A 56,024-nucleotide genomic window follows, 5' to 3' on the forward strand; every position below is an offset into this window, starting at 1 on the left:
ACGCTCCGCGCCGTGGCGGAGCGCCTACGGGGAGTGAGCCATCCGAGAGCGGCCATGGCGTGAGCATAGCCAGTGCGCGGGCCTGTTCCGGAGCCGAGAGGTGGGCACGCCGTGAACTCCGTGCGTCACGGACGGTGCCCCGGCCTCGTCCCGCGCGGGACAATGGCCCGTATGAGCCCTCTCTTCCGCCGTGCCGGGCCCCCGCGGGACCGGATCGTGACGTTGATCGGCAAGCCCGGCTGCCATCTGTGCGACGACGCGCAGGTGGTGGTGGAGAAGGTGTGCGCCGAGCTCGGCGTGGAGTGGGAGCGGAAGGACATCACGGAGGACCGGGAGCTGTACGACCGGTACTGGGAGCAGATCCCCGTGGTGCTCGTCGACGGACGGCAGCACACCTTCTGGCGCGTGGACGAGGACCGTCTCCGCAAGGCCCTGGGTGACTGACCGACCAGTTCAATCTGGCGGGAATGCGCTTAGGATCGATGGCGGTCTGGTCTCGGGGGCGGGATTCACAGAGGAGAGTGGGTGCTTTGCCCCTAGAAGTTAAGGAGCGTCGGTGCGGGCGCGCCGGTTCCGTCCGTATGCGCCGGGGGCGCGTGACCCCGGTCACGTTGGCCGGGCAAATCGGACACAATCTTTGTGCACGCGTTCACAAAGGCATAGCCTGCAGGGGACGGGGCGGTCCGGGGACGTATGACCGCCTGAAGCCCCGCTCTACCCGCAGGAGCACCGTGGCAACTGGCCGAACTCACCGACCGGCGACCCGTAGCCGAGGGATTCCCGAGGCCACCGTCGCCCGGCTTCCGCTGTACCTCCGCGCCCTGACCGCGCTCTCCGAGCGCTCGGTGCCCACGGTCTCCTCGGAGGAGCTGGCGGCCGCCGCGGGCGTCAACTCCGCGAAGCTGCGCAAGGACTTCTCCTACCTGGGTTCCTACGGCACCCGGGGCGTCGGCTACGACGTCGAGTATCTCGTGTACCAGATCTCCCGCGAACTCGGCCTCACCCAGGACTGGCCGGTCGTGATCGTGGGGATCGGCAACCTCGGAGCCGCCCTCGCCAACTACGGAGGGTTCGCCTCCCGTGGTTTCCGGGTCGCCGCCCTGATCGACGCCGACCCCGCGATGGCCGGGAAGCCCGTCGCCGGCATCCCGGTGCAGCACACCGACGAGCTCGAGGCGATCATCCGGGACAACGGCGTGTCCATCGGCGTCATCGCCACCCCGGCCGGCGCCGCCCAGCAGGTCTGCGACCGGCTCGTGGCCGCCGGGGTCACCTCCATCCTGAACTTCGCGCCGACCGTGCTGACCGTTCCGGACGGCGTCGACGTGCGCAAGGTGGACCTCTCCATCGAGCTGCAGATCCTCGCCTTCCACGAGCAGCGCAAGGCCGGCGAGGAGGCCGCCGCCGGGGTCGCCACCGCGCAGGCCGACGGCACTCCCCGCGCCGTCGCCGCCCGGCGCGAGGACTCCACCGACCAGGGACCCGACGGGGACGTGCCCGCCGTGATGCCGGCATGAGCCTTCTCGTCGTCGGACTGAGCCACCGCAGCGCCCCGGTCAGCGTGCTGGAGCGGGCGTCGCTGAGCGTGGAGGCGCAGACCAAGCTGCTGCAGGACACGGTCGCCGCGGAGCCCGCCTCCGAGGGCGCGGTCCTCGCCACCTGCAACCGCATCGAGCTGTACGCCGACGTGGACAAGTTCCACGCCGGTGTCGCCGAGCTGTCCACGCTGCTCGCCCAGCACAGCGGGGTCGGCCTGGAGGAGCTCACTCCTTATCTCTATGTGCACTACGAGGACCGGGCCGTGCACCACCTGTTCTCGGTGGCCTGCGGGCTGGACTCGATGGTCGTGGGCGAGGGGCAGATCCTCGGCCAGATCAAGGACTCGCTGGCCCGCGCGCAGGAGACGCACACCGCGGGACGGCTGCTGAACGACCTGTTCCAGCAGGCGCTGCGGGTCGGCAAGCGCGCCCACTCCGAGACCGGCATCGACCGCGCCGGGCAGTCCCTGGTCACCTTCGGCCTGGAGCAGCTCGCGCTCGGCGTCCCCGTCGAGTCCTGGGTCCGGGGCAAGAAGGCCCTCGTCATAGGCGCGGGCTCGATGTCCTCGCTGTCCGCGGCCACGCTCGCGCGCGCCGGGGCCGCCGAGGTCGTCGTCGCCAACCGCACGCCCGACCGCGCCGAGCGGCTGGTGCGAATCCTCACCGAGGGTGACGACACGGACGTGACGGCCCGCGCGGTCCCGATGACATCGGTGCCGTTCGAGCTGACACGTGCGGATGTGGTCGTTTCCTGCACGGGCGCGACCGGCCTGGTGCTGACCGCCGAGACGGTCGCCGCGGGCGTCGAGGGCCGGGCCGGCCGGGCGCCGGTCGTCGACCTCGACGCCGTCGCCGGGGAGGACGCCCGCGAGGACGCCCCGGCCGCGCCGCCGCAGCCCTCCGCCGAGGACGGCTGCCCGGTGGACCTGCCCACGGTGCGGCCCGGCTTCTCCGTGATGGGGGAGGCGGCCGTCGCCGGGATGGACGCGGCCACGCTGGAGCAGCACGGCGCGTGGGCGGCGGGCTCCGCCGTCGACCGCCGGGACGCCGCCCGCGGCGCCGGCCCGGAGTCGGACGCCGAGGTCATCGGCGCGCTCGCCGCGACCGCGACCGCGATCGGCCGCATCCCCGAGCGGCGGCGGCCCGAACCCGTGGAGGAGCCGCGGCGCCCCGAGCCCGTGCTCTTCCTGCTGGACCTCGCCATGCCGAGGGACGTCGACGCGGCGGCGCACCGCCTGCCCGGCGTGCGGCTGGTGGACATCGAATCGCTCGCGGAGGCGTCCGCGGACGCTCCGATGGCTGCCGATGTGGACCAGGTCCGGCGTATCGTCTCCGACGAGGTCGCCGCGTTCGGGGCGGCACAGCGGGCGGCGCACATCACGCCGACCGTCGTCGCCCTGCGGACCATGGCGGCCGACGTGGTGGCCGGTGAGATGGCCCGCCTGGAGGGGCGGCTCCCCGGCCTGGACGACAAGCACCGCGCGGAGATCACCCAGACCGTGCGACGGGTGGTCGACAAGCTGCTGCACGCCCCGACGGTCCGGGTCAAGCAGCTCGCGGCCGAGCCCGGCGGCGCCGGGTACGCGGACGCGCTGCGCACCCTGTTCGACCTCGACCCCGAGACGGTGGCCTCCGTCTCCCGCGCCGAGGAAAGCACCGAGAAGAACGCAGAGAGCCGAGGGCCGGGATGACTGAGAAGGCACTGAGGCTGGGGACCAGGCGGAGCAAGCTCGCCATGGCCCAGTCCGGGCAGGTGGCGGATGCCGTGAGCCAGGTGACCGGACGGCCCGTCGAGCTCGTCGAGATCACCACGTACGGCGACGTCTCGCGCGAGCACCTCGCGCAGATCGGCGGCACGGGCGTCTTCGTCGCCGCCCTGCGGGAGGCGCTGGCGCGCGGCGAGGTGGACTTCGCGGTGCACTCCCTGAAGGACCTGCCGACCGCACAGCCCGACGAGCTGGTCGTGGCGGCGATCCCGGTACGGGAGGACCCACGGGACGTGATCATCGCCCGGGACGCGCTGAAGCTCACCGACCTGCCGGCCGGGGCGCGCATCGGCACCGGTTCGCCGCGCCGCATGGCGCAGCTGAACGCGTACGCGCGCAGCCGCGGCATGGAGATCGAGACGGTCCCGATCCGGGGCAACGTCGACACCCGCATCGGGTACGTCACCAAGGGCGACCTGGACGCGGTCGTGCTGGCGGCCGCAGGGCTCAACCGGGTCGGCCGCAGCGACGAGGTGACCGACTTCCTGTCGGTCGACACGATTCTGCCCGCTCCCGGCCAGGGGGCACTGGCGGTCGAGACCACCGCGGACAACGCGGACCTCATCGCCGCGCTCGCCGAACTCGACGACCCGTTCACGCGGGTCGCCGTGACGGCCGAGCGGTCACTGCTCGCCGCTCTGGAGGCCGGCTGCAGCGCACCCGTGGGGGCGCTGGCCGACCTTCCCCTCCTCTCGGCTCCGCTCGAGCGGGGGGACTCCCGGACCGACGAGCAGATTGTCAAGGAAATGCGCCTACGGGGCGTCGTCGGCTCGACCGACGGCTCCACGCTGGTGCAGTTGTCCACCACCGGTCCCGTGCCCGAGACGCATGAGGCGGCGATGGCGCTCGGTCGCGAACTCGCCACCGAGATGCTGGCGCAGGGCGCGGCCGGTCTGATGGGGGAGCGAGTACTTTGAGCCCCACCACTCTTCCCGCCCCTCCGGAACAAGGGCACGTCACCTTCCTCGGTGCCGGACCCGGGGATCCGGGACTGCTGACCCTGCGCGCCGTGGAGGCCCTGGCGAACGCGGACGTCCTCGTCGCCGAGCACGACGTGCTCGACGTCGTGCGGACGCACGCCAGGCAGGGCGTCGCCGAGGTGCACACGGACGCGGACACGACCGCGTCGTCCACGCCGGGCACGGGCACGCCCCAGCTGACGGTCGTTGACGGCGCGTCAACAACCGCCGCTGTCCCCGTGAACAGGGATGCCGCACATCTTGTCATGGAGGCCGCGCGGGGCGGCAGGCGGGTCGTCCGTGCGGTGTCCGGCGACCCCGGCCTTGACGCGTACGCCGCCGAGGAGATGCTGGCGTGCGCCTCGGCCGGGGTGCCGTTCGAGGTCGTGCCCGGTGTCGCCACCGCGGTCGGCGTGCCCGCGTACGCCGGTGTGCCGCTGCGCGACGCGCAGGGCACCGACGTGCGGTTCGTCGACGCGCGCACGGCGTCCGACCGGTGCTGGACGGAGGTCGGCGCCTCGGACGGCACGGTGGTCGTCTCCGCCACGCTGGACTCGGTGGCCGCCGCCGCGGGCGAACTGGTGTCCGCCGGACGAAAGCCCGACACCCCCCTGACGGTGACCGTCGCGGGCACCACCACCCGGCAGCGCACCTGGACGGCGACGCTCGGCACGATCGCGCAGACGCTGAAGCAGACCAAGGCGCTGCCCTCCCCAGAGGGCGGCCGGCCGGTGATAGCCGTGGTCGGTGAGCGTTCCGCCGCCGCCCAGCGGGACCGGCTGGCGTGGTTCGAGTCCAAGCCGCTGTTCGGCTGGAAGGTCCTCGTGCCGCGCACGAAGGAGCAGGCGGCGTCGCTCTCCGACCAACTGCGGTCCTACGGGGCCGTGCCGCACGAGGTGCCGACCATCGCGGTCGAGCCGCCGCGCACGCCCCAGCAGATGGAACGTGCCGTCAAGGGCCTGGTCACCGGCCGCTACGAGTGGATCGCCTTCACCTCGGTCAACGCGGTCAAGGCGGTGCGCGAGAAGTTCGAGGAGTACGGGCTCGACGCCCGCGCCTTCGCCGGGATCAAGGTCGCGGCGGTGGGCGACCAGACGGCCAAGGCACTGATCGACTTCGGGGTGCGGCCGGACCTGGTGCCGAGCGGCGAGCAGTCGGCCCGCGGACTGGTGGAGGACTGGCCGCCGTACGACCCGGTCTTCGACCCGATCGACCGCGTCTTCCTGCCGCGCGCCGACATCGCCACCGAGACGCTGGTCGCGGGGCTCATCGAGCTGGGCTGGGAGGTCGACGACGTCACGGCCTACCGCACCGTGCGGGCCTCGCCCCCGCCGGCGGAGACCCGGGAGGCGATCAAGGGCGGCGGCTTCGACGCGGTGCTGTTCACCTCGTCGTCGACGGTCCGGAACCTGGTCGGCATCGCGGGCAAGCCGCACAACGTCACGGTGATCGCCTGCATCGGCCCGGCCACGGCGAAGACGGCCGAGGAGCACGGGCTGCGGGTGGACGTGATGGCTCCCGAGCCGTCGGTCCACAAGCTGGCGGAGGCCCTCGCGGACTTCGGCGCGCGGCGCCGGCTGGCGGCGCTGGAGGCGGGTGACCCGGTCACCCGGCCGAGCGAGCGGCGTCCGGGGGCGCGGAGGCGTCGGTCGACGACGTGACGGTCGTCTTACGTGAGGTGAGGAGGGGCGCCCTTTCGGGGGCGCCCCTCCTCTTCCGTTTCCGGTGTCCCGCTCACGCCGCCCGGAACCCCGGCGGGCATCGCCTCAGGCGCGCACCAGGGGAAGCCGTTCGAGACGTTCGTCGATGGCCCTGACCACTATGTCGGGGACGGGGCAGTCCCGTTTCACCTGAGGCCAGGAGGCGGCCAGGGCCGCGACACTCTCCCGCACCGTCGAGGCGATCAGTTCGTCGGGGAGCATCAGCGACGGTGACATGGCGCGGAAGCTGTCGAGGGTGATGCGTTCGCTGTCGGTGGTGCCGCTCAGGGGGAAAGCCAGCTTCTGGTCGGCCTTCGGGTAGGCGGCGACGCAGACCAGGTCGTACGCGGGGGAGAGCCGGGCCGCTCTCCCGGCCGGGTAGCGCAGCGTCCAGTTCTTCAGGTGCGCGTCCGCGTTTCCCATGACCACCATGGCGACGAGCCGGCGCACGTACTCGACGACGTCCTCGGGGGGACAGACCGCGTGGATCACACGCCCGAGGCCGGTGTAGTTGGCCCGGTCGTACTTGGAGTCGGCGGCCACTTCCCGTACTTGCGCGAAGTCCTCCTGGTGGACGCGGCCCTCACCGGTCCGGTCGAAGCGGCGCACCGCGAGGACGGGCTCCGAGGGGTCGGCCAGCCCCTCGGGCAGGTTGCTGATCCGCGAGCCGGGGACGAGAGCGGCCTCGGGCACGTCGATGCCCGACAGAGCGGCCCACCGCAGCATGGCGTACTCATTGGCCGGGACGGCGGGGAAGCGTTCGTCGGGGAGCTTGACGATCCAGTCACCGCCGCTCCCGGTGGTCGGAAGCACCAGCGCCTTGCCGGAGAAACGCATCGAGAACTTGGGCTGCACACCTGCCAGGGAGAAGCGCAGGGCGTGGTCGTGGCTGCACGTCTCGGGCTGGTCGTGGTCGGGGAGGTCGTCCAGCGGTGCGTCCGGTACCACGCGCACCGCGCCGGGCAGATCCTCACCGAGGTGGTTCAGCAGGACGAAGTCATGGATGCGCTGCTTGCCCAGCTCGGCGGCGACCAGGCGCCGGAGCCCGCTGCCCTGTTCCGGGAGGAGGTTCGCGAACCACTCCGGCACACTGCCGCTCGCCGTCCGGCGTTTGCGCGGGTCGCGTTCGAATCCTTGCCCGAGAACCGGGTGGACGGCTTCCAGGTCCGTGTACTCGAACCACGTGTTGCCCCTGTGGTAGCCCAGCACGCCGACACGGCGGTCCCCCAGGAAGACCGTCGAGGTCACGTCACGCTGCATCGGTGTCGTCTCCCCAGAGGCTCTCGTCGAACAGGGTCTCGGTCTCGGGCCCGTCGGAGAATCCGAACAGGGCCATGCGCTGTACGTGCTCCGAGATGACCCTGGTCATGATGTCGGCGCGGCGGGCCAGGAACTCCTCGATGCTCCGGGCGGTGTTCAGGCGGAGCAGTTCCACGCACCGTTCGTCCATGCAGTGCGAGCGGAGGGCGGCAGGGTCCCACCGCTCCGACAGGAGGTCGGCCCCCGTCCTGTGCGCGGGATGGAGCACTTTGGCGGCCATGGTCCGGCCGGACACCAGTGGCTGCAGGGGGGAGGTCCCGCTGTCGAGCATGTCCGTCAACAGGCGGGAGTCGTCGAGCCGGGTGCCCGCCGGGTAGTGGTTCCCGTCCGTGTCCGTGGCCGGCGCGAGGAGGACCGGATGAGCCGACAGGAGGCCGAGCACGTTGAGTTTCGCCTGTGTCCGGTTCAGCGCCGTCTGGGTCAGATCCGGTTTCCAGAGCTCCCCGCCGAGCGGCAGCAGCCCCAGGACCCGGGTGGCACTGGCGACAGGATCGTCATGCACGGCGCCGGCGTTGCGCCGCAGGGCGACGGTGTTCCCCTGCGGGGCCGCCCCGACCGCCGCTCCCCGCCAGACCCAGCGGCGCAGGAGCTCACTGCCCCGCCCGGTCGGGTGCCCGAACAGGGCGGCGTAACGGGTGAGTACGGGCACGTAGAGGGCGTACGGGAGCAGGCGCAGGTGGGGGATCCCGGCCTCGCCGCGCAGCCAGTCGACCACCAGGCGAAGGGCTTTCTCGGTTCTGGCGAAGGCCTGGTGCCGGTCCTCGTCGTCCTTGAACTCCTGGCGGAAGTCGCGGTCCACCTGCCCGCCCCGCGTCGCCATCACGCTCTGCATGAGCAGTTGAGGGCTGAACTCCCCGAAGTCGAGCGCTCCGACGCGCTCGCGCAGCGCGTCGAGGTCGGACGGCTGCACGTCGAGGGGAGCGGAATGCAGGGCCTGGAAGATCTCGGCTCTCTTCAGGGTCTTGCCGAAGGTGTTCATCCGGTCGAAGATCTCGCGCAGCGCCTGCTCGTCATCGCCCTCGATCTCGTACACGGGGATCTCGTAGGTGCGGAGGGCGGTGGCCACCGAGTCGCAGAGGTCGTACTCCTCCTCGGTCAGCCACGGCCGCTCGCGCTGCCAGGCGATGAGCCGCCGGTTGTCGCCGGCGACCCAGACGGGCAGCCAGTGATCACGCACGGTCCGGGAGTGGGGCGCGGACAGGAACCGCTTCCGGGTGTCCTTCTCCCGCAGGTCGTAGAAGATGCGGAAGCGGCGGTCCACGGTGTCTTCGGACGCCGTGAGAGCACCGATGAGCGTGGTCAGACGCTGTTGTCCGTCGACCACCCACAGCGCGTCGGACCGTTCCGGGGCGTCGAACCGGAGCTCGCCCAACGTGATCTCGGCGGCCGGTGCGGGCTTGCGCCACATCAGCAGATTGCCGATGGGGTAGCCGCGCAGGATGCTGTCGAAGAGCCGCTCGGAGTCGGAGGCCTCCCAGCGGTACGAACGCTGGAAGCGAGGAATCCGGATACGCCCGCTCAGAGCGGCTTCGACTAGGTCCGGCGGCGCGATACGACCGACCTTGGGCTTGGTCACCCCTGCCATGGTCCACCTCCGAGTGTGAGGCCATCGTAGGTCCGGGGGGCCGAGGCACCCGTGTTCACCGCATGTCCCGCAACGGGGTGCCGTCCTCGGTGGCGAAGACCGTCCAGCCGTTCTGGGAGTTGCCCGCGAGTGCCGTCGCCGCGCCCGAGGGGGTGTCGTGGACGGAACCGTCCTCCAGCCGGAGCGCACCGTTCTCGAGCACTTCGGCGTAGTGCACCCGGTTGAGATTCCGTCGCCGCCACACCAGCCGCTGCCCGGGGCGAAGCCGCCGGTCCGCGAGAAGGGGGCGGAGGGCGGCTTCCGATGACGACGACGCGGCGGTCCCGCTCCCCGGCTGCGCCGCCTTCTCCGGGAGACCGAGGACCCGGCGAAGCGTGCTGTTCGGCGTGTCGACGAAGGGCTTCGCCCGCTTCTGCAGCTCCTCGTAGACCTCGTCGTCCACTCGGATCGTCGGACTCATTTCACTTTTCCTCTCCGCTGGTGAGGATGTTGCAAGTGAAAGGTAGCAGGGGGGAGGGGGTGTTCGGTGGGTTTGGGGGGTGCCCGCGCCGTCTGGCGCCGGTCAAGGTGCTGAGCTTTTCCGAGCCGGTCGCCGGCCGATACGCAGACGCGGCCCGCACCCGTGTGTGTGGGTGCGGGCCGCGTGCGGGTGCTTCGTCAGCGACTGGAGGCGTAGGGGAGGAAGGTTGCCCAGGTGGTGGGGGTGAGGGTGAGGCGGGGGCCGTCGGGTGTGCTGTAGCTGCCCTTTATCCACTCGGGAGCCGTGGCGTCTTCTCCTGAGGTTTTGTGGATCATTTTTCTCCCAGCACTTTCTCGATGAAGGCCAGTGACTCCCGGGGGATGAGCCTGCGTCCGGATGGTCCCGTAGCGGATGTCTAGCACTTGGACTTCCTTGGGATCAGTGATCACGCGGCTGACGAATGGGACTTCGCTGTGACCCACCGTGCCGCCATTTCGTAGCCGCAGCAGCCTGAACGAGCCTGCCGGCCCGGCGTTGTCCACGCGGTCCAGGGGCAGAATTTGCAGATCGGCGTTCCTCGACTGCCCGACTTCCAGCAAGTGTTCGAGCTGCCTTCGCATCACCATCCTGCCCCGATGGGGCGGCGGAGCGTGGACTCGCATGGGACGAAGTTGAAGAGGGTGTTCCAGGCCGGAGTTTCCGGCTCGGTCTCACCGTCACCACGCCCGCCACTCTCCGTATCGAGGTCGCCGACACCGGGGAACACCTGCCCGCGCGGGCACGGACAACCGCTGAGGCCGAGCCCGCCGAGTCCGGCTACGGCCTGATCCTGGTCGAGGAGTTGGCGCGCCGTTGGGGCGTACGGGAGGGCCCGGCACCGTGCAAGACCGTGTGGGCGGAGCTGGAGCTCGGTCGGTGACGGGCTGGCTGTCCACCTCTGCCGCGCGGGCTGGAAGGGGATCGCTTCAACACGGTCCAGCCAGTGAGCCCTTTCCAACCTGGCGGCCGGGTGGGCCAGTTGGGCTGACGGACAGGTGAAGCCCCTGACGGAGGGGTTTTCGACCAAGAGAACCCTCTCCACCAGAGGCTCCACGTGCTTGTCCACCCTTCCGGCACTGCCGTGCAAGCGGCTCCCGCTGGAGGCGTCCGAACCCTGGCCGCCAGGCCCTGCTCACCCTGGCCCACGGACTGTGGTCACCGCTCGCGCCCTGTGGCGCGGGTCAGCCGCCCTGGCCCGCGCTGCCGATCGGGCCGACCTTCACCGGGGTGCCGGAGCCGTCGGTGACCGGGAGCGAGGAGCCGCCCGGCCAGTCGAGGGTGACGGACCTGGTCTCGTCGGGCGGGGTCACGACCAGGCCCGTGACGCGGACGCCGGAGCCGCCGGAGTCGTTGACCGGGTAGGTGACGGCGAACGACACCGACTCACCGTCCTCGAGGACGACCGAGGGGGCCTTCTCGCCGGTGCGTTCGGCGGAGAGGGAGCCCGCGTCGGTCTTCAGGTCGACGCCCGCGTAACCGGTGAGAGCGCAGTCACGGCCACCGCCGTTGGTGAAGTCCACCGCGACGGTGCCTACGGTGTCGCCGTCGATGGTGACGTCCGAGGCGGTGATCTCCAGCTCGTCGGTACGGCAGTCGCCCACCTTGCCGTCCTCGTTGCTGCCGGTTCCGGCGACCGTGCCCTCCTGGTCCTGGCCCTGGCCCGCGTCGCCGCCGTTCGCGGAGGGGGCCGAGGCGGCCGGCTTGGGGTCGGCGGCGATGTCCTCGTTCTGGCAGGCGGTGAGCGAGAGACCCGCGACGACGGCCAGGGCGGCGATGGTGAGCTTGGTGACGCGCATGGTGTCTTCCTCGGTGTCGGTGCCGGTCTGCGTGACGGTCCGTCAGTACGGCCGTTCCGCACCACAAGACCCGCTCCGGCCGCTCGCCGTTTCACCCGGCGCCCCACCCGGACACGCCTGTGACGGACGGATGCATGCGCGGTGACATCCGTACCGCGCTTGGCATGGACACCGGTGTGCCGCGGAGCGGAGCCCGGAAACACGGGATGCGGTGGTCCGGCGGGCGGGGCCGCGGGACGTAAAAAGACTTAAGTACCGAGGGTGAAAACCAACCAACCCCACCAAACCTCGCGTTGATCACTCGGCCGGGTGAAACGCGTCGAACGGGCTGGCGCGGCGGTGGTGCAGACAGGCACTCTCAGCTCAGAGGGCCGGGCCAACTCGGCGCTCATGCCCCCGTACAGACGTCGGCCCCCGCCGGGACTCGCACTCCCGAACGAGGGCCTGACCAAAGAGGAACCAAACCCTTCCCCTATGGCTGAACAGAAGCTTAGTGCCGCCCCGCGCCCGACGCAGCGCGTTCGACGATCCGCCACCCCGTCCGGTGTCACCCACGTACGTACGTACCAGTCCGGGCGGTACGTGATCGTCGGCAACCACCTCGCCCAGCACCGTGAGTTGTCCCTGACCGCGATCGGACTGGCGACCCACATCCTCTCGGTGCCCGAGAACACCCTGGTCGACATCCGCAGCCTCGCCGAGCGCTTTCCCGAAGGACGGGACCGGATCGCGTTCGCCCTACGGGAGCTGGAGGCGCACGGGTACCTGCGGCGGGTCCGTGAGCACACGGAGGACGGGCGGCTGGTGACGCGGACGTACGCCCATCACACGCCGCTGGACCGTTCCGGTGCTCGTGACGCCGCAGTGGGCGTGGAGCGCGATGAGGCACCCCGGGCGGATGATCAAGCCTCCGCCGGGACGGTTGAGAAGGTGGTTCCGGCCGGTCCGGCCGCGCCGCCCGCTGCTCTCCTCGCGCCGGACGTGCCGGACGCGCCGGTGCAGGCGCCCGAGAGGCCCGTGGCCGCCGTTTCCGTGGACGCGCCGCCCGAACCCGCCGCCCCCTCTGGGCCGTTGCACGAGAAGGCGGTCGCGCTGCTCGCCGGTCTGCGCCGTGCCGACGAGCGCCTCACGCTGTCGCTGCGGGAGGTGCGCCGGCTGGCTCCGGCGGTCGTCGGCTGGTTCGAGCGGGGGGTCGGCCCGGCGGCGTTGCGCCACATCCTGACCTTTGATCTGCCCGTCCCCATGAAGCACCCGGCGGGCGTACTCGCCTACCGGTTGCGTGAAATGGTGCCCCCGCCGCTTCCCGAGGCTCCGGAACCTCCAGCGGGGCGGGCCGAAACCCCCCGCCCGCATCGCCCGCTCCCCTTCCAGGACTGTGAGGGCAACTGTGAACGAGTCTTCCGTGGCCTGGAACCAGGCTTCTGCGGTGACTGCCGCGACAAGCGGGCGAGGGCGGGCGGGGCTGCGAGCGCGGCCTGAACCGGCACGCGGGGGCGGGCGGCAGGTGGTGGGCGCCACCGGCGATGTCGTTCACGTGCGCACCTCAGTCGCACGCACGGACAGCCGCCGGTGGCGGGTGGGGCGGTCAGCGCTGGGTGATCGGGCGCATGGCGAGGCCCTCGGTGCCTTGCCAGTGGGTGACGCGCTGGCCGTCGTCGGCGGGGAAGGAGTCCTCGACCGGCATCGGCAGGTCGACCGGCTCCTCCGCCTCGGCCTCGCCGCCGGGGCTGCCGAGGGTGAGGGTCATGAACGTCACGTCGTAGGTGTGCTGGTTGCCGCCGGTCGCGAGCAGGCCGGCGTACGCCTTCTCGCCGGGGGCGAGGGTGAGGGGCTCGCCCTGACTGCCCTCCAGGACCGGGGCCGGGCCCTGGGCGTCGCCGAGCGTGATCTCGGGAGCGTGCAGGATGTCGCACGGCTTGGTGCTCTTGTTGGTGGCGACGACCATGATGTGGCGCAGCTCCTCGTCCGGCGCGCCGTAGCGCGAGGCGGCGAAGGACAGGTCCTGGTGGGTGCAGAGGGCGGAGCCGCCGGCGTCGTCCCCGGAGTCCCCGGTGTCCCCGGCGTCCCCGACGTTCTGGTCGTCCCCGTCGCCGGGGGCCGCCGAGGCCTCCGGGCTCGGGGCGGCCGGGCTCGACGCGGCCGGCGGGGTCGCGGCCCCGGGGATGTCCGCGGCGTCGCTCCCGTCGGGTTCGCACGCCGTGGTCGCGAGCAGTGCGGCGGCCACCGCCGCGCCGGCGGCGTACGACCGCCGGCCGTGCCGGGCTCTGCGGATGCTGCGCGTGGTGGTGTTCATGACATCTCCCCGTGATCGAACGGCCGCGTGCCGAGTCGTGGTGCGTTGCAGGGATTGTGCGGCCCGCGGCTCGCGGCCGACCGCCGCCCGCACGGGTTGTTACCGAGCGTGTACACATCCGTCGCACGGTCACCGTCGCGGTGACCGCGGTGCGACGGGCAGGGGGCGGGTGCGGTCCACGTAGGGGCGGGAGAGGACCGTGACGGCGACGGAGAGCGCGGCCAGGGCGGTGATCGTCATGGCGGGGGAGAGGAACTGGGCGGTGGCGCCCGCGAGCGCGGCCCCGATGCCCTGCCAGGTCATACGGCCGGCGGACTCCACCCCCTGCACCTGGCCGCGCACCTGCTCGGGCGTGAGGGCGAGGAGCCGTTCCTGGAGGGGGAGCGTGGCCGCGAATCCCGCGCTCGCGAGGAAGACGGTGACCGCCGCGACGGCGGTCGGCGGGTGCCACGCGAAGAGGAGGTACGGCCCCGCGAGCAGCAGCCGCAGGGGGAACGCGCAGCGGCGCCGCCACTCGGCGCTGAGCAGCCGGCCGACGGTCAGGTCGCCGAGGAGCATGCCGGCGGACGCGGCGGCCAGCAGGATCCCGGCGTCCGCCTGGGCGTACGGGATGAACAGGGCCTCACAGCCGACGATCAGGCCGTTGGGGACCCACAGGGTGAGCAGCAGGGCGCGCGGGCCGGAGCGGGAGAGGAGGGCGGCGTTGGTGGTCCACGTCTCGCGCAGTCCGGGGCGGCGGGGCGGGCGGATGGAGCGTTCCCGTACGGTCGCCGCCGTCACGGCGAGAGCGGCAGCGGTGAGGGCCGCCGCCGCGAGGAACACGCCCTGCGGGGTGAGGTGGCGCAGCAGGACCGCGCCGAGGGTGAAGCCGAGGACGGAGGTGGCGCCCGCGGTGACGTTCATCAGCGAGCGGGCCGGGACGTACGCGGAGGCGGGCACCACCTCGGCGAGCAGACCCATGCGCGTCCCGGTGTTGAGGGACTGGAAGAAGCCGAGCAGGAGGAGCAGGGCGAAGCGGGCGGCGAGGGGCATGCCGGGGACCGCCTGGGCGCAGGCGCCCGCCAGCGCGACGCACTGGAGCGCGACCAGGGTGCGGCGGGGGCGGTCGCCGTCCGCGACCGACATCAGCGTCGTCGCGCCGAGCACGGTCGCGAAGGTCGCGCCGTACATGCTGACGGCGGTGAGGAACGGGGAGCCGGTCGACCGGTCGACGAGCGTGCCGAGCGCGAAGCCGGAGAGGGTGCTCGCGGCGACGGTGAGCGTGAAACCGGCGTACAGGCCGGCGAACTCGCGGTTGCGGAGAAGGGCGCGGTAACCGGGCGTGGGATCGGGGGTGTTCGTGTCGGTGGGCATGAAAAAAGCCTTCGTGCCGCCCTGTTGGGGCGCCGAAGGCTGACCGGCGGATCATAGCGGGTCCGGGGCGACTTCCGGACCCGGTGGTCAGACCAGGCCGACCGACACCAGACCGCCCGCCGCGGCGACGGCGGCGGCGAGGCCGCGCAGGCCCGGGGTGACGGCCGTGCGGCCGCCCCGCGTGGACAGCCTCAGTACGGCGTTCGCGGTGAACGCGGGGAGCAGCACGCCGAACACCGCGACGGTGACGAGCGCTTCGAGGGTCGGTTCGACCGACGTCGTGAGGGCGCCGACCGCCATGGCCGCGGCGGCGATCCCGTACAGCGCCGCCGGTACGAAGGTGAGGTCCTCACCCACCCGCGGGGCCGGGCCGCGCCCCTTGGCGCGGCTCCGGTGGCGGCGCTCGGTGCCGACCCGCGCCGCCACCATGACGACCACCTCGACCGCCAGGACGATCACGGCGATGTGCTCGACCGACACAGCGTTCCCCTGTTCCTGCCGTGACTCCTACGTCGTACTCGCGTGCCTTGCTCCGTACTCGCGTGCCCTCGCTTTCGAGCGTACGGAGCCGTCGGCGGTCCGGTGAAGGCACTTGAGGGAGTTCAGAGGCTTCCGCGCGGCGGAGGCGTCGGGTTCAGCATGCTCTAGCGCGGAACCCCGGGCGTTCACGCCCGGGAGGAAGCGCTTCTTGACACTGTTCTGACGTGCACGGGTGCACGGATCTGCATTGTTGGCCTCAGCCGGGACGTTTCTGGTTCTCGATGTACTCCTTGATGATCGCGAGCGGGGCGCCCCCGCACGATGCGGCGAAGTAGGACGGCGACCAGAAGTGCTCACCCCACAGGTACTTGCGGATGTGGTCGGGGAACTCCTGCCGCAGGCGCCGGGCGGAGACGCCCTTGAGGGAGCCGACGAGTCGGGAAATGGCGACCTTCGGCGGGTAGTGCACGAGCAGGTGGACGTGATCGCGTTCGCCGTTGAACTCTCGCAGCTCCGCGCCGAAGTCGGCGCACACGTCGCGCATGACCTCTTCGCAGCGCCGAAGGATCTCGTCGGTGAATGGTCCGCGCCGGTACTTGGGAGTGAAGACCAAGTGTGCGTGCAGGGTGTATACGACGCTACGACCCCTACGAATATTGGGGTTTGACTCCCAGCGTGGTGACATAGACCAATGCTACGATCACGCGCATGAAGATCGTGACGCAGGTCAAGCTCATGCCGGACGCCGTGCAGGCATCCGCACTTGAGCGCACCCTGCGCACGGTCAACGACGCCGCGAACTGGGTGTCGGAGGTGGCGTTCGAGCATGGCGTGCCGCGCGAGTACGAGCTGCGCAAGCACACCTACGCCGAACTCAAGGCCCGTGGGCTGGGAGCGCAGGCCGCGCAACACGTCATCAAGAAGGTGCGTGACTCGTACACCGCGCTCAGGGCCAACATCCGGGCCGGGAACCTCGGCAAGGAGGGCTCGAAGCGTCGCCGCAAGGCTGAGTCCAAGCCGGTCACCTTTCGCCCCGAAGCCGCCCAGCCGTATGACGACCGGTGTTTGAGCTGGCAGTACGGCCAGCGAACCGTGTCCGTCTGGACCGTGGACGGCCGGGTCAAGAACATCCGTTTCGCCTGCTCCGCCGACGCGCTCAAGATGCTCCAGGCACACCGGCAGGGTGAATCCGACCTGATCCAGCGTGACGGCGTGTTCTACCTCGTCGCCACCTGTGACGTGCCCGAGGCCGAGCAGTACGAGCCGGACGGCTTCATCGGCGTGGACCTCGGCATCGAGAACATCGCCACCGCCTCCACCGGCTACCTCGCCGCCGGGCGGGGGCTCAACCGGTACCGCAGGCGACAGCTTGCTCTGCGGGCCAAGCTCCAGAAGAAGCGCACCAAGTCCGCCAAGCGGCGGCTCAAGGCCCGTGCCCGCAAAGAGGCGCGGTATGCCGCCAACCAGAACCACATCATCTCCAAGACGATCGTGACCGAGGCTGAACGCACCGGGCGCGGCCTGTCCCTCGAAGAACTCAAGGGGATCCGCACCCGGGTACGGCTCCGCAAGCCCCAACGGGTCGCACTCCACTCCTGGGCCTTCTTCCAGCTCGGAGACTTCATCGTCTACAAGGCCAAGAGGGCCGGGGTACCCCTGGTCTTCGTTGATCCCGCGTACACGTCGCAGACGTGCGCCGAGTGCGGCCACGTCGACAAACGCAGCCGTGTCAACCAAAGGCTTTTCATCTGCCGGGGGTGCGGGGTCGTTGCCCACGCCGACCGGAACGCTTCCCGCAACATCGCCACCCGTGGCGAGAGCGCGTGGAATGCGGGGCGTGAGTCACGCGTCCCTGCCACCCCATAACGGGGTGTCTGGACGGAGGAGTCCACCCCGACAGCCAGTTGGGCACTACCTCCAAGCCCGACCCTTCAGGACCGGGTCAAGTTGACGCCAGGGTGCGCAGCGCCGTGCCGAGCAGGGCCACGCCCTCGGTGAGCGTGCCGGGCGGGTCGGCGGCGTACCCGAGGACCAGGCCGGGGCGGCCGGGGAGCTGGCGGTGCCAGGAGAGGGGGTGGCACTTGACGCCCGAGGCCAGTGCGGCGGCGGCCAGTTCGGTGTCGGGGACGTCCGGCGCGTAGGTGACCGTCAGGTGCAGGCCCGCCGCCGCGCCGTGGACGACCGCGCCCGGGAGGTGGGCGCGGACGGCGGCGATCACCGCGTCCCGGCGGCGGACGTGCCGGGCGCGCAGCAGCCGCAGGTGCCGCTCCAGGTGGCCCGTCCCCATCAGCCGGGCGAGGACGAGCTGCGGCAGCACCGCGCTGCCCAGGTCGGTGAAGCGTTTCGCGTCGGTCAGCGCCTCCAGGTGCCGCCGCGGCGGGAGCAGCCAGCCGATGCGCAGGGCGGGGGCGAGCAGTTTGGAGACGCTGCCCATGTAACAGAGGCGGTCGGTGAGCAGGGAGCGCAGCGCGGGGACGGGCGGGCGGTCGTAGCGGTGCTCCGCGTCGTAGTCGTCCTCCAGGATCAGCCCGCCGTCCGCCGCCCACCGCAGCAGCGCGCGGCGGCGCTCCCCGCTGGTCACCACGCCGGTCGGGAACTGGTGCGCCGGGGTGAGCAGCACCGCCGGGGCGCCGGTGGCGCGCAGCGCGGCGACGTCCGGGCCGTGCGCGTCGACCGGGACGGGCGGGGTGGCCAGGCCGCCGTGCGCCAGGTGCTGGCGGGTGCCGAGCGAGCCGGGCTCCTCCACGGCGACGGCCGTGATGCCGTCCGCGCGCAGCACCGGGTGCAGCAGGGTGAGCGCCTGGGCGATGCCCGCGACGATCAGGACGCCGTCCGGCTCGACCGCGATGCCGCGGCTGCGGGCCAGCCAGTCGGCGACGGCGCGGCGCAGCCGGGGGGCGCCGCGCGGGTCCCCGTATCCCAGGTCGGCGCTGGACAGTTCGGCGAGCACGGCCCGTTCGGCGCGCAGCCACGCCGTGCGGGGGAAGGCGGACAGGTCGGGGCGGCCGGGGGTGAGGTCGATCCGGGCGTCGGCGGCGCGCAGCGCGTCGAAGGCGCGGGCGTCGGGGGGCCCGGTGAACGGGGTGACGGGTGCGGGCCGTCGGGTGCCGGGCGGCAGGGGAGGCGGGGGCGCCGCGACCACGACCGTGCCGCCGCGCCGGCGACCCTCGACATGCCCGTCCTCCGCGAGCCTGCGGTACGCCTCGGTGACCACGCCCCGCGAGACGCGGAGTTCGGCGGCGAGCAGCCGGGTGGCCGGGAGCCTGCTGCCCACGGGCAGCCTGCGGTCGGTGATCGCCTCCCGCACCTGCCGCGCGAGCCAGTCCGCCTTGCCGTCCGCGGGCACGTCGTCCGCCCGCAGCTGGAGGAAGTCCGAGCCGTGCGCCGTCGCGTCGTCCCTGTCGGTCACCGCACCGATGGTGCCATGCACGGTTACGGCACCCGGGTGGTGTCGTCGAGCGCGAACTCCGGTGCGTCGCCGGTGAGCAGAGCGGTCACGGGGGTGACCGGCCAGTGCGCCGCCAGCTCCTCGGCGAGGGTCTCCAGGGTCCGCGCGACGGTGTCCGTGCCGCCCTCGTGCAGCGCCTCCGTCACCACGAGGATCCGGCGGGTGTCCTCGCTCACCGCCGAGTGGCCGCTCTGCCGGTTGGTCCAGCGGCGGGCGTGCGCGCGTCCGGCGGAGTCGGCGTACGTCACCTCGCCGGGCGCCGGGTGCTCGGTGCGGCCGTCGAAGGTCGTGTACTCCTCGTCGCCGCGGGCGGGCCGCACCTCGAGCAGCGGGCCCGTGACGCGGTCGGCGTCGAGCACCGCGACCGGCACGGCGTACGCGACGGAGACCGCGTTGCACAGGTCGACGACCGGGTGGATGCGCGGGAGCGCGCCCTCCTTGCGCAGGCGGCGCAGCAGGGACTCGGAGGCGCAGCGGTACTGCGTCGGGCGCAGTCCCATGCGGGCGAACGCCCGCCGCCACGCCAGTACTTCGGGGAACCGGCTCTCGGGGGCGTCGGCGAGCCGGGTGAGGGCGCGGACGGTGTACGCCGCCACCCGCCCACCCGTGTCCGCCGTGCCGTCGACGCCCGTGGCGTGGAGCGCGCCCGCCGCCAGGCCCGGGTGGGCGGACCGGACCGCGTCCGCGTGCCGGAGGATCATCACGCCACCGCCATCCGGACGCTCAGACCGACGAAGCCGGCGGTGAAGAGGGCCCGGAGCCCGGTGGTGATCCGGGGGCGGGCCAGCAGCCGGTCCCGCACGGCCGCCGCGCACACGCCGTACACGGCGAAGACCACGAAGGTCAGGGCCATGAAGACCGCGCCGAGCCGGAGCATCAGGGCGAGCGAGTCGCCGGAGCCGGCCGGGACGAACTGTGGGAGGAACGCGACGAAGAACAGCGTCGGCTTCGGGTTCAGCACGTTGATCAGCACGGCGGTCGTGATCACGCGGAGCGCGGGGCGCGGCTCGGACTCCGGGCGGACGGCGAACGCCTCCTTGTCGCGCAGCATCCCCCACGCCATGTACAGCAGGTACGCGACGCCCGCGTACTTCACCGCCGCGTAGGCGACCGGGCTGGAGTGGAGCAGGCCGGCGAGGCCGGTGACGGACGCCAGCAGGTGCGGCACGACGGCGAGGGTGCAGCCGAAGGCGGCGATCAGGCCCGCGCGCCGGCCGTGGGACAGGCCGGCGGCGAGCGTGTAGACCACGCCGGTGCCGGGGGTGACCACCACGGCCAGGGCGGCCAGCAGGAACGCGAGACTCAAGGGAACCTCCGGGATCGTCGGTTCCTCCAGCCTGGTGGCGTCATGGTCCGGTGGACAGGGCCAAAGAGGAGCGGCCGGACAGGGCCAAAGAGGGCGGCGGGACAGGCCCGCCAGCGGTGTTCAGCGGTGCCGTCGCCCGGGGGGCGTCCGGGTCGTCCGGCACGAGGGGGTGGCCGTAGCCGGGGGCAGGGACCGCGCGGACGCCCGCGGCCTCGGGGTCCGCCGGGTCCTCCGCGCGGGGGAGGGGACCGACTGGGCGTCGGCAAAGGCACGGGCGGGGCGGGCGTAGCGTAGGTGGTATGACGACGTACGGATCCTTCCCCGGCACGCGCCCGCGGCGTCTGCGCACCTCCCCGGTCATGCGGCGCATGGTCGCCGAGACCCGGCTGCACCCCGCCGACCTCATCCTCCCGGCCTTCGTGCGCGAGGGCGTCGCGGAGCCGGTGCCGATCTCGGCGATGCCGGGGGTCGTGCAGCACACCCGCGACAGCCTGAAGAAGGCCGCCGCCGAGGCCGTCGCCGCCGGGATCTCCGGGATCATGCTGTTCGGCGTGCCGGAGGAGGCCAAGAAGGACGCCGTGGGCTCGGCGGGCACCGACCCGGACGGCATCCTCCAGGTCGCCCTGCGCGACGTCCGCGCGGAGGTCGGCGACGACCTGCTCGTCATGTCCGACCTGTGCCTCGACGAGTTCACCGACCACGGCCACTGCGGCGTCCTCGACGACGAGGGCCGGGTGGACAACGACGCCACCCTCGAGCGGTACGCCGAGATGGCGCAGGTCCAGGCCGACGCGGGCGCCCACGTGGTCGGCCCGAGCGGGATGATGGACGGGCAGATCGGCGTCATCCGCGACGCCCTCGACCAGATCGGCCGGGACGACGTCGCGATCCTCGCCTACACCGCCAAGTACGCCTCCGCCTTCTACGGACCCTTCCGGGAGGCCGTCGGCTCCTCGCTCCAGGGCGACCGCCGCACCTACCAGCAGGACCCGGCCAACCTCCGCGAGTCGATGCGCGAGCTGGAGCTCGACCTGGAGGAGGGCGCCGACCTGGTCATGGTCAAGCCGGCCGGCCCGTACCTCGACGTCCTCGCCAAGGTCGCGGACGCGGTGGACGTGCCGGTGGTGGCGTACCAGATCTCCGGTGAGTACGCGATGATCGAGGCCGCCGCCGAGAAGGGCTGGATCGACCGGGACAAGGCGATCATCGAGTCCCTGACCGGCATCCGCCGGGCCGGCGCCCGGAACATCCTCACCTACTGGGCCACCGAGGTCGCCCGCACCCTGCGCTGACCTCCGGGGAACCGGATCCACGACCACGCCAGGACGGGCGGGTTCACCTGATGCCGCAGGTGAGCCCGTCCGTTCCGTTCGTCCTGGCCGTTCCGTTCGTCCTGGCCGTTCCGTTCGTCCTGGCCGCCGTTCGGCTCAGTAGGCGAGCGCGTCGTCCCTCGAGGACTGCCAGTACGTCACCGTCAGGCTGCTGTCGTAGTACACGCCCCCGGCCGGCAGGGACGGGATCGCGGCGGGACCGCCGTCGCTGAGCGGGGCGCGGCCCTGGAAGCCGACGGCGAGCTTCCGGCCGGTGGTGCCGGCCGTGCCGCTGCCGTCGGCGGCCGACAGGACGACCCCCGCGTACGCCGACTCCCCCGGCTGCAGGGTGACCACGGCCTGCGGCTGGGAGTCCTCGATCGGCTGCGGCACCCACTGCATCTCGTCGAACCGCAGCACCGGGTGGTAGGTCAGGTGGCAGTTCCGCGAGCCGGTGTTCTCGACCGTGATCAGCATGTGGTTCACGGGGCTGGAGACCGGCTCGGCGGTGACGGAGGTGTTCGAGCCGTTGCAGGAGAGGAAGGCCGCGGAGCCGTCGCCGGAACCGGCCGACCCGGAGCCCTTCTCGCTCTTCTCCCCGTTCGTTCCCTTGCCGGCCTGAGCGCCCTGGCCGTCGCCGCTCCCGGCCGAGTCCGTGCCGGCGCCCGAGGAGCCGGTGCCCGAGGAGCCGGTGCCCGAGGGACCGTTGCCCGCGGTGCCGGCGGACGATCCCGCGGGGGCCGCGCCGGCCGGACCCGAGGCGGACGCGCCCTCGTCGCGGGTGCCGGTGCCGTCCTGGCAGGCGGTCAGGGCGAGCGAGGCGACGGCGACACCGGCGGCGGCGAGCAGACGGAGGCGAGAGGCGCGCATGGCGGATTCCTTGTCGTCAAAGGGGACTTGGCGTGGCCGCCCCACCGGTCGGCGGGAACGGCGTGCTTGGATGACCAGAGCGTGCGGTGTGATCCGTCCCGGCCGCCACAGTCGGCGGGTGATCCGGGACGCTGGAACGCTCACACCGCTCTGACCTGGGGGAACGGCCATCTCCTGGAACGGCGGAACGGAACGCGGGGGAGTGGAGGAACGGTGTCGGAACAGACGGCCGCGGCGGAGTTCGCCGCGCTGCTGCGGGAGTTGAAGGACCGCTCGGGGCACAGCTACGGGGTCCTCGCCAAGCGGCTCCACATGAGTACGTCGACCCTGCACCGCTACTGCAACGGGGACGCGGTGCCGACCGACTACGCGCCGGTCGAGCGGCTGGCCCGGCTGTGCAAGGCGCGCCCCGAGGAACTGGTCGAGCTGCACCGCCGGTGGGTGCTGGCGGACGCGGTGCGGGGGCGGAAGGGGGCGGCGGCGACCGGGACGCCCTCGGCCGCGAAGCCCTCGGGGGAGGAGGGCTCGGGCGCCGGACCCGAGGAGGCTGCTTCCGGTACGGCCGCCCCGGTCGGCCCACCGCCTGCCGACCCCGTCGGATCAGGGATGCCGGAGCCCGGATCCACGGCCGCCGATGCCCCCGACGGGAACGCCCCCGACGGGAACGCCCCCGACGAGGCGGACCCGGCCCTCCTCCACCCCGCCGCCCCCGCCGCCCCGGCCCCCGCCCGGCGCCGTACTCGCACCGCCGTCCTCGCCGGCGTCGCCGTCGCCGCGGTGGCCGCCGGGATCACCTTCGCCGTCGGGCTGCCGGGCGGCGGTTCGGACGGTGACGGCGACGGCGGCCGGCACCGCCCGGTCGGCGCGGCGGGGGTGACCGCCGAGGAGAGCGCCTCCGCGTCGTCCTCGCCGTCCTCCTCCGCCGGCTCCAGTCCCAGCGCCTCCGCGTCCCCCTCGGCCAAGGACAAGGGCCCGACCGGGACGCCCGCCGGGTCCGCGCCCGCCGACGCCCCGAGCGGCGGTGCGGAGAAGAGCGGTGTGCCGGTCACGGTGCAGACGGAGCCGTACGCCTGGGAGAGCCCCTGCTCGCAGCGCTATCTGATCGACAAGCCGGCGAGCGAGGTGAACCCGCCGCCGGTGGAGGAGGCTGCTCCGGGCTGGGTGGCGGCGCAGGGCGCGGTGTCCTCGGGGCAGCAGTACCTGCGGCTCACCGTGCAGGGCACCGGTCCCGAGACGGTGGTCGTCGACGGCCTCACCGTGCGGGTGGCGGGCAAGCGGGCGCCGCTCGCCTGGAACGACTTCGCCATGGCCTACCCCGGCGTGGGCTGCGGGGGCTCCGTGCCGACGCGGGCGTTCACCGTGTCCCTGGACTCGGCGCGGCCCGCCCTCACCCCCGAGCCGGGGAACCAGGACTTCCCGTTCAAGGTCAGCGAGTCCGACCCGGAGGTGTACTACATCACCGCCTCCGTCTCCGCCCACGACGTCGACTGGTACCTGGAGCTGAAGTGGTCCAGCGGCGACCGCAGCGGCACGCTCACCGTCGACGACGAGGGCCGCCCCTTCCGCACCAGCGGCAACGAGGGACGCCCGGCGTACGAGTTCCCGATCGGCGGCGACGGATGGGTGCCGGAGGGGACGACCCAACTCGGGTAGGCGGTGCGGCGGACGTCCGGATCGCGGAAGGGCGCGGGGAGGAGGCACGCGTTTTCCTAGGCTGCGGGGACGCGCCGTCACCCGGACCGAGGAGCCGTGCCATGACCGTCACCGAGCCGCCCGCCGCCCCTGCTCCCACCCACGCTCCCACCCCGCGGCTCGCCGCACGGGCCTCGGCGGTCGGCGGCTCGCCGGTCCGGGACATCCTGGCCGTCACCGCGCGGCCCGAGGTGATCAACTTCGCGGGCGGGCTCCCGGCGCCGGAGCTGTTCGACGCCGAGGGCATAGCGGCGGCGTACCGCGCGGTGCTCGCCGAGACGCCCGCGCGGGCGCTGCAGTACTCCACGACCGAGGGCGAACCGGCGCTGCGGGCCGCGCTCGCCGAACGCGCCCGCGTGCGCGGGCTGCCCACCGGACCGGACGACCTGCTCGTCACCACCGGCTCCCAGCAGGCGCTGTCCCTCCTCGCCACCGCACTGCTCGAACCCGGCGACACGGTCCTCGTCGAAGACCCCTGCTATCTGGCGGCACTTCAGTCCTTCGGCCTCGCCGGGGCGCGGATCGTCGCGGTGCCCGGCGACGAACACGGCCTCGATCCCGAGGCGTTGGAGGAGCTGGTGGTCCGGGAGCGGCCGAAGCTGCTCTACACCGTGCCCACGTTCCAGAACCCCACCGGCCGCACCCTCCCCGCCGCCCGCCGGGCCGCCGTCGCCGAGGTCGCCGCCCGCGTCGGCCTGTGGATCGTCGAGGACGACCCGTACGGCGAACTCCGGTACGAGGGCGCGCGGGTGCCGTGGATCGCCGCGCACCCGGGCGCGGAGGACCGCACGGTGCTGCTGGGCAGCCTCTCCAAGATCATGGCGCCCGGACTGCGGCTGGGCTGGCTGCGGGCGCCCGAGGGGCTGCGCCGCGCCTGCGCCGTCGCCAAGCAGGCCGCCGACCTGCACACCCCGACCGTCAACCAGCTCGCCGCCGCCCGCTACCTCGCCGACCGCGACCTGGACGCCCACGTCCGCCGCGTGGCGGGCGTGTACGGCGAGCGCCGGGACGCCATGCTGGCCGGCCTCCCCGGCGCGCTCCCCGCGGGGTCGGTCTGGACCCGCCCCGAGGGCGGCATGTTCCTCTGGGTCCGCCTGCCGTCCGGGTACGACACCGCGGCCCTGCTCCCCGAGGCGGTCCGGCACGACGTGGCGTACGTCCCCGGCGCCCCCTTCCACGCCGGCGTCCCCGACCGCGCCACCCTCCGCCTGTGCTTCGTCACGCAGACCCCGGAGGAGATCGCGGAGGGGCTGCGGAGGCTGGGGGCGGCGTTGCGGGCGTGATCGCGGAGGGGCTGCGGAGGCTGGGGGCGGCGTTGCGGGCGTGATCGCGGAGGGGCTGCGGAGGCTGGGGGCGGCGCTGCGGGCGTGACGTCGGAGCCCGCGAGGGCTCACCGCACCTCGGCCTCGAAGCACTCCGGCCCGGAACCGGCGTCCGCCGGATGGAAGCAGGCCCGTACGACGGCGCCGGGGGCGGTCTCCGCCATCGGGGTGTAGAGGTACGCCCGCGCGTCCAGGGCGTCCGTCACCTCGGCGGAGCGGGGCGGGCCGGGTGCGGTCAGTTCGATGCGGTCGCCGACCTCGGTGGACCACATCCGCGCCCAGCTCGCCCCGCACCGGGGACTGTGCCGCAGCTCCAGCCGGGCGCCGGCCGTGGTGCGGTACGTGGTGAGGGTGCCCGGCGCGACCCCGCACAGCATGTTGAAGGGGTCCTTGCCCGCGCAGGACGCGCCCCGGCAGCGGGGCGGCGGCACCACGGTCGTGCCGGGGGAGGCGGTCGCGTGGGCGGATCCGTCCGGCGTGGCGTCGCCCGCCAGCAGGACGGCCGCGGTGACGACCGACGCCAGCACCGCGAGCACCGCCGCGACCGCCACCGCGCCGCGCAACGACCGATTCCGGTTCGTCCCTTCGGGTGGCGGTGGCGCGTCGGCCTCCTCCTGAGAGGGCTCGGGGGACGGCGGCGGTGCTTCCGGCGGGGCGTGGGCGGCGCGTCCGCTGCCCGCCGCCTCCGCGATCTCCCACAGCGCCAGACAGCGCCCGTCCGGTTCGCCCGCCAGACGGCACAGCGCCCTGACCGCCTCACGGGGCGGCAGCGTGTCGCCCTTCAGGTAGCGGCCCCAGGAGGACTTGCTGAACGGGGTGCGCCCCTCCAGACCCGTCAGACTCAGCCCGGTGCGCCGCCGCACCTCCCGCAGGGCGGCGGCCAGGTCGGCTCGTTCCGGTGGGGGCGTCATCCGCGCAGGGCTCCCCAGGTGTGGGGGCCGATGATGCCGTCCACGACCAGGCCTTCCCTCTGCTGGAACCGCTGGACGGCCCGCTCGGTCCTCGGGCCGTAGATGCCGTCGATGTCACCGGGAGGGAACCCGGCCCGCCGCAACAGGCACTGGGCTTCCGCGACCTCGGCCCCCGCGAGTCCGTTCACCAGGATCGCGTCCCGGGTCCGGCTCAGTCCCGCGAACCACTGCCCGCCCGCCCGCTCCACCCGGCAGGTGTACGACGGGGCCGCCGGCGGCGCCTCGACGTCGGCCGGTGCGGCCGCCGGGGGCCGCGCCCGCCCCTCGTCGTCCCCGGCACTCCGCGCCACCAGCAGCGCGGCCGACGCGACCACCAGCGCGAACGCGACGACACCGGCGACGACGGCACCCCGCGGGGGCCTGCGGCGGGCGGGTGGTCCGGGTGCGGCGCCGGTCGGTGCGCCGTCGTCCGCCGTGGCCCCGGCCGGGCCCGTACGCCGTCCCGTCCAGGCCGCCGACGCGACCTCCCACAGCGCCAGCAGGCGGGTCGGGTCCTCACCGGCGACCGCCGTGACCGCCTCGACGGCCTCCTTCGGCGGCAGCGACCTGCCGCCGAGGTAACGCTCCCACGACGACGTGCTGTAGCCCGTCTTCGCCGCCAGCTGCCGCATGCTCAGCCCGCTGTGGTCCTTCAGCCGGCGCAGGCTCACCACCAGGTGCCGCGCCCTCGGATCGAGCTCCGCGGGCAGCGCTTTCCAACGCGACATGATTCCCCCGATCGCGTGCGTGGGTCGTCCCCGTTCGCATTCTGCAACAACCGTGTCGGCCCGTACGGGACAACGCCGCCGACTCCGCACCGATCCGGCCACGGCCGGGCCCCGTCCCGCCGGACCGCCTCACGGGGGCGGGAAACCGCAGGTCAGATGCTGGGGCATCCCACGGTGACGTCATTTCACCGGCAACCGTGGCGGTCGCCGGGCGGCTTCCGCCAGTCTCGGTGACGAGCCGGCCCGCCGAGCCGGCGCAACCCGCATTCCGAAGGGGGAACACATGACCATCACCCGCAAGCTCGCCGTCCTGGCCACGGGGGCCGTGATGACCGGGGGCCTGCTGGCCGGCACCGCGGGCGCCGCCGGGGCCGCGCCGTCCGCCGCGAGCGACTGCCCGTCGGGCTGGTTCTGCGTCTGGTCCGGTCAGAACTACACCGGACGGATGCAGAAGGTCGCCGGCACGAACAAGGACCTGACCCAGTTCTCGGTCTTCCAGAACTTCAAGTCCTGGTACAACCACGGCGCTTCCTGCGACTTCAAGTGGTACTCGGCGAAGAACCACGGCGGGTCCAGCGGCGTCGTCCCGCGCGGCTACAAGACCACCGACAGCGCCTCGCACTACATCAAGTCCAACACGTGGGTGAACTGCCGCTGATCCGCGGCCGCTCCGACCCCTGACACCACCGCGGCCCGTCCGCTCCCCCGGGGGAGCGGACGGGCCGCGTGGCGTGTGCCGGCCGGGGGCGTCAGAGCCGCTCGGGCGTCCTGATGCCCAGCAGGGCCATGCCCTTGGTCAGCGTGCGGGCCGTGAGGTCGCACAGGAACAGCCGGTTCTCCACCTGCTCCGGCGTATCCGCCTTCAGCACCGGGCACTTGTCGTAGAACGACGTGTACAGCGACGCCAACTGGTACAGGTACGCCGTCAGCTTGTGCGGCGCGTACTCCGCCGCCGCCTCGAACACCGTGTCGCCGAACGCGTCCAGGTGCAGCCCCAGCGCCCGCTCGGCCGCGTGCAGCTCCAGCTCCGGGTGCGCGGCCGGCCGCACCTCGCCGGCCTTCCGCAGGATCGACCGGATCCGGGCGTACGCGTACTGGAGGTACACCGAGGTGTCGCCGTTGAGCGAGACCATCTGGTCCAGGTCGAACTTGTAGTCGCGGCTCGGCGACGTCGACAGGTCCGCGTACTTCACGGCGCCGATGCCGACCTGCGCGGCCCGCTCCCGGATCTCCTCCTCGGTGAGGTCCTTCGCCTTCTCCCGCACCACCTCGGCGGCCCGCTGCACGGCCTCGTCCAGCAGGTCCTCCAGCCGTACGGTCTCGCCCTCACGGGTCTTGAACGGCTTGCCGTCCGCGCCCAGCACCGTGCCGTAGCCCATGTTGTGCGCGGTGACGTCGTCGCCCAGCCAGCCGGCCCGGCGGGCGGTCTCGAAGACCATCTTGAAGTGCAGCGACTGCCGCACGTCGACCACGTACAGCAGGGTCGTCGCGCGCAGGCCGAGAACCCGGTCGCGGATCGCGGTGAGGTCGGAGGCCGCGTAGCCGAAGCCGCCGTCGGCCTTCTGCACGATCAGCGGGACCGGCTGGTCGTCCTTGCCGCGGATGTCGTCGAAGAACACCACCAGCGCGCCCTCGGAGCGGACCGCGACGCCCATCTCCTCCAGCAGCCGCGCGGTCTCGGGCATGCCCTCGTTGTACGCGGACTCGCCGACGATCTCCTCGTCGCGGATCTCCATGTCGAGCTTCTCGAAGACGGAGTAGAAGTAGACCTTCGACTCGTCCACGAACTGCTGCCACAGCTCGAGGGTCTCCTTGTCGCCGGACTGCAGGGCGACGACCCGCTTGCGGGCCCGCTCCTTGAACTCCTCGTCGGCGTCGAACAGCGCCCGCGAGGCCTTGTAGACCCGGTTGAGGTTCGACATGGCCTGCTCGCCGTCGACCTCGGAGGCCGGGGCCAGCTCGCCCGGGTGCTCCATCAGGTACTGGATGAGCATGCCGAACTGGGTGCCCCAGTCGCCGATGTGGTGCCGGCCGATCGTCTTCTCGCCGGTGAAGTCGAGCATGCCGCGCAGGGCGTCGCCGATCACCGCGGAGCGCAGGTGGCCGACGTGCATCTCCTTGGCCACGTTCGGCTGGGCGTAGTCGATCACCGTGGTGCCCGGGTTCTCGGCGAGCGGCACACCGAGACGGCCGGTGTCGTCCGCGTACCGCGCGGCCAGGTTCCCGGTGATCGCCCGGTCGGCGATCGTGATGTTGAGGAAGCCGGGGCCGGAGACCTCGACGTCCCTGATCACGTCACCGGTGGTGAGGTGCGAGACGACCTCGGTCGCGAGGTCCCGAGGGTTGGCCTTCGCCTTCTTCGCCAGCGCGAGGATGCCGTTGGCCTGGAAGTCCGCCCGGTCGCTGCGTCGCAGCAGCGGGTCCGCGGACGTCTCCGGCCGGGCGGCGGAGAGGGCGGACGTGAGCTGCTCGCTGACGAGAGCGGTGAGCGATGTGACCGAGGCCATGGAGTGGGTGCCGTTCTCCTCGTGGGTTCGGATGGACTCGGCCAGTATCCCACGGGGGGTGAAGCGGTTTTCCGTCCGAGAGCGCGGGCGGGCGGCCTCCGCGCCCGCCTCCGCACGCCCGTCGCGCCCGCGCGGAGGCCGGTGAGAAGGCGTTTTCGCGGTGGCCGGGGGAGCTGGGAGAATGGGGCGGTCAGCCGTGCGACCGTACCGGCTGCCCGAGCAGAAAGAAGGACGTGCCGATCGTGGCTCAGAGCACCGAGACCACCGACTGGGTCTCCCGTTTCGCGGATGAGGTCATCGAGGAGTCGGAGCGTCGGGCCCCGGGCAAACCGGTCGTCGTCGCGTCCGGACTGTCCCCCTCGGGCCCCATCCACCTGGGCAACCTGCGCGAGGTCATGACCCCGCACCTGGTCGCCGACGAGATCCGCCGCCGCGGCCACCAGGTCCGGCACCTGATCTCCTGGGACGACTACGACCGCTACCGCAAGGTGCCGGCGGGCGTCCCCGGCGTGGACGAGTCGTGGGCCGAGCACATCGGCAAGCCGCTCACCTCCGTCCCCGCCCCGAAGGGCTCCCCGCACCCGAACTGGGCCGAGCACTTCAAGGCCGCGATGGTCGAGTCGCTGGCCGAGCTGGGCGTGGAGTTCGACGGGATCAGCCAGACGGAGCAGTACACCTCCGGCGCCTACCGCGAGCAGATCCTGCACGCCATGCGGCACCGCGCGGACATCGACGCGATCCTCGCCCAGTACCGCACCAAGAAGGCGCCCGCGAAGAAGCAGCAGCAGAAGCCGGTGGACGAGGCGGAGCTGGAGGCCGCCGAGGGGTCCGGCGCCGCCGCCGAGGACGACGGCAGCTCCGGCTCGGCCGGGTACTTCCCGTACAAGCCGTACTGCGGCAACTGCGAGAAGGACCTCACCACCGTCACCTCCTACGACGACGACTCCACCGAGCTGTCGTACTCGTGCACCTCGTGCGGCTTCTCGGAGACGGTGCGGCTGGGCGAGTTCAACCGCGGCAAGCTGGTCTGGAAGGTCGACTGGCCGATGCGCTGGGCCTACGAGGGCGTGATCTTCGAGCCCAGCGGCGTGGACCACTCCTCGCCGGGCTCGTCCTTCCAGGTGGGCGGGCAGATCGTCGGGATCTTCGGCGGCGAGCAGCCGATCGGCCCGATGTACGCGTTCGTCGGCATCAGCGGCATGGCGAAGATGTCGTCGTCCAAGGGCGGTGTGCCCACCCCGGCCGACGCCCTGAAGATCATGGAGCCGCAGCTGCTGCGCTGGCTGTACGCCCGCCGCCGGCCGAACCAGTCCTTCAAGATCGCCTTCGACCAGGAGATCCAGCGCCTCTACGACGAGTGGGACCGGCTCGACGCCAAGGTCGCCGACGACACCGTGCTGCCCGCCGACGCTGCCGCGCACTCCCGCGCGGTGCGCACGGCCAGCGGTGAGCTGCCGCGCACGCCCCGGCCGCTGCCGTACCGCACGCTGGCCTCGGTGGCCGACATCACCGCCGGCCACGAGGACCAGGCGCTGCGCATCCTCAGCGACCTCGACCCGGCGAACCCGCTGGGCTCGCTCGACGAGGCGCGTCCGCGCTACGACAAGGCCGAGGCGTGGATCAACACCCACGTCCCCGCCGACCAGCGCACCATCGTCCGCGACGAGCCCGACGCCGAGCTGCTGAAGTCGCTCGACGAACAGGCGCGGGAGTCCCTGCGGCTGCTGCTCGACGGCCTCGCGGACAACTGGTCCCTGGACGGCCTCACCCACCTCGTCTACGGCGTCCCGAAGGTCCAGGCGGGCTTCTCCGCCGACGCCACCCCCAAGGAGCTGCCCCCGGAGATCAAGACCGCCCAGCGGTCCTTCTTCGCCCTCCTCTACCAGCTCCTGGTCGGCCGCGACACGGGCCCGCGCCTGCCCACCCTGCTGCTCGCGGTGGGGCAGGACCGGGTGCGGCACCTCCTCGGCGCGTAACGCGCACGGCGACGACGAAGGGGGCGCCCGGTGCACACCGGGCGCCCCCTTCGTCGTCGTGGCCGCCGGTCAGGCGATGTGGTCCTCCTCCAGCTCCGCGTTGAAGCGGTTGGTGAAGCGGGTGACCATGCGCTTGGCCTCCTCCGGCGGGAGGGTCCGGCTGAACTCGGCCTCCACGTTGTCGCCGAACTCACGGGGCGTCGGGTAGCTGCCGTTGATCGACTTCTTGAAGACCTGGTAGTAGGCCTCCTCGTCCGGCTCCGCGCCGGGAGCGGCGCCGCCCTCGCCCAGGTCGCGGGTGCGGCCGCCCGGCACGACCGGGATGGGGAAGGCGCCGGTCTCCTCGGGGGCGGGTTCCCGGAGCGGGGGCTCCTCCTGGTACTGCTCCTCGTACTGCTCCGCCTGGCGCTGCTCGGCCATCCAGCGGGCGTACTCGTCCGGGTCGAACGTCGGATCGTAGTCGCCGTGGTACTCGACGGACTGCGGGTCGCGGGCGTGCAGCCAGGGGTTGGCCGGTTCCTCGTCCCGGCGGTCCGCGCCACGGTCCGGCTCCAGTTGCAGGCGCTGCTCGCCGGACGGGGCGGCGGCGCGGGCGGGGCCGCCGGACAGGGGCTGCGCGGGCGGCTCGGGCGCCGGGGGGATCACCGCCGGCTCGATGCCCGCCGCCGCCAGGCCCGCCGGGGCCGTGTCGGCGAGGGGGACGCCGTACTTGGCGAGGCGCAGCGGCATCAGGGACTCGACCGGGGCCTTGCGGCGCCAGGAGCGGCCGAAACGGGAGCGCAGGCGGGCCTGGTAGACCAGCCGCTCCTGCTCCAGTTTGATCACCTGCTCGTAGGAGCGCAGCTCCCACAGCTTCATCCGCCGCCACAGCAGGAACGTCGGCACCGGCGACAGCAGCCACCGGGTGAGCCGCACGCCCTCCATGTGCTTGTCGGCGGTGATGTCGGCGATCCGGCCGATGGCGTGCCGGGCGGCCTCCACCGAGACCACGAACAGCACCGGGATCACGCCGTGCATGCCCACACCGAGCGGATCCGGCCAGGCCGCCGCGCCGTTGAAGGCGATCGTGGCCGCCGTCAGCAGCCACGCCGTCTGCCGCAGCAGCGGGAACGGGATGCGGATCCACGTCAGCAGCAGGTCCAGCGCCAGCAGGACGCAGATGCCCGCGTCGATGCCGATCGGAAAGACGTAGCTGAAGTCGCCGAAGCCCTTCTGCAGGGCCAGCTCACGGACCGCCGCGTACGAACCGGCGAAGCCGATCCCGGCGATGACGACGGCGCCGGCGACGACCACGCCGATGAGAACCCGGTGCATCCGTGTCAGCTGCAATGGCCCGGCCACCCGTACTCCCCTCCCAGTGCGTGTTGTTGCGCGCAACAGAGTGGCACATGTGTACGAAGGGCGGGTGGCCGGATCTGGTTCAGCGGGTTCAGCTCGCGCCGGAGGCCGACTCCGAGGACGCCCCGGAGGCCGGCGCGGACGGCTTGCCCGACGCCGACGCGGACGGCGAACCGCCCGCCGCGCCCGGGCCGTTCGCCCGCGTCACGGACCGCACGGCCTCCTTGGCGGCCTTCTGCGCGTCCGCCATCAGCTCGTCGGCGTCCGGCGTCTCGTCGCCCGCCAGGCCCGCGCCGTTGTAGTCCAGGGTGACGACCACGTTCTCCACGCGCGCCACGACCGTCTGCTGCTTGAAGGTGCCCTCCTCCTTCTTCAGGTCGTAGCGCACCGCGGTCGCCTCGTCCCCGGCGCCGGTCAGCGCCTGCGCGCGCAGGCTCCTCGCGCCCTGCGTCGCCCGGACCTCACGCACCTGCTTGTCGTAGTACTCCTTGGCCAGCTCGTCGCCCGGACCGCGCGTGGTGTCCGACTCGAAGCGCAGCAGCGACACGTTCAGCCAGCGGAACTGCGAGCCCTCGACCCCGTTGTTGTCCAGGCTGCTCCAGGAGCAACTGGCCCGCGACGCCACGTCGTCCGAGCTGCCCTCCTTGCCGGACTTCGCCTTGGGCGCCAGGTCCTTGAGGGTCTTCTTCGTCAGCACGCCGCACGCCTCGGGCAGCGTCCGGTACGCCGCCGCCCGCACGGTCGGGGACGGGCTCGCCGACGCGGAGGCGGAGGCGCTCGCGGCCTTCTCGCCGCCCTCGTCGGAGCCGGAGTCCGACGAGCAGCCGGTGGCGACCAGCATCACGGGGACGGCTGCCGCGCAGACAAGGACGCGGGTCAGGCGCTTGGCTCGCTCGGGCTGCTCTCGCTGTGCTCGTCGCTGCATGGTTCCTTCACTCATGACGCTCGTGTTCCCTGCGGTCGGAACGGTGTCCGAGGGGTCACGGTACGCGCCCCGTCACCCGTACGGCCGTACTTCACGTGCTTGCGGCGCGCGTGAGGGGGCGGTGAAGCAGGGTCAGCCGCCCAGCGAGCCGGACAGCTCGGCGGCCAGTTTCCGCGCCCTGTCCTGCATTTCCTTGCTGTCCGGGACGGTGCCGACGGTCACCGGCTGCTCCGCGTACTCGATGGTCACGATGACGTTGGACGTGCGGAACGCCACAGTGACGGTGCGCTCCTGGACGGTCGAACCGGAACTGCTGAGCGCGTCGTCGAGGAACGCCTCGTCACCCAGATCCTCCAGGACCCGCGGCTGGAGCTCGGACGGGGAGACCGAGGGCGACGCGGTGGACGAGGGCGAACCGGGCGCCGACGGCGACCCGCCGGGAGCCGCGGGACCCGTCGTGCCCGAGCCGGACGGGGAGGGGGAGCCGGAGCCCGTCACCGCCGGCTCGGGAAGCCCCGCCGCCGTCCGCTTGCGCGCGAACAGCTCCTCGGCCCGGGCGTCGTCGCTGACCGCGTGGTCGTAGGAGACGACCCGTTCGAAGTCGACCAGCAGGCGGTCGGTCGCCGCGAGCGACTCCACCTTCCAGCGGCAGCCCACCTTGCGGTCGGTGTCGTAGGTGAGCGTCGCCTCGCCCGCGTACGCCTTCTCCCGCTGCTGCTCGTCCGTCAACTCGCCGAGGCCGGGCAGAAGTTCCTCCAGTGTGCGGTCGTCGACCGCACCGCAGGGCTCCGGAAGGGTGGCGTACCGGCCGGGCTGGGCCGCCTGGCTCGCCGCGCCGGCGCTGCCCGGGTTGGAGTCGTCCGCCTGCCCGCCGCTGTCCGAGCCGCCGGTGCAGCCGGCCAGTACGGCCGCCAGGAGCACGGCGACGCCGGGTCCGTACGCCTTGCGCTGCACGGTCCAGGTCCTCTCGACGGTGGGTGCGGGCCGCTGCCCGCCGGGCCTTCCAGTGTCCCCGCTGGTTAATCGCTTGCCGCAGGGGGGAGCCGTTCGCAGACAATGTGTATCGCACGCACTGCCGCGGACGCCGGTCCGTCATCCCTTATCACCGACCTTGGCGCCGGTTTTGCGTTATGAGACTTCTGTTCGTTTTTCCGGGGGAATGGGGACGCCATGTCGTACGTGGAACTGCCGGGCGCGAAGGTGCCGATCCGCATGTGGACGGACCCGGCGACGGTGGAGGAGGGCGCGCTCCGGCAACTGCGCAACGTCACCACCCTGCCCTGGATCAAGGGCCTGGCCGTGATGCCGGACGTGCACTACGGCAAGGGCGCCACGGTCGGCTCGGTCATCGCGATGCGGGGCGCGGTGTGCCCGGCGGCGGTGGGCGTCGACATCGGCTGCGGCATGTCCGCGGTGAAGACGTCCCTGACGGCGAACGACCTGCCCGGCGACCTGTCCCGGCTGCGCTCGAAGGTCGAGCAGGCGATTCCGGTGGGGCGGGGGATGCATGCGGAGCCTGTTGATCTCGGGAAGCTTCATGGACTCGCCACCGCCGGGTGGGACGACTTCTGGAAGCGGTTCGACCGGGTGGCGGAAGCGGTGCGGTTTCGCAGGGACCGGGCGACTGCTCAAATGGGAACCCTTGGTCAGGGGAATCATTTCGTCGAAATTTGCCTAGATGCGTCCGGTTCTGTCTGGCTCATGCTGCACTCCGGATCCCGCAACATCGGCAAGGAGCTCGCCGAGCACCACATCGGTATCGCGCGGAAGCTCCCGCACAACCAGGGCCTGGTCGACCGGGACCTCGCGGTTTTCGTGGCGGACACCCCGCAGATGGCGGCCTACCGCAACGACCTGTTCTGGGCCCAGGAGTACGCCAAGTACAACCGCACGATCATGATGGCGCTCCTGAAGGACGTGATCCGCAAGGAGTTCAAGAAGGCGAAGCCGGTCTTCGAGCCGGAGATCTCCTGCCACCACAACTATGTGGCGGAGGAGCGCTACGAGGGCATGGACCTGCTGGTCACCCGCAAGGGCGCGATCCGTGCGGGCTCCGGCGAGTACGGGATCATCCCGGGGTCGATGGGCACCGGCTCGTACATCGTGAGGGGCCTCGGGAACGCGGCGTCCTTCAACTCCGCGTCGCACGGCGCGGGCCGGCGCATGAGCCGCAACGCGGCCAAGCGGCGCTTCACGGCCAAGGACCTGGCGGAGCAGACCCAAGGCGTGGAGTGCCGCAAGGACTCCGGCGTGGTGGACGAGATCCCGAGCGCCTACAAGCCGATCGAGCAGGTCATCGACCAGCAGCGCGACCTCGTGGAGGTCGTCGCGAAGCTGAAGCAGGTCGTCTGCGTCAAGGGCTGACACAGGGGGCCTCCGGGCGCGGCGGCCGGAGGCCCCTCCAGGGCGGGTCACTGCTCGCTGGGCAGATGATTCCTCCGGAGGCAGCCACGGCCCGAGCCCGGGGAACGGCGGCTGTACCTCACCGGCGCACCCATCGACGTGGCGGAGAATGTGTGGATCGGTGCCGGCGCCACGATCCTGCCCGGCGTCAGCATCGGCCGTGACGCCGTGGTCGCCGCCGGCGCGGTCGTGGCCGATGACGTCCCGCCGGCAAGCCTGGTGACCGGCAGTAAGGCAACCGTGCACCGAAAGGGGAGACGGCCTCTTCGGGGCCACGCAGAGCCCGGCCGTGGGCAGCCGTAGCCACGTCGGAAGCCTGGAGTTTTCCCCGAAGCAACGGGCTCCAGTCCAAGGTGTGAGAGACCCTCCGCTCGCTCCCCGACCCCTTGGAATTGGTCATCGAGTGCCACATCAGGCGACGTTTACCCTGTTGCGACGTGACGTACCGTTCGAATGCCGGCCCGGGCACGAGGTGTTGCAGGCAATGCGGTTGGTAGAACGAGTACGCGCCACGCGAGACCGATAACGCTGAAGCGTGACGCCTGCTGGTTCCACTACCGACGGGCGGTTTCCTGCACGCTGAGCAGCAACCCGTCCTCCATCACGGCAGTCACCACCCGCACGTCCACGACGGAGCCGTCCACGATGTGGCGCTCCAGGAATCGGTACACCTCGGGGGTAATGCTGGTGACTCCCTCAACCTGGATCGACAAGCCGGGCTGGCTGCCGCCCGCACCGCGCAGGGATTCCCTCAGCGTCTCAAGGTCGAGGATCGCTCCACTTGTCGTCACGAGCACGAAGGACTCGTGGTGTGCGCCCAGGAATGCGTCGAGGCTTTCGGCCTCTCCGTCCCTCAGCCACGCAGTCAGCCGGTCATGGTGTCGGGCCAAGAAGTTCTCGCTCATCCCCCAACTGTGGCAGTTGACGCCTACCGTCCGACGGGCAGGGAGCGATAGCGGACCAGGGCGAACGTTGCCCGATACGGCACCAGGTCGGCCGTTCGGCGGCCGTATGGGTGATCGGCCGATGTCCACTCGCGTGAGTCGACTCGGCGAGCAGCCGGCGTTCCCGGCCCCGGCTACCGCTGCACGCGGTGGCGGAGGTACACCACGTTCGGCGTGAGCATGCGGGTCTCGACGAGCTCCAACTGGACGCGGCGCTCGTCGCGGGGGAAGTACGGAGTGCCTCCGCCGAGCAGGACCGGGTGGACCACCGTGCGGTACTCGTCGATCAGGCCTGCCGCGGCCGCCTCGGCGGCGAGTGTCGCCCCGCCGATCGCGATCTCCCCGTCACCCGGCTCCGCCCGCAGCCGCTCGATCTCCTCGGCCGGGCTGCCGGTGGCCAGCCGCGCGGCCCCCCGCACCTCCGTCAGCGTGCGGGAGAAGACCACCTTGGGCAGCGGGTTCCACAGCTCGGTCCACTCGCGCTGCGCGTCGTCGAGCGACGGGTCGTCGGCGGCGGTCTCCCAGTAGAGCATGTCCTCGTACAGCCGCCGGCCGAGCAGATGGACGCCGATTTTCCGGGTCTCGTCGATCCAGAAGCGGAAGACGTCGTCGTCCGGTGCCGACCAGTCGATGCCGCCGTCCGGTCCGGTGATGCAGCCGTCGAGCGAGACGCTCATCGAATAGGTCACGGCGCGCATGGCACGTCCTCCTCGGTCGCGGGGTCCTGTCCCGACAGGAGGACCGCCGCGCGCCGCGGAACTCATCGCCGCGGCCGGGATCCCCGTACGGGAGTCTCCTACTTCGCGTGCGACATCGCGTACATCATCACGAAAGCCACGATGTGGATGCCGAAGAGGAAGTAGCCGAGGTAGATCCACACGTAGCGCTCGCGCTTCTTCTCCAGAGCCAGGCGGCGCCGCTCGCCGTCCGTGGTCCCGCCGTCCGTGGTCACCGTGTCTCCCGGTGCACCTTGGCGTTGGAGGCCTGGGCGCGCGGGCGGACCACCAGCAGGTCGATGTTGACGTGGGACGGGCGGGTCACGGCCCAGGCGATGGTGTCGGCCACGTCGTCCGCCGTGAGGGGCTCGGCGACCCCCTCGTACACCTTGGCCGCCTTCTCCGCGTCGCCGCCGAACCGGGTCAGGGCGAACTCCTCGGTCTTCACCATCCCGGGCGCGATCTCGATCACCCGCACCGGGCGGCCGACGATCTCCAGGCGCAGCGTCTCGGCGAGGACGTGCGCGCCGTGCTTGGCGGCGACGTAGCCCGCGCCGCCCTCGTAGGTGGCGTGCCCGGCGGTGGAGGAGACCACCACGACCGTGCCGTCGCCGCTCGCGTCCAGCTTGGGCAGCAGGGCCTGGGTGAGGTTGAGGGTGCCGATGACGTTGGTCTCGTACATCGTGCGCCAGTCCTGGGGGTCGCCGGTGGCGACCGGGTCCGCGCCGAGGGCGCCGCCCGCGTTGTTGACCAGCACGCCGACGGTGCGGAACGCGGTGGCGAACTCGTCGACGGCGGCACGGTCGGTGACGTCCAGCGGGTACGCCGTCGCCGAGTGCCCGGCCGCGGTCAGTTCCTCGGCGAGCGCCTCGATGCGGTCCGCGCGGCGGGCGGTGAGGACGACGCGGTAGCCGGCCTCGGCCAGCCGGCGCGCGGTCGCGGCGCCGATTCCGCTGCTCGCCCCCGTGACGACGGCGATGCGGGACGCGGCGGGCGGTACGGCGGTGGCCATGGGCTGCTCCTCGGGGCGGGCGGTGGCGGGGCGGTCGGGCGTCGGACGGTCGGCGCGGGCGCACACCGCGGGGGACGGGCCGCGCGGGACGGGCCGCGCCCGGTCAGCATATTGCGGGGGCGGGAGGAGGCCGGGCGGGCCCTCGGAGGCCCGCGTCAGCCGTTGCGCGGGGCCCACACGATGAGGGCCATGCCGGCGAGGCAGACCAGCGCGCCGGCGATGTCCCAGCGGTCCGGGCGGTAGCCGTCGGCGATCGCGCCCCACAGGATCGACCCGGCGACGAAGATGCCGCCGTACGCGGCGAGCACCCGGCCGAAGTGGGCGTCGGGCTGGAAGGTGGCCACGAAGCCGTACGCGCCGAGGGCGAGGACCCCGCCGGCCGCCCACATCCAGCCGCGGTGTTCGCGGACGCCCTGCCAGACCAGCCACGCGCCGCCGATCTCCAGGATCGCGGCGAGGACGAACAGGGCGGCGGAGCGGAGGATCAGCATGCCCGCAGCTTCGCACGGGCCGCCCGTGTCACCTGTTGGAGGGCGCCTGCGACGGTGCGGGCCCGGGGATACATGCCCCCGTGACGGACGCAGCGGACGGACGGGTCAGGGGCGCGACGACGGCGGGGGCGCCGGGGGAGGCGGGGGCGCCGGGGGAGGCGCGGTCACGGCTGATGGCCGAGCTGGCCGTGGTGGCGCGGCGGTACGTGGCGTCGTACGCGCTGTTCAACCAGGCGCTCGCCGACCGGCTGGGGCTGCACCCGACCGACCTGCAGTGCCTGAGCCTGCTCACCCTGGAGTCCGGCCCGGTGACGACCGGGCGGATCGCGGAGCTGACCGGGCTGACCACCGGGTCGGCGACGCGGCTGGTGGACCGGCTGGAGCGGGCGGGGTACGTGGTCCGGGAGCGGGACGCGGGCGACCGGCGGCTGGTGCTGGTCGCACCGGTGCCGGAGCGGGCCGTCGAGGTGGCGCGGGTGTGGGAGCGGGTCGGGGGCGGCTGGTTCGCGCTCTTCGACGACCTGGACGACGGCGAGCTGGCGCTGTTCATCGAGCACATGCGGCGCACCACGGAGTACGGCGCCGAGCAGGCGGCCCGGCTGCGGGCGGGGGAGCCGGTGCCGTAGGGGCGCGGGGTCGGTGGGGATGCGGGGGCGCGGTCGTGGGGTCGTGAGGCCGTTTTCGGACAGGTGGAATAGGACGGGGCGGAGGGCCGTTCCAGAGGTATAGTTGAACCGTCAACAAACTGGAAGGTGAGCGGCCATGCAGTTCGGGATCTTCAGCGTCGGGGACGTCACCCCCGACCCGACGACGGGGCGCACGCCGACCGAGCGCGAGCGGATCAAGGCCATGGTCGCCATCGCGCTGAAGGCCGAGGAAGTGGGCCTGGACGTGTTCGCGACCGGGGAGCACCACAACCCGCCGTTCGTGCCGTCCTCGCCGACCACCATGCTCGGCTACATCGCGGCCCGCACCGAGCGGCTGCTGCTGTCCACCTCCACCACGCTGATCACCACCAACGACCCGGTGAAGATCGCCGAGGACTACGCGATGCTGCAGCACCTGGCCGACGGCCGGGTGGACCTGATGATGGGCCGCGGCAACACCGGCCCGGTCTACCCCTGGTTCGGCCAGGACATCCGCCAGGGCATCAACCTCGCCATCGAGAACTACGCCCTGCTGCACCGGTTGTGGCGCGAGGACGTCGTCGACTGGGAGGGACGCTTCCGCACCCCGCTCCAGGGGTTCACCTCCACGCCCCGCCCGCTGGACGGCGTGCCGCCGTTCGTCTGGCACGGGTCCATCCGCTCGCCGGAGATCGCCGAGCAGGCCGCGTACTACGGCGACGGCTTCTTCCACAACAACATCTTCTGGCCGGCCGACCACACCAAGCGGATGGTCGAGCTGTACCGGACCCGGTACGCCCACTACGGGCACGGCACCCCCGAGCAGGCGATCGTCGGGCTCGGCGGGCAGGTGTTCATGCGGAGGAACTCGCAGGACGCGGTGCGGGAGTTCCGGCCGTACTTCGACGTCGCGCCGGTGTACGGGCACGGGCCCTCGCTGGAGGAGTTCACCGCGCAGACGCCGCTGACCGTGGGATCCCCGCAGCAGGTCATCGAGCGGACGCTGTCCTTCCGCGAGTACGCCGGCGACTACCAGCGCCAGCTCTTCCTGATGGACCACGCGGGCCTGCCGCTGAAGACGGTGCTGGAGCAGCTCGACCTGCTCGGGGAGGAGGTCGTGCCGGTGCTGCGCAAGGAGTTCGCGAAGAACCGGCCGGCGGACGTGCCGGAGGCGCCGACCCACGCCTCGCGGCTGGCCGCGGTGCGGAGGGCCGCCACCGCCGGGGAGGAAGGGGCGCGGGCATGAGCATCGTCGTCGTGTCGGCCGGGCTGAGCGTGCCGTCGTCCACGCGGCTGCTGGGCGACCGGCTCGCCGAGGCCGCATCGGCCGTCCTCGGGCAGGCCGACGTCCGGGTGATCGAGCTGCGGGACCTCGCCGTGGAGATCGCGCACGTCTTCACCAACGGCTTCCCCGGGCCGGGACTGTCGGACGCGTTCGACGCGGTGACCGGGGCGGACGCGCTGATCGTGGTCACGCCGGTGTTCTCGGCGTCGTACAGCGGGCTGTTCAAGTCCTTCTTCGACGCGCTGAGCGCCACCGACCCGGAGGCGCTGACCGGCACGCCGGTCCTGATCGCGGCGACGGGCGGCAGCGCGCGTCACTCGCTGGTCCTCGACCACGCGCTGCGCCCGCTCTTCTCCCACCTCCGCGCGGTCGTCGTCCCGACCGGCGTCTACGCGGCCTCGGAGGACTGGGGCGCGGAGGGACTGAACGCCCGCATCAGGCGGGCGGCGGCCGAACTGGCCGCGCTGACGGCCACCACGCCGGCGGCCCGGTCCCGGTCCCGGCCCCTGCCCCGACAGACGGCTCCGGCCGACCGCCCCCGGCCGCGGCGGGACGCGGTGCCCGGCGGTTCGGGGGCGCGGCGGGACGGTGTTCCGGGCCGTGGTGCGGGTGTGGTGGACGGGCGTCCGGCGCCTGAGTCGGAAGCCGTGCCCGGTGGTTCGGGGGCGCGGCGGGACGGTGTTCCGGGCCGTGGTGCGGGTGCGGCGGACGGGCGTCCGGCGCCTGAGTCGGAAGCCGTGCCCGGTGGTTCGGGGGCGCGGCGGGACGGTGTTCCGGGCCGTGGTGCGGGTGTGGTGGACGGGCGTCCGGCGCCTGAGTCGGAAGCCGTGCCCGGTGGTCCGGGGGCGCGGCGGGACGGTGTTCCGGGCCGTGGTGCGGGTGTGGTGGACGGGCGTCCGGCGCCTGAGTCGGAAGCCGTGCCCGGTGGTCCGGGGGCGCGGCGGGTCTCCTCCGGCCGGGAACCGGACGGTCAGGGCGGCGCGGCGGCCCGGCAAGGGGCGGTCGGCGGCGCGCCCCTCCCCAAGCGGGACTCGTTCGAGCACGTGACCCCCTTCGAGGAACGGCTCGCCGCGCTGCGTCCCGGCGGGTGAGACCGGGGTAAGTCCCGGCGGGTGAGACCGGGGCAAAGCGAGCGGGAGGCCGTGCGGCCCGCCGGGTTGGCACACTGGGCGGGTGCCGCACACCGTTCTGCTCGCCGAAGACGACCGCGCCATCCGCAACGCGCTGGAGCGTGCGCTGACCCTGGAGGGCTACCGCGTCACGGCCGTCGCCGACGGCGTCGAGGCCCTCGCGCAGGCCCGCCGCGGCCGGCCCGACGTGCTGGTGCTCGACGTGATGATGCCCGGCATCGACGGACTCCAGGTGTGCCGGGCGCTGCGCGCCGAGGGCGACCGCACCCCGGTGCTGATGCTGACCGCGCTGGTGGAGACCGCCGACCGGATCGCCGGCCTGGACGCGGGCGCCGACGACTACGTCGTCAAGCCGTTCGACGTCGAGGAGGTCTTCGCCCGGCTCCGCGCCCTCCTGCGCCGCGCGGCCCCCGCGCCCGCGGAGTCCGAGCGGGCCGCCCAGGAGTCCGGAGCCGCGTCGGCGCCGTCCGGGCGCCACCTGGAGGCGGCCGGGCTGCGCATGGACCCGCAGGCCCGCCGGGTCTGGCGCGGCGACCGCGAACTGGAGCTGACCCGCACCGAGTTCGAGCTGCTGGAACTGCTGATCCGCAATGCCGGCGTGGTCCTCGAACACTCCGCCGTCTACGACCGCATCTGGGGCTACGACTTCGGCCCCGGCTCCAAGAACCTCGCCGTCTACGTCGGCTACCTGCGCCGCAAGCTCGACGAGCCCGGCGCCCCGCAGCTCATCCACACGGTGCGCGGGGTGGGCTACGTCCTGCGGGAGGGCTGAGTGGCCGCCGACGGCGGTGCGCACGGACCGTCCGTCCCGCGTCACCGGCTGCGCCTGCTGTCGCTGGGCACCACCTTCGCCGTGGCGTTCGCGGCGGTGACCGCCACCGTCACGCTGCTGGTCGGCTTCCTGTCGTACACCGCGGCCGCGCGGCTGGTGCGGGTGGACCAGCAGTCCGTGTTCGACGAGGTGGTGCGGGACCTGAGCGGCGAGGTCCGGGCGAACCGGATGACGCCGCACGACTTCTCCTCCGCCGCGCCCGGCCACGACCTGGTGCGTCCCGCCCGTACCGACGTGCAGGTGCTCGGGCCGGACGGCGGGATCGTCGACCCGGGCGACCCCGGACTGCCCGTGGTGGACGCCGACCGCCGGATCGCGGGCGCCGTCGCCGCGGGACGCGTGGTCGTGCACGCCGAGGTGGACGTCGGCGACGACGTCTACCGGGTCGCGACCGTCTCCCTCGGCGGTGGCAGGGGCGCGGTGCAGGTCGCGCAGGAGTTCAGCGACACCGAGGACCTGCTGCGCGCGCTGCAGCGGCGCACCTTCCTCCTCATGGCGGCCGTGGTGGTCGCCGCGGGGCTGTTCGGCTGGTGGCTGGCCCGGCGCATCACCCGCCGCCTGGTGGTGCTCACCCACACCGCCGAGGCCGTCGCCCGCACCCGCCGCCTCGGCATCCAGGTGCCGGTCGCCGGCTACGACGAGGTGGGGCGGCTCGGCCGCGCCTTCGACCGGATGCTGGGCAGGCTCGCCCAGTCCGAGGAGGACCAGCGCCGGCTGGTCCAGGACGCCGGGCACGAGCTGCGCACCCCGCTCACCTCGCTGCTGCGCCGTATCGACGAACTCCCGCCGGACAGCCGCGAGGAGCTGGTCACCGACCTCGCCCAGGAGGCGCGGGAGCTGACCGACCTGGTCAACGAGCTGGTCGACCTCGCGGCCGGGCAGTCCGACACGGAGCCGCCGCAGCGGATCGACCTCGCGGACGTCGCCGAGGACGTGGCGGGCCTCGCCCGGCGGCGCACGGGACGGGAGATCGTGGTCCGCGCGAGCGGGGACACCACGACCCACGGGCGGCCCGGCATGCTCACCCGGGCGCTGTCCAACCTGGTGGAGAACGCGGTCAAGTTCGACCGGGAGGGCCGCGCGCCCGTCGAGATCCACGTGGCGGGACCGGCCCGGCCGGGCACGGTACGGGTGGAGGTGCGCGACCGGGGGCCGGGCATCGCCGACGACGACCTGACCCGTGTCTTCGACCGCTTCTACCGCGCCGCCGACGCACGGTCCCTGCCCGGCTCGGGCCTCGGCCTCTCCATCGTCCGCGAGATCGCCCTCGCCCACGGCGGCGCTCCGTACGCCTTCCGCCGCGAGGGCGGCGGCACGGTCACCGGCTTCACGGTGGCCGGGGCGGTGGCGGAACGGGACGACGTGGAGGCGTAGCCGGTCCGCCGGTCATGGGTGCCCGCGTGTCCTCCGGTGCCGTGGGCGGGTGCGCCTCCTCCCGGAGGGACAGCCCGTCGCCGGCCGGGTTCCGGCCCGTCCGGCCTCGGGCCGGTGCTCGACCGCGCTCCGGGCCGGTCGCGGTGGCGGAACGGGACGACCCGGGGGCGTGGCCGGTGCGCGGCGCGGCCCGCCGGCCGGGTCCGCCCGTGCGCCCCCGCACCGTGCGCGGCCCGGTGCGCCGCCCCTCGGAGGCGTAGCCCCTCCCCGGCCGGTGCAGGTATGGAGGCGGGGGCGGTGCCGTGTCCGTCCCCGGGGTGAGGGGAGGGACGGCATGCTGAACGACGAGGAGGCCGCGGCGCTGGCGGCGGTCGACGCGGCGGCGACGGCGCGGACGCTGATGGAGCTGATCTCCGTGCCGAGCGTCACGGGGAGCGCCGCCGAGTCCGAGCTGCAGCACCAGCTCGCGGGGCGGCTGGAGTGGCTGGGGCTGGACGTGGACCTGTGGTCGATGGACCTGCCCGCACTGCGCGCCGAGCCGGACTTCCCCGGCACGGAGGCGCCGCGCGAGGAGGCGTGGGGGCTGGTCGGCACCACGCCCGACGGGGGCGACGGGCCGACGCTGATCCTCCAGGGCCACGTCGACGTCGTACCGCCGGGGGACCTGGCCGCGTGGGACGGGGACCCGTTCGTGCCGCGGGTGACGGGGGACCTGGTGCACGGGCGCGGGGCGTGCGACATGAAGGCCGGACTCGCGGCGCACCTCGCCGCGCTCGCCGCGATACGGGCGGCCGGGATACGGCTGCGCGGCCGGGTCGCCGTGCACTGCGTGGTCGGCGAGGAGGACGGCGGCCTCGGCGCGTTCGGCACGCTGCGGCGCGGTCACACCGGTGACGCCTGCGTCATCGCCGAACCCACCGCCGGCACCCTGATCACCGCCAACGCGGGCGCGCTGACGTTCCGGATCACCGTGCCCGGACGGGCCGCGCACGGCAGCACGCGGGAGAAGGGCGTCAGCGCCGTGGACGCCTACCTGCCGCTGCACCGGGCGCTGGCCGCGCTGGAGGAGGAGCGGAACCGGGACCCGGACCCGCTGCTCGCCGAGTACCCGATCCCCTATGGCCTGTCGGTGGGCACGCTGCGGGCCGGGGACTGGGCCAGCAGCGTGCCCGATCTGCTGGTCGCCGAGGGCAGGTTCGGCGTGCGGCTCGGCGAGGACCCGGCGGACGCGCGCGCCGCGCTGGAGCGGTGCGTGGCCGAGGCGTGCGCCGCCGACCCCTGGCTGCGCGACCGTCCGGCCACGGTGACCTGGCCGGGCGGGCAGTTCGCGAGCGGCATGCTGCCCGAGGGCCACCCCCTCGCGGACGTGGTCGGCGCCGCGCACGCCGACGCGACGGGCGGGCCCGTGCCCCGGCGGCGGGGGGCCACGTACGGCAGCGACCTGCGGCACTACACCGGCGCCGGGATACCGGCCCTGCAGTACGGTCCGGGCGACATCGCCGTGGCCCACAGCGCACGGGAGCACGTCGGCGTGCGGGAGGTGGTGGAGGCGGCGCGGACCCTGGTGCTGACGGTGCTGCGGACGGTGGGCACGAAGTGAGCGGGCGGGGGCGGGCCGTCCACCGGACCACGCCGTGACAGACTCGACCCCGTGATCATCGAACGTGCGTACGCCCATGTGGACGCGTACGACGCGGGGGAGTGGCCCTGGTCGGTCCCGTGCGTCCGCGCGCTCCTCGACGACGGCCTGCGGTTCACCGCCCCGGTGACCTTCGTCGTCGGAGAGAACGGCTCCGGCAAGTCGACCCTGGTCGAGGCGCTCGCCGAGGGCTTCGGCCTGGACCCCTGGGGCGGCTCGCACGAGTGGCGGTACGCCAGCCACCGCGCCAAGTCGGTCCTGGGTGAGCGCATCCGCTTCGACGCGGCCCCCCACGGCCGTCGGATGCTCACCTCCTGGTCCGCCCGCCAGGGCTTCTTCCTGCGCGCCGAGACCGCCCTGGACGCGCTGGACCGGGAGGGCCTCGCGCCGGACGAGCGCAGCCACGGCGAGGGCTTCCTCGCGGCGTTCCGGAACAAGTTCCTGCGCCCCGGGCTGTACGTCATGGACGAGCCCGAAGCCGCCCTGTCCTTCTCCTCGTGCCTCGAACTGCTCGGTCACATCCACCGGCTGACGAGCGCCGGCGCGCAGGTCGTGTGCGCCACCCACTCCCCGCTGCTGACCGCCCTGCCCGGCGCGGACGTCGTCGAGGTCGGCGACCACGGCATCCGGCGCACCGCCTGGCAGGACCTCGCCCTGGTCGACCACTGGCGCCGCTACCTCGCCGACCCGGCGGCGTACCTGCGGCACGTCCTGGACTGACCCCCGGACCGATTCCCGGAACCGATTCCCGGAACCGATCCCCGGACCGATCCCCGGACCGATCCCCGGACGGGTCTCCGGAACCGATCCCCGGACGGGTCTCCGGAACCGATCCCCGGACTTTCCGTTATCCCGCCCCGGCCGGCGGCTCTCCTGTGATGACGGGCAGTCCGGTCCGGGACCGAGAAGGAGCGTGGACGAGCGTGGCAGCGAGCACAACACCCGGCAGGGGACGGGGCGGCGACCCGAACCGCGGGACGGTCGAGGCGGCACGGCGCGGTGACCAGCGCGCCCAGGACGAACTGGTCGCCGCCTGCCTGCCGTTGGTCTACAACATCGTCGGCCGCGCCCTCAACGGGCACCCCGACGTCGACGACGTGGTGCAGGAGACCATGCTGCGCGTCCTCGGCTCCCTGGGCTCGCTGGACGACCCGGCGCGTTTCCGGTCCTGGCTGGTCGCCGTCACCATGAACCAGCTCCGCCACCACTGGCGCGACCACCGTACGGAGCCGCCCCGCTCGGGACTGCACGACGCCCGGGAACTCGCCGATCCGGGCGCCGACTTCGTCGACCTGACGATCGTGCGGCTGGGACTGGAGGGGCAGCGGCGGGAGGTCGCCGAGGCCACCCGCTGGCTGAACCCCGACGACCAGGCGCTGCTGTCCCTGTGGTGGCTGGAAGCGGCGGGCGAGCTGACGCGGGCGGAGGTGGCGGCCGCACTGGAGCTGTCACCGCAGCACGCGGCGGTGCGCGTGCAGCGGATGAAGGCCCAGCTGGAGACGGCACGCCTGGTGGTGCGGGCGCTGTCCGCCCGTCCGCGCTGCGTCCTGCTGGACGACGTGGTGGCGGGCTGGGACCTGACCCCCTCGGCGCTGTGGCGCAAGCGGATCGCCCGTCACGCCCGGGACTGCACGGTCTGCGCGGGCTTCCAGTCCGGTCTGGTCCCGGCAGAGGGCCTGCTCGTCGGGCTGGGCCTGGTCCCGGTCGGCGCGGGCCTGCTCGCGGCTGCCGCCGCGCTCACCGCCTACGGCGCGGGGACCGCGGAGGCGTCACCGGCCGCCTTCACCGGAGAACCGACGGCGACACCCGGGCTGGAGGGGGCGGCGGGCCCGTGGTCTCAGGGGCAGTCGGACGGGGCGGTGGCGTCGTGGTCTCAGCAGGGCCAGCCCGACGGCGCGGTGGGTCCGTGGCCCCAGGGCCAGCCCGGCGGTGCGGCGGCGTCGGCGCCGGGGGAGCGGTCCGACGGTGCGGCGGCGCCGGGGCAGGACGCGGGCCTCGGCGGCATGGCGGCGGCGCCCGGCGGGCCGGAGGGTTCGCGTGGTGACGGGGAGCCCGGCCCGGTGGAGGGGCACGGCGGCCCGGGAACGACGGACGGGGTGGCCGCCGGGCACCGCGGGAGCCGTCGCGCGCGGAGCCGGGAGCGCAGGCGGCGCGGCCGGGCCGTCGCCGCCGCGGCCGCGGTGCTGCTGGTCACCGGAGGGGTGATATCGGGCATCACGATACTCACCCCGGACGACGGCGCGGACCGGGTGCGGGCGGCGCCGACCAGCGGCCCGGAGTCCGCCGCGCCCACCGCCGTGACGTCCGCCCCGCCCGCCGCCACCGCCTCGGCGTCCCGGTCCGCACGGGCCACGCCGTCCGCCGAGGCGTCCCGCTCGCCGAAGGTCTCCGCCACGCCCGGCCCCACGCAGTCCGAGGCACGCCCCGAGCCCGCCCGGACCACGTCGGCGCCCCCGCGGCAGCCCACGCAGCCGCAGCCGGAGCCGGAGGCGGCCCCGCCGGCCCCGCCCGCCGGTCCCGCCGCCCAGGTGCTGGCCCTGACCAACGCGCAGCGGGCGCAGGCGGGCTGCGCTCCCGTGAAGCTCGACGACCGGCTCGCCAGGGCGGCCCAGGCGCACAGCCAGGACATGTCCGCCCACGGCTACTTCTCCCACACCGGCCGCGACGGCAGCAGCTTCGTGGACCGCGCCCGCGCCCAGGGGCACCCGAGCCCGGGCGCCGAGAACATCGCCCGGGGCCAGAGCTCCGCCGCGAGCGTCATGGACGCCTGGATGAACTCGCCCGGACACCGCGCCAACATCCTGAACTGCTCGCTGACCAGCCTGGGCGTCGGCGTGGTCAGCAGTGACTGGACCTGGACCCAGGTCTTCGGTTACTGACCGGCCGCCGCGCAGACGAAGCCGTCCGGGTCGGTGAAGGGGCCGGCCCCGCTGCCGAGGACGATGCGGTGGGAGCCGGCGCCGTCGGCGGAGACGCCCGCGACCTTCGCCAGCGCCCGGCGCTTGTACAGCGACAGCTTCACGGTGCCGGGGTCGCCGGCGAACTCGACGTACCGGCCGCCGAAGCTCTTGCCGACGGTGAGGCCGCGCTCGACGTAGAACCGCTTGGCGGCCTTCACGTCCTCGACGCCGAGCAGCAGCACGATCTCGTCGATCGTCCGGGTGGCCGGGCCGGTGTCCTTCTTCGACGACGTCACCAGTTGCCAGACCGTGCCGTCGGGGGCCTGGACGACGCCGCCGTAGCCCCACAGGGACTTCTCGGCGGGCTTCAGCTCCGTGGCGCCCGCGTCGAGGGCGGCGCGGTGCAGCGCGTCGACGTCGCCGGGCCGGGACGTGACCAGCGACAGGGTGAAGCCGCGGAAGCCGCTCGTGGCCTCGGCGGACTCGCGCAGGCGCACCCGCTCCCGGTCCAGGCCGAAGGCGTCGGAGTAGAAGCGCGCGGCGGCCGTGGGGTCGGCCACCTCCAGCGTGACGGAGTCGATGGAGTTCATGCGGTCGACGGTAGGGCCGCCCCGGCCGCCGGTGCTTCTCGGAAACTGACCGGTCCCCGGGGCGGCGCCGCGCCGTCAGTGACTGCCGGTGAGCTCGCCGCTGAGCGTCTTGTGGATGCGGGCGCTGTGCTCGTTCAGCCCCACGATCTCGACGCTCTTGCCGCGCTGGGCGTACTTCGTCTCGATGGCGTCGAGGGCGGCCACCGTGGAGGCGTCCCAGATGTGGGCGGCGGACAGGTCGATCACCACCCGGTCGGGGTCGGTGGCGTACGAGAACCGGCCGACCAGCTCGTTGGAGGAGGCGAAGAACAGCTCGCCGGTGACCCGGTAGACCACCGTGCCGCCGTCCGGGTCGGTGACCGCGGTGACCTCGGCCAGCCGGGCGACGCGCCGCGCGAACACCACCATCGCGGTGACGGAGCCGACGACGACGCCGACGGCGAGGTTGTGGGTGGCGACCACACAGGCGACGGTGACCAGCATGACGACGGTCTCCCCGAGCGGCATCCGCTTGAGGGTCCTGGGCGCGATCGAGTGCCAGTCGAAGGTGGCCACCGACACCATCACCATGACCGCGACCAGCGCCGCCATCGGGATGTCCGACACGACCGGCCCGAACACGATGCACAGCACCATCAGGAACGCGCCCGCCAGGAACGTCGACAGCCGGGTCCGCGCCCCGGACACCCGCACGTTGATCATCGTCTGGCCGATCATCGCGCAGCCGCCCATGCCGCCGAAGAAGCCGGTGACGATGTTGGCGACGCCCTGCCCGACGGACTCGCGCGTCTTGGAGGAGCGGGTGTCGGTGATGTCGTCGACCAGCTTGGCCGTCATCAGCGACTCCATCAGCCCGACCAGCGCCATGGCGAACGCGTACGGGGCGACGGTGGTCAGCGTGTCGACGGTGAACGGCACGTCCGGCAGCCCCGGCACCGGCAGCGACGACGGCAGGTCGCCCCGGTCGCCGACGGTCGGCACGGCGATCCCGGCCGCGACGGTGATCACGGTGAGGATCACGATGGACACCAGCGGCGCCGGGACCACGGTGGTGAGCTTCGGGAAGAACACCATCATCGCCAGCCCGGCCGCGATCAGCGGATAGACCGGCCACGGCACGTCCGTCATCTCCGGCACCTGCGCCATGAAGATCAGAACGGCCAGGGAGTTCACGAAGCCGACCATCACGCTGCGCGGCACGAACCGCATCAGCTTGGCCACCCCGAGCGCGCCGAGCACGATCTGGAACACGCCGGCGAGGATCACGGCGGCCACCAGGTACCCGAAGCCGTGCTCCCGGTTGAGCGGCGCGATGACGAGGGCGACGGCGCCGGTCGCCGCCGAGATCATGGCGGGCCGGCCGCCGACGACCGCGATCGTCACGGCCATGGTGAACGAGGCGAACAGACCGACCGCCGGGTCGACCCCGGCGATGATCGAGAAGGAGATCGCCTCGGGGATCAGCGCGAGCGCCACGACCAGGCCGCCGAGCACCTCGGTGCGCAGCACCTTCGGGTCGGAGAGCCAGGACGGACGCCGGGAGCCGCGCAGCCAGGCGGACGGGGACGGTGCGGAGGACATGGACAAGGAAGGGGAACCTGTCGTGCTCGGGCGCGCCCAGGGCGGGGCGGGCACGCGGGAGGGCGTGGGACGACCGGGAGACGCGGCCGTACGGCTGGGGGCCGGTGGCCGGGATCAGCGGGCCTGGGGCCCGGGGGCCACGGTGATGCGGCGCGGGAGGTCTCCGGACGCCGCCCGGGGGCGAAGGGTCACGGCGGGAAAGCAGCGGCGCGGGGCATCACGGACATGCGCACGCTCTCTCCTGCGGACTGCGGACTGCGGTCTTCGCCGGGGGCTTCGTCGGCCCCGACACGGCGGACCCGCCCACTCTACCTTCCTGCCCTCCGCCCGCGTTCGGCCTTCTCCCGTGCGGGCGGGGTCCGATGGCCCCGCCCGCCTGGTGTCCCTGTTCGCCCGGTGCCCCCGCCCACCCGTGTTCCCGTTCACCTGCGGGCCGGGCGGGGGCTGACCGGCGTGCCGGCCGGGGCGGGGTCAGTGGTGGGCGTGGACCACCGCGTGACCCTTGCCCCGGCCGATCATCCACTTGTTGACCGGGGTGGTGACCAGGAAGGCGACGGCGAAGCCGCCGAGCAGGGCGTACCAGAACAGGCCCTCGGACAGGTGCGCGTCCAGCGCGCCCGGGGTGAGCGCGATGATGCCGTTGTCGACCAGCTCCATCACCGCGATGGAGACGGTGTCGGCGGCCAGCGCGACCTTCACGGCGGCCTTCGGCGACACCCCGGCGCGCACCACGGCGAAGAGGGTGAAGGAGTAGCCGAAGACGAAGGCCAGGGCGATGGCCAGGATCATCGTGGGCGCGTTGCCCCACATCAGGGACGTGCCGATGACCATGCCGAGGATCTCGCCGACGGCGCAGCCGAGCAGGCAGTGCAGTGTCGCCCGTGCCGCCGTCGACCAGGTCGCGCCGGGCGCGGCACCGTGTGCGGCGCCGGTGTGGTGGTGCGTGGCGTGGTCCATGGACCTCATCCCCTTCGAAGCGTCACGGGGGCGGTGCGTCGTCCCCACGCCTGCCGTAACCACATACCCCCCGGGGGTATTTCCGTGAGGCGCGCCCTTCTGGCCGGGCCCGTTCACCGGATCAGCAGCTCCCGGATCGCCGCCGTGACCTCCTCGGGCGCCTCCTCGGCCATGAAGTGCCCGGCCCTGGTCAGCCGGTGGTCCAGATCCGGCGCCCAGGCCCGCCACACCGCGGCGGCGTCGTAGCCGAGCTGGGCGCCCCAGTCCTGCTGGAGGACCGTCACGGGCATGGCGAGCCGGGTCCCCGCGTCCAGGTCGGCCCGGTCGTGCTCGATGTCGACGCCCGCCGAGGCCCGGTAGTCCGCGACGATCGACGGCACCGCCGCGCGGCTCGCCCGCAGGTACGCGGCGCGCACCTCCGGCGGCAGCGCGTCCGGGCCGGTGGACCAGGCGTCGAGGAACGACCCGAAGAAGGCGTCCGCGCTGCCCGCGATCATCGTCTCCGGCAGACCGGGCGGCTGTGCCATCAGGTACAGGTGGTACGCGACCGCCGCGGAGACGCCGTGCAGGACGTCCCACATGTCGAGCGTCGGCACGACGTCGAGGATGCCGAGGTGCGTGACGGTCTCCGGGTGGTCGAGCCCGGCCCGGAAGGCGACGAGGGCTCCCCGGTCGTGACCGACGAGGGCGAAGCGGTCGTGGCCGAGCGCGGCGGCCAGGGACACGACGTCGGCCGCCATGGTGCGCTTGGCGTACACGCCGGGGGAGTCGGCCGCCGGCTTGTCGCTGGCGCCGTAGCCGCGCAGGTCGGGACAGATCACCGTGTGCTCACCGGCCAGCCGCTCGGCGACGTGCCGCCACATCAGACGGGTCTGGGGAAAACCGTGCAGCAGCACGACGGGGCTGCCGTGCCCGCCGACGGCGGCGGCCAGCTCGACGCCGTCCGCGCCGGGCAGGCGGAGGTGTTCGAAGCCGGGGAGGGTGGGTGTCATGGGATCGGTCCGTCTCTCCAGGTGGTGCAGGACCTGAGCAGCATGGGTCAGGGCGATGAGCAGCGGATCAGTACGGCGGGGCCTCGGCCTCCGGGGAGGTGCGCCCGCGGGCGGGTGTGGACGGTCACGGCCCCTGACCCGGAGCGGGTTTCGGGTCGTCCCCGGCTCCCGGGAAGCAGGCAGGCGGCGGCCCGCCCCCCGGGCCGCGGCGCCGGATCCGAGCGGGCGCCGTCCCCGGCCTCGGAAGCCGGGGGCGCGCAGGCCGGCACGGGTCGTCGAGGCGGGTGCGTACGACGCGTCACGCCCCCGCCCCCAAGATGGGAACCATGCGCATCGACGTGCTCGGCACCGTCCGGGCCGCCCGGGGCGACGGCACTCCCGTCGCCCTGGGCGGCCCCCGGCACCGTGAGGTCCTCGCCCGTCTCGTCGCCGCCGAGGGGCGGACGGTCCCCACCGACACGCTCGTCGACGACCTGTGGGCCGATCCGCCGGCCCGTGCCGTGGGCGCCCTGCGCACCTTCGTCGCCGCGCTGCGCCGTGCCCTCGAACCCGGCCGGCCGCCCCGCACACCACCGCGCGTCCTGGTCACCGAGGGCCCCGGTTACGCCCTGCGCCTGCCGCGCGAGGACGTCGACGCGCACCGCTTCCAGGACGCCCTGGCCCGCGCCCGGCACACCCCCGGCGCGGTGACCTCGCTCGGCGAGGCGCTCGCCGCCTGGCGCGGGCCCGCCTACGCCGACGTGACCGGCTCCGCGTGGGCCGAACGCGAGCGCGCCCGGCTGGACGAGCTGCGGGCGGAGGCGGTCGAGCTGCGCGCCCGTCTCCTCCTCGACCGCGGGCAGGGCACCGGCCTCGTCGCCGACCTGCGCGACCACGTCGCCGCGCACCCCTGGCGTGAGCCCGCCTGGACGCTCCTCGCCCGCGCCCTGCACCACGAGGGCCGCCGGGCCGATGCCCTGGCCGTCCTCCGCCGCGCCCGCGCCACGCTCGCCGGCCGGCTCGGTCTCGACCCGGGCGCCGACCTCGCGCGCCTGGAAATGGACATCCTCAACGGGGTCACGCCCTCCGCCGCCCCGGCGACCACCTGGACCGGCCCCGGCGTCCCCCTCGGCCCCCGCACCACCGTGGACCTGGCCCGCACCCTCGCCCTGGCGGGCGGCGACGCCCTGGTCCGCTCCCGCAGCGACCGCCTCGCCGCGATCACGGCGGCGGAGCGCACCGGCGACCCCGCCCTCACCGCCCGCGTCATCGGCGCCTACGACGTGCCCGCCCTGTGGAGCCGGTCCGACGACCCCGTGCAGTCCCGGGCGGTCGTCGAGGCCGCGCGGCGCACGCTCACCGCGCTCGGTGCCGGCGCCCCCGTCGACCTGACCGTCCGCCTCCTGGCGACGATCGCGGTCGAGAGCCGCAGCGCCGACCTGACCCCGCCCGAGCGGGACCGCGCCCGGGACGCGGCGTCCCGGGCCGAGGTGCTGGCCCGGGACCTGGGCGACCCCGCCCTCGTGGCCTTCGCCCTCAACGGAGTGTTCCTGCACTCCTTCACCCGCCCCGGACGCGCGACCGCACGGGACCGCACCGGCGCCGAGATCCTGGACCTGGCCACCACCCACGGCCTGCCCGCCTTCGCCGTGCTCGGCCGGCTCGTGCGCCTGCAGTCCGCCTCCGCCCTCGGCGACCTGGACACCGCGTCCGCGCACGCGGAAGCCGCCGAACGGCTCGCCGCCGCCGCCGAGGCGCCCCTCGTCCCCGTGCTCACGGCCTGGTTCCGGGCCCGGGCCGCGGCCGCCCGCAGCACCGAGCCCGGCGGACCGTCCGCCGCCGACGTCGCCGCGCGGTACCGCACCGCCGACGAGGCCCTCCGCACGGCCGGGATGCCGGGCCTGCACCGCGGCCTGCTCCCGCTCGCCCTGCTGGGCCTGCGCCTGCTGCACGGCCGGCCCGCGCCCCATGACCCCCGCCTCGACTGGGGTCCGTACCGCCCCTGGACCGAACCCCTCCTCCTGCTCGACCAGGGCCGGGACGCACCGGCCCGGGCCGCCCTCGCCGCGGCGCCCGCACCACCGCCCGACCCCCTGCAGGAGGCCCTGTGGTGCCTGACCGCCCGCGCCGCCGTCCGCCTGGGCGACCGCGACACCGCCGCCCGTGCCGCGGCCGCCCTCCGCGACGCCCGCACGGAACACGCGGGCGCCGCCTGCGGCATGCTGACCCTGGGTCCGGTGGCGGCGTACCTGGACGAGGCGGAGGCGTGCGCGGGCACGGGGTGAGCGGGGCCGCACGGCCCGAGGCTCCTCGCTCGCGCACGCACGGGGTCAACGGGGTCAGCGGGGCCGCACGGCCCGAGGTTCCTCCCCCTCGCCGAGCCGGGCGAGCTGAACGACCGGCTGACACGTTTCCTCGGCCGACGCTCCTCCGCGTCCTTATGCTGCCCCGCATGGCGACCACGATCGAGGACACCGACCACCCCGAAGACACCGGCCACCCCTGGGACGCCACCCGCGCCTGGGTGGAGAGGACCCTGTCCGCCGGGGAGCGCGTCGAGCGGGTGGAGCGGCTGCGCGGCGGCTGGACGTCGGAGATGCGCCGACTCGACGTCAGCGGTCCGGGCGGCCGTCGCTCACTCGTCCTGCGGTCCTTCGTCAAGCCGTTCTTCGTGCGGCACGCGGAGGGGCTGCTCACCCGTGAGGCGGACGTCCTGCGCCTGCTCGACGCCACGGACGTCCCCGCCGCCACCCTCGTGGCGGTGGACGCGACCGCCCGGCACTGCGACCACCCGTCCCTGCTGATGACCCTGCTCCCGGGCGCCGTCCGCACGGCCGACCAGGGCGCGGGGGCCCGGGCCGACGAGCTCGCCCGCCTTCTCGTGCGCCTCCACCGCCTGCCGGTGCCCGCAC

50 protein-coding genes and 3 pseudogenes (2 of these 53 running past the window's edge) are annotated in these 56,024 nt (G+C 73.4%); 24 read left to right on the forward strand and 29 right to left on the reverse strand.

Features of this window, described 5'->3' with window-relative positions; genetic code table 11:
* Window positions 1-56, reverse strand: partial view of an HAD family hydrolase gene (locus tag ACWH4W_RS08020; RefSeq protein ID WP_473075109.1) — the beginning only. 856 nt of this gene lie to the left of the window's left edge; 56 of the gene's 912 nt are visible here — the first part of the coding sequence; the start codon lies at window positions 54-56; its stop codon lies off the left edge, out of view.
* Window positions 57-171: 115 nt separating this feature from the next.
* On the opposite strand from ACWH4W_RS08020, the gene ACWH4W_RS08025 reads away from it, so the two are divergent.
* The 5 genes from ACWH4W_RS08025 (at window position 172) to ACWH4W_RS08045 (ending at window position 5,924) form a co-directional block, all read left to right on the forward strand.
* The gene (locus tag ACWH4W_RS08025; RefSeq protein WP_473075110.1) at window positions 172-444 is read left to right on the forward strand and encodes a glutaredoxin family protein; all 273 of its coding nucleotides are present in this window, start codon (window positions 172-174) and stop codon (window positions 442-444) included.
* Window positions 445-731: 287 nt separating this feature from the next.
* Window positions 732-1,517 (forward strand): redox-sensing transcriptional repressor Rex, encoded by a 786-nt coding sequence (locus ACWH4W_RS08030; protein ID WP_473075111.1) that lies wholly within the window; start codon window positions 732-734, stop codon window positions 1,515-1,517.
* Window positions 1,514-3,229, forward strand: coding sequence for a glutamyl-tRNA reductase (locus ACWH4W_RS08035; RefSeq protein ID WP_473075112.1), 1,716 nt, complete (start codon window positions 1,514-1,516; stop codon window positions 3,227-3,229). The genes ACWH4W_RS08030 and ACWH4W_RS08035 overlap by 4 nt, the downstream gene beginning before the upstream one ends.
* Window positions 3,226-4,221 carry a hydroxymethylbilane synthase gene (hemC, locus tag ACWH4W_RS08040; RefSeq protein WP_473075113.1) on the forward strand — a complete coding sequence of 332 codons (996 nt, stop codon included), beginning with the start codon at window positions 3,226-3,228 and terminating at the stop codon, window positions 4,219-4,221. Before ACWH4W_RS08035 ends, hemC begins: the two co-directional genes overlap by 4 nt.
* The gene (locus tag ACWH4W_RS08045) at window positions 4,218-5,924 is read left to right on the forward strand and encodes a bifunctional uroporphyrinogen-III C-methyltransferase/uroporphyrinogen-III synthase (RefSeq protein ID WP_473075114.1); all 1,707 of its coding nucleotides are present in this window, start codon (window positions 4,218-4,220) and stop codon (window positions 5,922-5,924) included. The genes hemC and ACWH4W_RS08045 overlap by 4 nt, the downstream gene beginning before the upstream one ends.
* Window positions 5,925-6,029: 105 nt before the next feature.
* Here ACWH4W_RS08045 and ACWH4W_RS08050 read toward each other — a convergent pair whose 3' ends face one another.
* The 5 genes and pseudogenes from ACWH4W_RS08050 to ACWH4W_RS08070 all read right to left on the reverse strand — a co-directional run bounded on the left by ACWH4W_RS08050 (window position 6,030) and on the right by ACWH4W_RS08070 (window position 11,163).
* On the reverse strand, window positions 6,030-7,223 hold the full coding sequence (locus tag ACWH4W_RS08050; protein WP_473075115.1) for a type II toxin-antitoxin system HipA family toxin: 1,194 nt from the start codon (window positions 7,221-7,223) through the stop codon (window positions 6,030-6,032).
* A complete protein-coding gene (locus ACWH4W_RS08055; protein ID WP_473075116.1) occupies window positions 7,213-8,868 on the reverse strand; it encodes a DUF262 domain-containing protein in 1,656 nt (551 codons plus the stop codon). The genes ACWH4W_RS08050 and ACWH4W_RS08055 overlap by 11 nt, the downstream gene beginning before the upstream one ends.
* A gap of 55 nt (window positions 8,869-8,923) precedes the next feature.
* Window positions 8,924-9,328, reverse strand: coding sequence for a restriction system modified-DNA reader domain-containing protein (locus tag ACWH4W_RS08060; RefSeq protein ID WP_473075117.1), 405 nt, complete (start codon window positions 9,326-9,328; stop codon window positions 8,924-8,926).
* Window positions 9,329-9,659: 331 nt separating this feature from the next.
* Window positions 9,660-10,007 (reverse strand): annotated as a pseudogene (locus ACWH4W_RS08065) (DUF5753 domain-containing protein); the annotation flags it as partial.
* Window positions 10,008-10,548: 541 nt separating this feature from the next.
* Window positions 10,549-11,163 (reverse strand): DUF4232 domain-containing protein, encoded by a 615-nt coding sequence (locus tag ACWH4W_RS08070; RefSeq protein WP_473075118.1) that lies wholly within the window; start codon window positions 11,161-11,163, stop codon window positions 10,549-10,551.
* A 474-nt stretch (window positions 11,164-11,637) separates the two neighbouring features.
* Between ACWH4W_RS08070 and ACWH4W_RS08075 the strand changes: the two genes are divergently transcribed.
* A complete protein-coding gene (locus tag ACWH4W_RS08075; protein WP_473075119.1) occupies window positions 11,638-12,642 on the forward strand; it encodes a helix-turn-helix domain-containing protein in 1,005 nt (334 codons plus the stop codon).
* 106 nt (window positions 12,643-12,748) lie between these two features.
* Here ACWH4W_RS08075 and ACWH4W_RS08080 read toward each other — a convergent pair whose 3' ends face one another.
* From ACWH4W_RS08080 to tnpA, 4 genes are all read right to left on the reverse strand, one after another.
* Window positions 12,749-13,456, reverse strand: a complete 708-nt coding sequence (locus ACWH4W_RS08080; RefSeq protein ID WP_473075120.1) for a DUF4232 domain-containing protein — start codon at window positions 13,454-13,456, stop codon at window positions 12,749-12,751.
* 129 nt (window positions 13,457-13,585) lie between these two features.
* Window positions 13,586-14,809, reverse strand: a complete 1,224-nt coding sequence (locus ACWH4W_RS08085; protein ID WP_473075121.1) for an MFS transporter — start codon at window positions 14,807-14,809, stop codon at window positions 13,586-13,588.
* An 87-nt stretch (window positions 14,810-14,896) separates the two neighbouring features.
* Window positions 14,897-15,289 carry a hypothetical protein gene (locus tag ACWH4W_RS08090; protein WP_473075122.1) on the reverse strand — a complete coding sequence of 131 codons (393 nt, stop codon included), beginning with the start codon at window positions 15,287-15,289 and terminating at the stop codon, window positions 14,897-14,899.
* A 256-nt stretch (window positions 15,290-15,545) separates the two neighbouring features.
* Window positions 15,546-15,974 (reverse strand): IS200/IS605 family transposase, encoded by a 429-nt coding sequence (tnpA, locus tag ACWH4W_RS08095; RefSeq protein WP_473075123.1) that lies wholly within the window; start codon window positions 15,972-15,974, stop codon window positions 15,546-15,548.
* 23 nt (window positions 15,975-15,997) lie between these two features.
* Between tnpA and ACWH4W_RS08100 the strand changes: the two genes are divergently transcribed.
* Window positions 15,998-17,155, forward strand: coding sequence for an RNA-guided endonuclease InsQ/TnpB family protein (locus tag ACWH4W_RS08100; RefSeq protein WP_473075124.1), 1,158 nt, complete (start codon window positions 15,998-16,000; stop codon window positions 17,153-17,155).
* A gap of 76 nt (window positions 17,156-17,231) precedes the next feature.
* Here ACWH4W_RS08100 and pdxR read toward each other — a convergent pair whose 3' ends face one another.
* The 3 genes from pdxR to ACWH4W_RS08115 are packed head-to-tail and all read right to left on the reverse strand — an operon-like array spanning window position 17,232 to window position 20,043.
* Complete coding sequence (gene pdxR / locus ACWH4W_RS08105) at window positions 17,232-18,707, reverse strand: MocR-like pyridoxine biosynthesis transcription factor PdxR (protein WP_473077444.1); 1,476 nt, start codon at window positions 18,705-18,707, stop codon at window positions 17,232-17,234.
* Window positions 18,708-18,721: 14 nt separating this feature from the next.
* Window positions 18,722-19,438, reverse strand: coding sequence for a B3/B4 domain-containing protein (locus tag ACWH4W_RS08110; protein WP_473075125.1), 717 nt, complete (start codon window positions 19,436-19,438; stop codon window positions 18,722-18,724).
* Window positions 19,438-20,043, reverse strand: coding sequence for a LysE family translocator (locus ACWH4W_RS08115; RefSeq protein WP_473075126.1), 606 nt, complete (start codon window positions 20,041-20,043; stop codon window positions 19,438-19,440). Before ACWH4W_RS08115 ends, ACWH4W_RS08110 begins: the two co-directional genes overlap by 1 nt.
* 299 nt (window positions 20,044-20,342) lie before the next feature.
* On the opposite strand from ACWH4W_RS08115, the gene hemB reads away from it, so the two are divergent.
* Window positions 20,343-21,335, forward strand: coding sequence for a porphobilinogen synthase (gene hemB, locus ACWH4W_RS08120; protein ID WP_473075127.1), 993 nt, complete (start codon window positions 20,343-20,345; stop codon window positions 21,333-21,335).
* A 135-nt stretch (window positions 21,336-21,470) separates the two neighbouring features.
* Here the strand turns inward: hemB and ACWH4W_RS08125 are convergent, their stop codons facing one another.
* A complete protein-coding gene (locus ACWH4W_RS08125; protein ID WP_473075128.1) occupies window positions 21,471-22,223 on the reverse strand; it encodes a DUF4232 domain-containing protein in 753 nt (250 codons plus the stop codon).
* Between the two features lie 213 nt (window positions 22,224-22,436).
* Between ACWH4W_RS08125 and ACWH4W_RS08130 the strand changes: the two genes are divergently transcribed.
* Both ACWH4W_RS08130 and ACWH4W_RS08135 read left to right on the forward strand, forming a co-directional pair.
* Window positions 22,437-23,876: a helix-turn-helix domain-containing protein gene (locus ACWH4W_RS08130; RefSeq protein WP_473075129.1), complete on the forward strand. Its 1,440-nt coding sequence runs from the start codon at window positions 22,437-22,439 to the stop codon at window positions 23,874-23,876.
* Window positions 23,877-23,977: 101 nt separating this feature from the next.
* A complete protein-coding gene (locus tag ACWH4W_RS08135; RefSeq protein ID WP_473075130.1) occupies window positions 23,978-25,198 on the forward strand; it encodes an aminotransferase-like domain-containing protein in 1,221 nt (406 codons plus the stop codon).
* Window positions 25,199-25,305: 107 nt separating this feature from the next.
* On the opposite strand, the gene ACWH4W_RS08140 is transcribed toward ACWH4W_RS08135, so the two are convergent.
* Entirely contained in the window at window positions 25,306-26,148 is an 843-nt protein-coding gene (locus ACWH4W_RS08140; RefSeq protein WP_473075131.1) for a helix-turn-helix domain-containing protein, read from the reverse strand.
* Window positions 26,145-26,915, reverse strand: coding sequence for a peptidoglycan-binding protein (locus ACWH4W_RS08145; RefSeq protein WP_473075132.1), 771 nt, complete (start codon window positions 26,913-26,915; stop codon window positions 26,145-26,147). The genes ACWH4W_RS08140 and ACWH4W_RS08145 overlap by 4 nt, the downstream gene beginning before the upstream one ends.
* A 283-nt stretch (window positions 26,916-27,198) precedes the next feature.
* Here ACWH4W_RS08145 and ACWH4W_RS08150 point away from each other — a divergent pair, with 283 nt between their 5' ends.
* On the forward strand, window positions 27,199-27,573 hold the full coding sequence (locus tag ACWH4W_RS08150) for a peptidase inhibitor family I36 protein (protein WP_473075133.1): 375 nt from the start codon (window positions 27,199-27,201) through the stop codon (window positions 27,571-27,573).
* Between the two features lie 91 nt (window positions 27,574-27,664).
* Here the strand turns inward: ACWH4W_RS08150 and argS are convergent, their stop codons facing one another.
* Complete coding sequence (argS, locus tag ACWH4W_RS08155) at window positions 27,665-29,422, reverse strand: arginine--tRNA ligase (RefSeq protein WP_473075134.1); 1,758 nt, start codon at window positions 29,420-29,422, stop codon at window positions 27,665-27,667.
* A gap of 233 nt (window positions 29,423-29,655) precedes the next feature.
* Here argS and lysS point away from each other — a divergent pair, with 233 nt between their 5' ends.
* Window positions 29,656-31,398: a lysine--tRNA ligase gene (gene lysS / locus ACWH4W_RS08160; RefSeq protein WP_473075135.1), complete on the forward strand. Its 1,743-nt coding sequence runs from the start codon at window positions 29,656-29,658 to the stop codon at window positions 31,396-31,398.
* A 69-nt stretch (window positions 31,399-31,467) separates the two neighbouring features.
* Here the strand turns inward: lysS and ACWH4W_RS08165 are convergent, their stop codons facing one another.
* The 3 genes from ACWH4W_RS08165 to ACWH4W_RS08175 all read right to left on the reverse strand — a co-directional run bounded on the left by ACWH4W_RS08165 (window position 31,468) and on the right by ACWH4W_RS08175 (window position 34,615).
* Window positions 31,468-32,712, reverse strand: a complete 1,245-nt coding sequence (locus tag ACWH4W_RS08165; RefSeq protein ID WP_473075136.1) for a DUF2637 domain-containing protein — start codon at window positions 32,710-32,712, stop codon at window positions 31,468-31,470.
* Between the two features lie 115 nt (window positions 32,713-32,827).
* On the reverse strand, window positions 32,828-33,676 hold the full coding sequence (locus ACWH4W_RS08170) for a DUF3558 family protein (protein ID WP_473075137.1): 849 nt from the start codon (window positions 33,674-33,676) through the stop codon (window positions 32,828-32,830).
* A 117-nt stretch (window positions 33,677-33,793) separates the two neighbouring features.
* Window positions 33,794-34,615, reverse strand: a complete 822-nt coding sequence (locus ACWH4W_RS08175; protein ID WP_473075138.1) for a DUF3558 domain-containing protein — start codon at window positions 34,613-34,615, stop codon at window positions 33,794-33,796.
* Window positions 34,616-34,831: 216 nt separating this feature from the next.
* On the opposite strand from ACWH4W_RS08175, the gene ACWH4W_RS08180 reads away from it, so the two are divergent.
* Together ACWH4W_RS08180 and ACWH4W_RS08185 are read left to right on the forward strand one after the other, a co-directional pair.
* Complete coding sequence (locus ACWH4W_RS08180) at window positions 34,832-36,025, forward strand: RtcB family protein (protein WP_473075139.1); 1,194 nt, start codon at window positions 34,832-34,834, stop codon at window positions 36,023-36,025.
* A 93-nt stretch (window positions 36,026-36,118) separates the two neighbouring features.
* A pseudogene (locus ACWH4W_RS08185) lies at window positions 36,119-36,367 on the forward strand (DapH/DapD/GlmU-related protein); the annotation flags it as partial.
* Window positions 36,368-36,618: 251 nt separating this feature from the next.
* Here the strand turns inward: ACWH4W_RS08185 and ACWH4W_RS08190 are convergent.
* From ACWH4W_RS08190 to ACWH4W_RS08210, 5 genes are all read right to left on the reverse strand, one after another.
* Window positions 36,619-36,969, reverse strand: coding sequence for a hypothetical protein (locus tag ACWH4W_RS08190; protein ID WP_473075140.1), 351 nt, complete (start codon window positions 36,967-36,969; stop codon window positions 36,619-36,621).
* Window positions 36,970-37,142: 173 nt separating this feature from the next.
* Entirely contained in the window at window positions 37,143-37,706 is a 564-nt protein-coding gene (locus ACWH4W_RS08195) for a dihydrofolate reductase family protein (RefSeq protein ID WP_473075141.1), read from the reverse strand.
* A 98-nt stretch (window positions 37,707-37,804) separates the two neighbouring features.
* A complete protein-coding gene (locus ACWH4W_RS08200; protein ID WP_473075142.1) occupies window positions 37,805-37,960 on the reverse strand; it encodes a hypothetical protein in 156 nt (51 codons plus the stop codon).
* Entirely contained in the window at window positions 37,957-38,736 is a 780-nt protein-coding gene (locus ACWH4W_RS08205; protein WP_473075143.1) for an SDR family NAD(P)-dependent oxidoreductase, read from the reverse strand. The genes ACWH4W_RS08200 and ACWH4W_RS08205 overlap by 4 nt, the downstream gene beginning before the upstream one ends.
* A 155-nt stretch (window positions 38,737-38,891) precedes the next feature.
* Complete coding sequence (locus ACWH4W_RS08210; protein WP_473075144.1) at window positions 38,892-39,227, reverse strand: YnfA family protein; 336 nt, start codon at window positions 39,225-39,227, stop codon at window positions 38,892-38,894.
* A 173-nt stretch (window positions 39,228-39,400) separates the two neighbouring features.
* Between ACWH4W_RS08210 and ACWH4W_RS08215 the strand changes: the two genes are divergently transcribed.
* From ACWH4W_RS08215 to ACWH4W_RS08250, 8 genes and pseudogenes are all read left to right on the forward strand, one after another.
* Complete coding sequence (locus ACWH4W_RS08215) at window positions 39,401-39,853, forward strand: MarR family winged helix-turn-helix transcriptional regulator (protein ID WP_473077445.1); 453 nt, start codon at window positions 39,401-39,403, stop codon at window positions 39,851-39,853.
* A 136-nt stretch (window positions 39,854-39,989) separates the two neighbouring features.
* Window positions 39,990-41,099: an LLM class flavin-dependent oxidoreductase gene (locus tag ACWH4W_RS08220; protein ID WP_473075145.1), complete on the forward strand. Its 1,110-nt coding sequence runs from the start codon at window positions 39,990-39,992 to the stop codon at window positions 41,097-41,099.
* Window positions 41,096-41,671 (forward strand): annotated as a pseudogene (locus ACWH4W_RS08225) (CE1759 family FMN reductase); the annotation flags it as partial. The gene ACWH4W_RS08220 and the pseudogene ACWH4W_RS08225, both read left to right, overlap by 4 nt.
* 640 nt (window positions 41,672-42,311) lie before the next feature.
* Window positions 42,312-43,040, forward strand: a complete 729-nt coding sequence (locus tag ACWH4W_RS08230) for a response regulator transcription factor (RefSeq protein ID WP_473075146.1) — start codon at window positions 42,312-42,314, stop codon at window positions 43,038-43,040.
* Window positions 43,041-44,474, forward strand: a complete 1,434-nt coding sequence (locus tag ACWH4W_RS08235; RefSeq protein ID WP_473075147.1) for a HAMP domain-containing sensor histidine kinase — start codon at window positions 43,041-43,043, stop codon at window positions 44,472-44,474.
* 334 nt (window positions 44,475-44,808) lie between these two features.
* Window positions 44,809-46,074, forward strand: coding sequence for an ArgE/DapE family deacylase (locus ACWH4W_RS08240; RefSeq protein WP_473075148.1), 1,266 nt, complete (start codon window positions 44,809-44,811; stop codon window positions 46,072-46,074).
* Between the two features lie 51 nt (window positions 46,075-46,125).
* A complete protein-coding gene (locus tag ACWH4W_RS08245; protein WP_473075149.1) occupies window positions 46,126-46,833 on the forward strand; it encodes an AAA family ATPase in 708 nt (235 codons plus the stop codon).
* Between the two features lie 203 nt (window positions 46,834-47,036).
* Entirely contained in the window at window positions 47,037-48,992 is a 1,956-nt protein-coding gene (locus ACWH4W_RS08250) for a sigma-70 family RNA polymerase sigma factor (RefSeq protein WP_473075150.1), read from the forward strand.
* Here the strand turns inward: ACWH4W_RS08250 and ACWH4W_RS08255 are convergent.
* The 4 genes from ACWH4W_RS08255 to ACWH4W_RS08270 form a co-directional block, all read right to left on the reverse strand.
* On the reverse strand, window positions 48,986-49,603 hold the full coding sequence (locus tag ACWH4W_RS08255) for a VOC family protein (RefSeq protein ID WP_473075151.1): 618 nt from the start codon (window positions 49,601-49,603) through the stop codon (window positions 48,986-48,988). The two genes, ACWH4W_RS08250 and ACWH4W_RS08255, sit on opposite strands and share 7 nt — an antisense overlap.
* 75 nt (window positions 49,604-49,678) lie before the next feature.
* A complete protein-coding gene (locus tag ACWH4W_RS08260; RefSeq protein WP_473075152.1) occupies window positions 49,679-51,184 on the reverse strand; it encodes a SulP family inorganic anion transporter in 1,506 nt (501 codons plus the stop codon).
* Between the two features lie 471 nt (window positions 51,185-51,655).
* The gene (locus ACWH4W_RS08265) at window positions 51,656-52,141 is read right to left on the reverse strand and encodes a DUF4396 domain-containing protein (RefSeq protein WP_473075153.1); all 486 of its coding nucleotides are present in this window, start codon (window positions 52,139-52,141) and stop codon (window positions 51,656-51,658) included.
* Window positions 52,142-52,254: 113 nt separating this feature from the next.
* Complete coding sequence (locus ACWH4W_RS08270; RefSeq protein WP_473075154.1) at window positions 52,255-53,133, reverse strand: alpha/beta fold hydrolase; 879 nt, start codon at window positions 53,131-53,133, stop codon at window positions 52,255-52,257.
* 326 nt (window positions 53,134-53,459) lie between these two features.
* Here ACWH4W_RS08270 and ACWH4W_RS08275 point away from each other — a divergent pair, with 326 nt between their 5' ends.
* Together ACWH4W_RS08275 and ACWH4W_RS08280 are read left to right on the forward strand one after the other, a co-directional pair.
* The gene (locus tag ACWH4W_RS08275; protein WP_473075155.1) at window positions 53,460-55,397 is read left to right on the forward strand and encodes an AfsR/SARP family transcriptional regulator; all 1,938 of its coding nucleotides are present in this window, start codon (window positions 53,460-53,462) and stop codon (window positions 55,395-55,397) included.
* A gap of 167 nt (window positions 55,398-55,564) precedes the next feature.
* Window positions 55,565-56,024: the beginning of a phosphotransferase family protein gene (locus tag ACWH4W_RS08280; RefSeq protein ID WP_473075156.1), read on the forward strand. Its footprint extends 518 nt past the window's final position; only the first 460 of its 978 coding nucleotides appear in the window; it begins with the start codon at window positions 55,565-55,567; the stop codon falls past the right edge of the window.

Source organism: Streptomyces sp. DSM 120436 (assembly GCF_055778765.1).

Bases quoted from the DNA above. Each gene is read 5' to 3' on its own strand.
- ACWH4W_RS08025 (WP_473075110.1), top strand. From the start codon at position 172: ATGAGCCCTCTCTTCCGCCGTGCCGGGCCCCCGCGGGACCGGATCGTG.
- ACWH4W_RS08035 (WP_473075112.1), top strand. From the start codon at position 1,514: ATGAGCCTTCTCGTCGTCGGACTGAGCCACCGCAGCGCCCCGGTCAGC.
- hemC (WP_473075113.1), top strand. From the start codon at position 3,226: ATGACTGAGAAGGCACTGAGGCTGGGGACCAGGCGGAGCAAGCTCGCC.
- ACWH4W_RS08050 (WP_473075115.1), bottom strand. From the start codon at position 7,223: ATGCAGCGTGACGTGACCTCGACGGTCTTCCTGGGGGACCGCCGTGTC.
- ACWH4W_RS08055 (WP_473075116.1), bottom strand. From the start codon at position 8,868: ATGGCAGGGGTGACCAAGCCCAAGGTCGGTCGTATCGCGCCGCCGGAC.
- ACWH4W_RS08060 (WP_473075117.1), bottom strand. From the start codon at position 9,328: ATGAGTCCGACGATCCGAGTGGACGACGAGGTCTACGAGGAGCTGCAG.
- ACWH4W_RS08070 (WP_473075118.1), bottom strand. From the start codon at position 11,163: ATGCGCGTCACCAAGCTCACCATCGCCGCCCTGGCCGTCGTCGCGGGT.
- ACWH4W_RS08075 (WP_473075119.1), top strand. From the start codon at position 11,638: ATGGCTGAACAGAAGCTTAGTGCCGCCCCGCGCCCGACGCAGCGCGTT.
- ACWH4W_RS08080 (WP_473075120.1), bottom strand. From the start codon at position 13,456: ATGAACACCACCACGCGCAGCATCCGCAGAGCCCGGCACGGCCGGCGG.
- ACWH4W_RS08085 (WP_473075121.1), bottom strand. From the start codon at position 14,809: ATGCCCACCGACACGAACACCCCCGATCCCACGCCCGGTTACCGCGCC.
- tnpA (WP_473075123.1), bottom strand. From the start codon at position 15,974: ATGTCACCACGCTGGGAGTCAAACCCCAATATTCGTAGGGGTCGTAGC.
- ACWH4W_RS08100 (WP_473075124.1), top strand. From the start codon at position 15,998: ATGAAGATCGTGACGCAGGTCAAGCTCATGCCGGACGCCGTGCAGGCA.
- ACWH4W_RS08110 (WP_473075125.1), bottom strand. From the start codon at position 19,438: ATGATCCTCCGGCACGCGGACGCGGTCCGGTCCGCCCACCCGGGCCTG.
- hemB (WP_473075127.1), top strand. From the start codon at position 20,343: ATGACGACGTACGGATCCTTCCCCGGCACGCGCCCGCGGCGTCTGCGC.
- ACWH4W_RS08125 (WP_473075128.1), bottom strand. From the start codon at position 22,223: ATGCGCGCCTCTCGCCTCCGTCTGCTCGCCGCCGCCGGTGTCGCCGTC.
- ACWH4W_RS08135 (WP_473075130.1), top strand. From the start codon at position 23,978: ATGACCGTCACCGAGCCGCCCGCCGCCCCTGCTCCCACCCACGCTCCC.
- ACWH4W_RS08140 (WP_473075131.1), bottom strand. From the start codon at position 26,148: ATGACGCCCCCACCGGAACGAGCCGACCTGGCCGCCGCCCTGCGGGAG.
- ACWH4W_RS08145 (WP_473075132.1), bottom strand. From the start codon at position 26,915: ATGTCGCGTTGGAAAGCGCTGCCCGCGGAGCTCGATCCGAGGGCGCGG.
- ACWH4W_RS08150 (WP_473075133.1), top strand. From the start codon at position 27,199: ATGACCATCACCCGCAAGCTCGCCGTCCTGGCCACGGGGGCCGTGATG.
- argS (WP_473075134.1), bottom strand. From the start codon at position 29,422: ATGGCCTCGGTCACATCGCTCACCGCTCTCGTCAGCGAGCAGCTCACG.
- ACWH4W_RS08165 (WP_473075136.1), bottom strand. From the start codon at position 32,712: ATGCACCGGGTTCTCATCGGCGTGGTCGTCGCCGGCGCCGTCGTCATC.
- ACWH4W_RS08170 (WP_473075137.1), bottom strand. From the start codon at position 33,676: ATGAGTGAAGGAACCATGCAGCGACGAGCACAGCGAGAGCAGCCCGAG.
- ACWH4W_RS08180 (WP_473075139.1), top strand. From the start codon at position 34,832: ATGTCGTACGTGGAACTGCCGGGCGCGAAGGTGCCGATCCGCATGTGG.
- ACWH4W_RS08190 (WP_473075140.1), bottom strand. From the start codon at position 36,969: ATGAGCGAGAACTTCTTGGCCCGACACCATGACCGGCTGACTGCGTGG.
- ACWH4W_RS08195 (WP_473075141.1), bottom strand. From the start codon at position 37,706: ATGCGCGCCGTGACCTATTCGATGAGCGTCTCGCTCGACGGCTGCATC.
- ACWH4W_RS08205 (WP_473075143.1), bottom strand. From the start codon at position 38,736: ATGGCCACCGCCGTACCGCCCGCCGCGTCCCGCATCGCCGTCGTCACG.
- ACWH4W_RS08210 (WP_473075144.1), bottom strand. From the start codon at position 39,227: ATGCTGATCCTCCGCTCCGCCGCCCTGTTCGTCCTCGCCGCGATCCTG.
- ACWH4W_RS08215 (WP_473077445.1), top strand. From the start codon at position 39,401: ATGGCCGAGCTGGCCGTGGTGGCGCGGCGGTACGTGGCGTCGTACGCG.
- ACWH4W_RS08220 (WP_473075145.1), top strand. From the start codon at position 39,990: ATGCAGTTCGGGATCTTCAGCGTCGGGGACGTCACCCCCGACCCGACG.
- ACWH4W_RS08240 (WP_473075148.1), top strand. From the start codon at position 44,809: ATGCTGAACGACGAGGAGGCCGCGGCGCTGGCGGCGGTCGACGCGGCG.
- ACWH4W_RS08255 (WP_473075151.1), bottom strand. From the start codon at position 49,603: ATGAACTCCATCGACTCCGTCACGCTGGAGGTGGCCGACCCCACGGCC.
- ACWH4W_RS08260 (WP_473075152.1), bottom strand. From the start codon at position 51,184: ATGTCCTCCGCACCGTCCCCGTCCGCCTGGCTGCGCGGCTCCCGGCGT.
- ACWH4W_RS08265 (WP_473075153.1), bottom strand. From the start codon at position 52,141: ATGGACCACGCCACGCACCACCACACCGGCGCCGCACACGGTGCCGCG.
- ACWH4W_RS08270 (WP_473075154.1), bottom strand. From the start codon at position 53,133: ATGACACCCACCCTCCCCGGCTTCGAACACCTCCGCCTGCCCGGCGCG.
- ACWH4W_RS08275 (WP_473075155.1), top strand. From the start codon at position 53,460: ATGCGCATCGACGTGCTCGGCACCGTCCGGGCCGCCCGGGGCGACGGC.